The sequence below is a fragment of the Bacteroides salyersiae genome (genome assembly GCF_031172035.1).
In the GTDB taxonomy this organism is placed as follows: domain Bacteria; phylum Bacteroidota; class Bacteroidia; order Bacteroidales; family Bacteroidaceae; genus Bacteroides; species Bacteroides salyersiae.
This window is the reverse complement of the sequence record NZ_CP133452.1, coordinates 288,357-346,027: the sequence shown is the minus strand read 5'-3', so window position 1 is coordinate 346,027 and position 57,671 is coordinate 288,357. Positions and strand designations below refer to the sequence as shown.

The 57,671-nt window shown below is 39.1% G+C and carries 20 protein-coding genes (2 of these 20 cut by a window edge); 16 read left to right on the top strand and 4 right to left on the bottom strand.

The genetic code is table 11. The annotated features are described in order from the left end of the window. A protein-coding gene (locus RB604_RS01350; protein ID WP_224206463.1) for a glycosyl hydrolase 2 galactose-binding domain-containing protein crosses the window boundary here: on the bottom strand, positions 1-3,475 show its 5' portion. The gene continues 401 nt to the left of window position 1, outside the view; 3,475 of the gene's 3,876 nt are visible here — the first part of the coding sequence; the start codon lies at positions 3,473-3,475; its stop codon lies off the left edge, out of view. A gap of 188 nt (positions 3,476-3,663) precedes the next feature. Between RB604_RS01350 and RB604_RS01345 the strand changes: the two genes are divergently transcribed. Both RB604_RS01345 and RB604_RS01340 read left to right on the top strand, forming a co-directional pair. Continuing rightward, positions 3,664-7,623 carry a beta-sandwich domain-containing protein gene (locus tag RB604_RS01345; protein WP_005934219.1) on the top strand — a complete coding sequence of 1,320 codons (3,960 nt, stop codon included), beginning with the start codon at positions 3,664-3,666 and terminating at the stop codon, positions 7,621-7,623. Between the two features lie 64 nt (positions 7,624-7,687). Then, positions 7,688-11,749 carry a hybrid sensor histidine kinase/response regulator transcription factor gene (locus tag RB604_RS01340; RefSeq protein ID WP_055295357.1) on the top strand — a complete coding sequence of 1,354 codons (4,062 nt, stop codon included), beginning with the start codon at positions 7,688-7,690 and terminating at the stop codon, positions 11,747-11,749. A gap of 409 nt (positions 11,750-12,158) precedes the next feature. Here the strand turns inward: RB604_RS01340 and RB604_RS21385 are convergent, their stop codons facing one another. The 3 genes from RB604_RS21385 to RB604_RS01330 all read right to left on the bottom strand — a co-directional run bounded on the left by RB604_RS21385 (position 12,159) and on the right by RB604_RS01330 (position 13,358). After that, positions 12,159-12,242 (bottom strand): hypothetical protein, encoded by an 84-nt coding sequence (locus RB604_RS21385; RefSeq protein WP_373133387.1) that lies wholly within the window; start codon positions 12,240-12,242, stop codon positions 12,159-12,161. Further along, positions 12,203-12,736, bottom strand: coding sequence for an integrase core domain-containing protein (locus tag RB604_RS01335; RefSeq protein WP_165353999.1), 534 nt, complete (start codon positions 12,734-12,736; stop codon positions 12,203-12,205). The genes RB604_RS21385 and RB604_RS01335 overlap by 40 nt, the downstream gene beginning before the upstream one ends. Positions 12,737-13,010: 274 nt before the next feature. After that, positions 13,011-13,358 carry a hypothetical protein gene (locus RB604_RS01330; RefSeq protein WP_005934212.1) on the bottom strand — a complete coding sequence of 116 codons (348 nt, stop codon included), beginning with the start codon at positions 13,356-13,358 and terminating at the stop codon, positions 13,011-13,013. Between the two features lie 512 nt (positions 13,359-13,870). Between RB604_RS01330 and RB604_RS01325 the strand changes: the two genes are divergently transcribed. The 14 genes from RB604_RS01325 to RB604_RS01260 all read left to right on the top strand — a co-directional run. Continuing rightward, positions 13,871-17,632 carry an Ig-like domain-containing protein gene (locus tag RB604_RS01325; RefSeq protein ID WP_055295354.1) on the top strand — a complete coding sequence of 1,254 codons (3,762 nt, stop codon included), beginning with the start codon at positions 13,871-13,873 and terminating at the stop codon, positions 17,630-17,632. Between the two features lie 212 nt (positions 17,633-17,844). Further along, positions 17,845-21,006: a SusC/RagA family TonB-linked outer membrane protein gene (locus RB604_RS01320; RefSeq protein ID WP_005934208.1), complete on the top strand. Its 3,162-nt coding sequence runs from the start codon at positions 17,845-17,847 to the stop codon at positions 21,004-21,006. 64 nt (positions 21,007-21,070) lie between these two features. Further along, positions 21,071-23,068 (top strand): RagB/SusD family nutrient uptake outer membrane protein, encoded by a 1,998-nt coding sequence (locus tag RB604_RS01315; RefSeq protein ID WP_005934205.1) that lies wholly within the window; start codon positions 21,071-21,073, stop codon positions 23,066-23,068. A 180-nt stretch (positions 23,069-23,248) separates the two neighbouring features. Next, positions 23,249-25,531: a GH92 family glycosyl hydrolase gene (locus RB604_RS01310; protein WP_005934203.1), complete on the top strand. Its 2,283-nt coding sequence runs from the start codon at positions 23,249-23,251 to the stop codon at positions 25,529-25,531. An 8-nt stretch (positions 25,532-25,539) separates the two neighbouring features. After that, positions 25,540-29,472, top strand: coding sequence for a glycoside hydrolase family 76 protein (locus tag RB604_RS01305; RefSeq protein ID WP_055295351.1), 3,933 nt, complete (start codon positions 25,540-25,542; stop codon positions 29,470-29,472). 46 nt (positions 29,473-29,518) lie between these two features. Next, positions 29,519-34,060, top strand: coding sequence for a glycoside hydrolase family 2 TIM barrel-domain containing protein (locus RB604_RS01300; RefSeq protein ID WP_244881821.1), 4,542 nt, complete (start codon positions 29,519-29,521; stop codon positions 34,058-34,060). Positions 34,061-34,127: 67 nt separating this feature from the next. Beyond that, entirely contained in the window at positions 34,128-37,571 is a 3,444-nt protein-coding gene (locus tag RB604_RS01295) for a DUF4886 domain-containing protein (protein ID WP_259327178.1), read from the top strand. Positions 37,572-37,641: 70 nt separating this feature from the next. Further along, complete coding sequence (locus tag RB604_RS01290; protein ID WP_229103627.1) at positions 37,642-38,964, top strand: M26 family metallopeptidase; 1,323 nt, start codon at positions 37,642-37,644, stop codon at positions 38,962-38,964. An 82-nt stretch (positions 38,965-39,046) separates the two neighbouring features. Next, positions 39,047-43,099 (top strand): glycoside hydrolase family 3 C-terminal domain-containing protein, encoded by a 4,053-nt coding sequence (locus RB604_RS01285; RefSeq protein ID WP_055295345.1) that lies wholly within the window; start codon positions 39,047-39,049, stop codon positions 43,097-43,099. 71 nt (positions 43,100-43,170) lie between these two features. Then, a complete protein-coding gene (locus RB604_RS01280) occupies positions 43,171-46,131 on the top strand; it encodes an MGH1-like glycoside hydrolase domain-containing protein (protein ID WP_005934190.1) in 2,961 nt (986 codons plus the stop codon). Positions 46,132-46,241: 110 nt separating this feature from the next. Further along, positions 46,242-52,874 (top strand): discoidin domain-containing protein, encoded by a 6,633-nt coding sequence (locus RB604_RS01275; protein ID WP_055295343.1) that lies wholly within the window; start codon positions 46,242-46,244, stop codon positions 52,872-52,874. Between the two features lie 81 nt (positions 52,875-52,955). Further along, the gene (locus RB604_RS01270; RefSeq protein ID WP_229103626.1) at positions 52,956-54,782 is read left to right on the top strand and encodes a GDSL-type esterase/lipase family protein; all 1,827 of its coding nucleotides are present in this window, start codon (positions 52,956-52,958) and stop codon (positions 54,780-54,782) included. Between the two features lie 171 nt (positions 54,783-54,953). Further along, complete coding sequence (locus RB604_RS01265) at positions 54,954-56,447, top strand: 4Fe-4S binding protein (protein ID WP_055295396.1); 1,494 nt, start codon at positions 54,954-54,956, stop codon at positions 56,445-56,447. Positions 56,448-56,474: 27 nt separating this feature from the next. Continuing rightward, a protein-coding gene (locus tag RB604_RS01260) for an aldo/keto reductase (protein WP_055295339.1) crosses the window boundary here: on the top strand, positions 56,475-57,671 show its 5' portion. The gene runs 198 nt beyond the window's last position; the window shows 1,197 of its 1,395 coding nt (coding positions 1-1,197); it begins with the start codon at positions 56,475-56,477; its stop codon lies off the right edge, out of view.

Genomic DNA, 57,671 nt, shown 5'->3' with positions numbered 1-57,671 from the left:
TGTAATTACTGGTGTATCCGGTTGTACTGAAAGCCAATACTCCGTTGATATAAACTTCACAGTCGTCATCGTGATAAAGCGTCAGGCGTAGATTGTTACGGAGTTTCTCGTCTTTTTCTGCTACGTTGAATTTCTTTCTTAAATAGATATGGTTGCTTTTCCATTCTGTATTTACTGTGGATTTATTGTCATAAGTGGTGTTAGGTGCGCCTCCATCACCGAAACCACTAACTCCGGTATTCCACGAAGTATCATTGAAAGTTATAGTATTCCAATCCTCGGCTGGTGTGTTGTTAGTGTATTTCCATTGAACTTTTTTAGCTCTTAATGCTGTAGGGACCAGCTCGATGGCAGAAGACTTGATTGTGTGTGAAATCACTTTTTTAATTTCTTCTTTCTGTTGTTCATTTACTTTTACGACTTTCCGGTCATAGGTTATCAGGCCATTGACTTCTCCTTCCAAATCGGTGAGCTGTGTGTATACGGCACCTCCCAATCCATCGGCTTGCAAAGGCTTCAGCAAATCTGTATAGCTATTGAACAGATCTTTCAATTCTTCACCGCTATTTACCGATACATATACCATATCACTGTTTTTCCAGACATGGTCTTTTATAACATAAGTGATTCCACCATATTCTCCACATACAGATATCCGGTTGGAAGTAGGATTGGGAAGCATACCGGGGCGGGGATAACTGTGCATATCGGCTACTTGTCCTACGTTATCAAAAATCACCCAACCACTGGCAGAACTGACGATACGGGTATCATCTAAAGCTTTGATCCGGTTATAGGCATTGCGGGTATGGTTACTATTATCCGCATACTGTCCGAATCCTTCATTAAAGGCAATCCAGGTGACGATACACGGGTGATTTTTCAGGTTGCTGACAATGTGATCGCATTCACTCAGGAAATTCTTTTTTACCCATTCGTCATCACCCAATAAGTTTTGATCCGAACCGGCATTTACCATGTCTTGCCATACCAATAACCCCAGTCGGTCACAATGATAATACCAACGTGCCGGTTCTACTTTGATATGTTTGCGTGACATGTTAAAGCCTAATGCTTTGGTCTGTTCAATGTCGAAAATCAATGCATCATCGCTTGGCGCGGTATATAAACCATCGGGCCAGAAGCCTTGGTCCAGAGGACCGAATTGAAAAATCGGTTTGTTGTTGAGCATGAAACAGGCTTTTCCGTTTTCACTTCCCATTGATATTTTTCGCATACCGAAGTAGCTTTTTACTTTATCTACGGTTTGATTGTTGGAACGTAATTCTATTTCTACATCGTAAAGGAAAGGAGAATCGGGACTCCATAATTTAGGTTGTGCAATCGGCAATTCGATGGTTTGAAATACTTTGCCGATTTTCTCTGTGACTAAAGAACCTTTATCATAAATGCGTATGATGGCTTGACATGAAAGTGCATTGTTTCCGTTTATTTTTATTTTGACCAGACTATTGTCCACATCGGGAATAATACTTAATTCACTGATATGACTATTATTTACTCCCTCCATCCATACAGTCTGCCAGATTCCCGATGAAGGGGTATAGAAGATACCGCCATTCTGAATTTTTTGTTTTCCAACGGGTTGTCCTCCGGCATCAGTAGGATCCATGAACTGGACTTGTAATTCTTGCTCTCCTTCTTCTTTTAGAGCTGAGGTTATATCAAAGCTGAACGGGTCATATCCTCCTGTATGGGTGCCTACTTGTTTTCCGTTCACATAAACTTCACATTTCCAGTCCACTGCACCGAAATGGAGAAGAATGTTTTTACCTTTCATTTCGGAAGGAATGGTGAATGTCCGGTTGTATAGATAAGTTTTGTAAGGGCGTTCTTCATGGTCAGTTAGCATTAAGCCGGATAATGCTGATTCAATAGGAAATGGAACTAAAACTTTCTTGTCGAAAAGTTGGGCAGAACGGTATCTTCCCATGCCGATACTTTCTTTAAAATCCCAAATTCCATTCAAATTGAGCCAGTTATCACGTACCATTTGCGGGCGAGGGTATTCTCCTAATACATTTTCCGGATCGATAGTATCATACCACGGAGTTGTTATGGGCGATTTCTTTTTCCTCCATTGAGTCTGAGGCTTTTGGTTGATAGAAGCATTCTTACCGAACAGTTGCCATTGCAATAACTGGAAGTTGGAACTGCCATTTGTTTCTTGCATTCTTAGGCGGAAAGCTTGATATCCTTTTGTGCTGTTTACTTTGAACTTCATAGTTGCTAATCGGCAGGGAAACAGGAAATCGTGTCTTTCATCGATCGTTTCCCAAGTATACCCGTTGTATCCTTCTATATTCCAGGATTTCAGATCTCTGTCTATTGCATCTTCACAGGAAGTTAATGTGTAATATTGTAATGCTTGGGGCTGTGCGGGTTCGGTTATGACAAAGAAGGTATTGGCGGACTTTCCATAATATTTGGTAGATAATTTGCGGTCGAATAAGTTGAGAAAGCTATGTCCGTTTTCACCTTCCGGTGTTGCACTGGTGTGTTCTTCTACAGGAATTCCGGCCATCATGTCTTCAACGAATGCTTCTCCGGATTCAGTGAAGGGAATTCCGAACAGTTGTAGTTCGGCAACGCTGACACTTGGGTGTCCGGTTGCTTTCAAGCGATAATAACGTGCAGTCTCCGTAACGGCGTTCGAAGTGTTCCGGTCTATCTGAAAAATAGTAGAATATTCGTGCGATTTGGAAGAAGAGGGGATTACCATTTTCCAGTTTAGTGCATCTGCCGAATATTCCAATATCCATTTACCTACGTCTTCGGTACTCGTTTTTCCTGCGGATAATAGATATCCTGTTAATAAAACAGGCTGTTTACAATCGATTGTAATTGTTGCAGATGTTTTTTCGGGTACATTATATAAGGTATTGTAATTATTATCTGTTAGATTCTCGAGTGTTTCATTATCATCGGACGAACTTATTGTCGCATCATCTGTGAAATCGTAGGGATATACATTTTCATCGATGTACTTATCGGATTTGCTGATGATGAACCGCACCAAGTTTGGTCCGTAGTTTTTTAACGGAGTGATTTTGATGTTGTTTTTACCGGTATCAAAGTGCAGGTAGGTTGTTGCGGTATTGGCATCAGCCGGATTTCCCCACGAAGCGGTTGTTTGTGGAAATTGGACGATGACAGGGTCGTAGTTATTTACAGTTATTGACATTGGGCGGTTGGTGTCTCCTGTCAGGTATTTGATGTCAAATTTATAGGTTCCGGCCTTTTCTATTTCGATTTCTGTATATTCGAGTGAGGAACCGAATGTAATGTTTTCTACTATTTTTCCATTCTCATGTTCTGATATGGTAGGACCATTTCCTTTTAATTGAGCATTGGCTGCTTCTAATGTGATCGGTAGTTTGGTATTTACTGTTCCTGTATGTGGAATAAGTAATAATACGAATGTTAAAACGAGGGAATAAATTTGTATTTTCATGTGCATATAGGTATGATTAATAATATTACAAAAATAGCTAAAATAACGATGCCTATGACTGGTAGTGTGTTTTAAAAAGGGACATAATATGCCAAATGAGTATTTGATTCACTCATTTAGTTGTATGGTATTATGGTATGTACTATTTTTACAACAAAGTATCACGATTAACAAATAATTAAGATATCATGATTAAACAAAATCTATCAGTAACGTTGTTGGCCTTATGTATGAGCGCAACTATTTGGGGACAGGCTGATGAGAAGAAATGTATTTTTATTTCTACGTCTCATTTGGATACTCAGTGGAATTGGACAGCCCGGACCACTCTTGAAGAATATATTCCGAATACGATGACTCAGAATTTTCCTTTGTTTGAGAAATATCCGGACTTTCATTTTAATTTTGAGGCGGCTATCCATTATATGTGGATGAAAGAATATTATCCGGAGGAATACGAAAAAGTGAAGAAGTATATTACTGAAGGGCGTTGGCATATTAGTGGAGGAAGTATCAATGCAAGTGATGTAATGGTGCCTTCTGCCGAATCTGTTATCAGAAATTTCCTGTACGGACAATCTTATTATAAAAAAGAATTCGGGAGAAAAGGAGGAACTGACATTATGCTTCCTGACTGTTTTGGTTTTCCATACTCTCTGCCTACTTTAGGAAAGCATTGTGGAATAACGGGATTTCATACACAGAAACTTTCTTGGGGATCGGCTTATGATTATAAATCATTGCCACCGTTTGGTATTTGGAAAGGCGTAGATGGTTCTGAAGTGTATGCTATCTTTAAAGGGGAGGCCTATGATGCACATAAACAATATAATAAAGATATGTCTAAGGATGAAGATATGAATCGACTTGCAGAGGAAAATTATCAGAAATATGGCTTGGCATCGGTATTTAGATATGTTGGTCCGATGGGGGATAGAGGAGGCGGATTGAAAGATACTGAAAGTGAAGAAGGTGAACGTACTCCTTATTGGTTACAGCAGAGTATAAATTCAGACGGACCGGTAAAAGTCGATTTATGGACTCCGGACGCTATCTTTCAATACTTAGATGAAAACCGTAATGAAAAGTATGTGGTTTGGGACAATGAATTACCAATGAAAACGCATGGTACTGGATGTTATACTTCTCAGACCATTATGAAATACTGGAATCGTAAAAACGAACTGTTGGCTGATGCTACTGAAAAAGCATCGGTTGCTGCTGCATGGGTGGGAGGCGCAGAATATCCGTCGGATATTCTGACTGAATCCTGGATACGTTTGTTGTGGCATCAGTTCCATGATGACTTGACCGGAACTTCTATCCCGAGTGCTTATACAATTTCTTACAATGACGAAGTGCTAGTGAATCAGACTTTAGCCAACACGCTTACTGGTACCATTGGGGCATTAGTGCGTCAGATGGATACACAAGTACAAGGCGTTCCTTTGGTAGTTTACAATCCTCTTTCTGTGCAACGGACCGATGTGGTTGAAGCATCGATTACTGTAGCTTCTGAGCCTTCCGAAATACGTATATTAGATGGGGCGGGTGAAGAAGTTTTGTCTCAAATAACGGGATATGATAGTACTACGGGCAAACTTTCTTTTATATTTAAGGCTACTGTAGCCTCATTGGGATATGCCACTTATGAGATACGCTTGAACGAGACCTCTGAATTATCTTCTTCATTGAAAATTACTGAAACTACTCTTGAAAATGATCGTTATCTTGTAACTCTTAATGCAAGGACAGGAGATGTTCGGCAGATTAAAGATAAAAAGCTGGACAAACTTTTGTTGAGAATGCCTATACAGATGCTTTTGTTTGATGATCGGTCGGATAGCTTTCCTGCATGGGAAATAGTTTATGAAACTTTAAATAATACGCCTTCCTATGTGGATGAAAATGTGAAAATTGAGATAGTAGAGAATGGTCCGTTGAGAGTTAGTTTAAAGATCTGTCGAACGAAAGCTGGATCTGAATTTGTACAATATATACGTTTGACAGATAGTGAAGTGAGTGATCGGATTGACTTTGTTAATGAAGTGAATTGGAAAAGTAGGGGGAAGTTGTTAAAGGTAGCTTTTCCATTGCAAAGTGCAAATTCAAAAGCAACTTACGATTTGTCTATAGGGGCTATTGAGCGTGGAAATAATAAAGAAAACTTATATGAAGTAGCTGGACATCAATGGGCCGATTTAACCGCTGTTGATGGCGAATATGGAGTTTCTATCTTAAATGATTGTAAATATGGATGGGATAAACCAAATGATAATACATTGCGTTTGACTTTGATTCATACACCTGCTGTAGCGGGAAATTATTCGTATCAAAAAGATCAGGATTTGGGATTAAATAAGTTTACATATTCTTTTTATAGTCATGAAGGCAAATGGGATGAACGTACACAATGGGAGGCTTCCCGTCTTAATCAGCCTATATTAGCTTTCCAAGTACCTAAATATGCAGGTCTCTTGGGGAAGAGTTTTGGATTTGTCTCGTTAAATACCGATAAAGTAGCTATAAAAGCACTAAAGAAAGCAGAAGAATCGGATGAGATCATAGTACGTGTATATGAATTGACAGGAAATAATCAAGATAATGTAGAACTTACGTTTCCTAGTACAATTTTGTCGGCACGTGAGGTTAATGGTATTGAAGAAGAAGTCGGGAATGCTTCTTTTTCTAATAATAAATTGGCTTTTAATATTGGAAAATTCCAACCGAAAACTTTCGCTTTAAAATTGGCTTTACAAGAAACTGGAGTAACTCCTCCCTCATCCTGTATTGTGGATTTGAGTTATAATCGTGATGTAATGAGCTATGATAATAGTAGAAATGATATGTCGACTGGTATTGATTATGCTTATCCTGCAGAATTGCTTTCTGACAATTTGTTTTCGGGGGGTGTTGAGTTTAAGATTGGAAATCGTGAAGCTAAACAAAGAAATGCTTTTTTATGTAGAGATAGTAAAATCTCAATTGCTTTGCCGGCTATGCAAAATGCAAAGAAAATGTATGTGTTGGCTGCGAGTAGTAAGAAAGAAGGAACTATTGCTAAATTTACCGTAGGAGGGAAGTCTTATTCATTTCATGTTCCATATTGGGCTGAAACAATTGGAGCATGGGAAACCGAATATAACGAGGAAGGAGGATTTTGTAAGGAAAATGTGGCTTTTACAGCTACTCATCGGCATACTAAAAATGGGAAAAATGATCTTTATGGATTCATGCATATGTACAAGTATGCGATTCCGATAAATTATGATGCTACAGACTTGATGATAGCAACTAATACAGATTTATATATTTTTGCAATTACTCTTTCTGATAATGTGAATGATGATGTAATTCCGGTATCTGAGGTGACTTCTTTGCCGGTGTTTACTGATTTGTCAGAAGACAGATGTGGTGAGAAATTGGTTCCGCAGACAGTTCAAGCTTCTCATCAAAATGGTAGTAATGAGGGGGCGGATAAGGCTGTTGATGACGATTTAGATACGAAATGGTGTGTTACTGACAATTCTACTCCTTGGCTGGAATTTTCTTTTGCTAAAACGGTGGAAATCTGTCATTGGTTTGTTATGAATGCAGGAATTGAGAGTACTGATTATATAACCTCGGCATTCCGTTTACAAAAATACGAAAATGGCAATTGGATAGATATAGATGGAGTGGAAGGAAATACGATAAATAAGGTTCACCGATCAGTAACTCCTTTTAAAGCCGATCGTATTCGCTTACAGATCGATAAGGGTGAACAGAAAGGGTCTACTATACGTATTCTTGAGTTTGCTGTGTATGGTCGTGAAGTGGGTACAGTGGGCATTGAACATACAGTTTCTTTGAATAATAATTTCCATATTGAAGGTAACTATCCGAATCCTTTTTTTAGACAGACTGCGATACAATGTGTAGTGCCAGAAGGAATATCCGAGCTTGTATTGAATGTGTATGATTGCATTGGGAAAGTTATTGATAACCGTGTTTATCCGGTTTCCAAATCTGGGTTACAGGAATTCATCTGGGATAGTCACGATATTAACGAAGGAATTTATCTCTATACAATTTCTGCGATGAAAGATGGAAAAATGATATTTACAGATACAAAGAAGATGATTATTAGTAAATTCGTAGCTGAATAAAGTGAAATATTGTCATATAGATTGCAATGAATAAAATAGAAAGTTGAAGTTATAGTATAATGTTATGAGAAAAGTATTGATTACTATTCTATTGTTGAGTCTTTTTGTTGTAAAACAGGCATTTGCATCTTTTTCATTGCTCGACTTGGCAAGTCTTAATGGTCAGCTGTCTAATAATGCTATTTTGTGTATTCATCAGGATTTGTATGGCTTCATGTGGTTTGGTACTTATGACGGACTAAATTTGTATGATGGCAAGAAGGTAACTACATTCCGTTATGAAATTAATAATCCGAATTCCCTTTCTGGTAATACCATCCATAATATACAAAGTGCTGATGATGGTTATTTGTGGATATCGACTCAACGCGGACTTAATAAATTTTCTTTGAAAGAACGACAGGCTGTTGAAACTTATGTGCAATATAAACGGGTAGATCTGATTGCAGTTGATAAAAAAGGGAATAGTTGGATGATTAATAAAGATAATTATATCTTATTTTATGATTCATCAATAAAGAAAATGTGGGAGATACCTGCCGAGGGGATTCGGTTGAGTGAAATAAGGTCAATGTTTGCTGATAAATCGGGTAGAATCTGTCTTATATTGAAAGATGCCCGTTTGCAATATCTTACATTGACCTGTAAAGTTACGAGAAAAGATATCCCTTATGCCTTGTCTATATCGGAGGTAAATTTTCATAATGAAGAAATAATACAGGTCTTTTATGAGGATGAACAGGTCTATTTTATTGATAAATACCATAACTTGTTTGTCTATGACAGCTTTAAGCAAATGAAAATTTTGCTGCGGAACATATCTGATATGGTTAGTCAATATGGATTAGTTTCGTCTCTACGGCTTTTTCAGAATGAAGTCTATCTTGCTTTTATGCATAGTGGGTTGTTAAAGTTTGATGCGTCTACTCATGACAAGAAGCCGGAATTAATAAATATGACAGTGGGTATTTTCGGATTGATGAAAGATCGTTTTCAAGAGGCGATGTGGGTTGGTACCGATGGTTTGGGAGTGGAATTATATTGTAGTGAAAAGAATAATTTTGGTAATATATTGTTGAGTAATTTGCCGTTTGTTGCAAAACGCCCGGTCCGTGCCTTCTATACGGATGAAGAGAATACACTTTGGATTGGAACCAAAGGAGATGGAATTATTCGAATTAAAGATTATGCTTTATTTAAGAACAGCAAAATTCCTGTTGAGAATATACAGCACTTTGTCGATATGCACGAAAATCCAGTATATTCTTTCGTAAGAAGTCGTTTCAATAAAAATGATTTGTGGATCGGTACTGATGGAAATCTCTCTTATTATTCTTATAAAGAAAAAAAAATGTATCCAGTGAAGGATCATTCAAATCTGGTTCCGGCTGTTGCAAATGTTCATAGTTTCTGTGAAGTGAACGATTCTACGTTATGGTTGTCTTCCAGAGGGCTTTATAAAGTTACTATTGATAAAAGTAAACATCCTTATGAAATTAAAAGAAAAGAATGTTATCCTTTTCTGAGAGATAATGTTTGGGTTAATGATGAATTTTATTCAATGATTTATAATGGAGACTCTATTTTATTCTTAGGAAGTAGGGGGGGATATGGAGTGAACCGTTTTAATATTAACGATTCCACGAGTTCTTCTATTTTGATGAATATGGCAATTGGAGATGTTATTAGTTTGTACATTGACGAAGATTCTACGTTGTACGTGGGTACCAGTTCTGGATTGATACAAGTTTTGGGAGGTGAAGATAAAACGAAAGATAAAATAAAGCAGTTTACTCGTGAGGATGGTATCTTGAATGATATGATTCATGGAATTCTGGAAGATAATTTTGGTATTATTTGGCTCAGTACTAGTAAAGGATTGGTCAAATATAATCCTCAGAATGGTGCATTTTTTAATGTGAGGTCATTACACATTGGTGTTTCTGAATTTTCGGATGATGCTTATTGGAAATGTCCATTAACTGGACGCCTGTTTTTTGGTGGTGTAAACGGACTTGTATGGATCGAGCCGGAGATTGAACAAACAATTACTACCTATGAACCAGATTTATTATTTACAGAGTTAGATTGTTCTGGAGATAAGCAGACATTATATGAATATAATGAAAATACAGATAAGGTATTAAAGTTGAGATCTGATCAAAATACGTTTCAACTGACATTTGCAATTTTGGATTATATAAATGGTGATAATTATGATTATTTCTATTTACTTGATAATTATGATAATCAGTGGGTTTCATTGAAAAAGGAGAATAAGATTCGCTTTACTAATCTCCCTCCGGGTGATTACACTTTGAAAGTTAAATATAGAAATGATGTTGTTTCTGCTGATGATAAGGTGTATTCTCTTCGGGTTACCGTATTACCGCCTTGGTATCTTTCTCCATTGGCTTATTTGATTTACAGTTTTTTGTTTGTTGTATCTCTTGTTTTAGTCATTCTATATGTACGAAGAAAATTTGTACAAAAACAACAGGCACTGGCGCGAAGAATCAAAGAGGAACAAAAGGAAAAAATGTATGAGTCAAAATTGAATTTTTTTGCCAATGTAACTCATGAATTGTATACTCCTTTAACGTTGATAAATGGGGCGGTGGATCAAATACGAAAAGGAGAAATAAATCAGAATACGCGAAAATATCTGAGTGTTCTGCATAATAATGTACTTAGTTTGAATGAGTTGATACAAGAAATATTGGATGTAAGAAAAATTGAAGAGGCTGATATTAATCTTAGTGTCTTAAAGAATATTTGTTTATCTGAGATTTTTGATAAATTATTAACTTCTTTTTCTGTATTGGCTGGTCAAAATAGTATTGAATTTATTACTTCTGTACCCGATAATTTATATTGGAACACAGATAGTAAAGGATTTAGAAAGATAATTTCTAATTTACTGTCTAATGCATTGAAATACACTCCGGTTGGTGGGTATGTTAAATTAACGGTCACTGTTGAAAATAATATTCTGAAAATTGTGGTTCGCAATTCAGGAAAAGGCATAGAACCCAGCAAACTGTCTTCTATTTTTGATCGGAATTGTATTTTGGAGGAGACCGATGTAAATGCTAATAATCAAATGACAGCCAGAAATGGGCTGGGATTATATATTTGTTACAGTATTGTGAAAATGCTGAAAGGAGAGATAACGGTAAATAGTGTGGTCAACGAGTATACAGAGTTTGTTATTACTTTGCCTAACCAGGTTCAAAATGAGATACCGAATACCAATGAACAGCCGATTGTGAAGGTATCAGTTAATTTGGTTGAGGAGGATAATACGGAGAAAGTATCAAAAATAGATATTAATAGTGTTGTGGAAGCTTCGGTTCCACATGTTTTAATTGTTGATGATAATAAAGATATTGTAGAATTAGTAGCAGATTTATTGTCTCCATATTGTCAAACATTGAAAGCCTTTAGTGTAAAAGAGGCTTTGGGGCTTTTGAAGAAGCAAACTCCATCTCTTGTAATTACAGATATAATGATGCCTGAAATTGACGGATTCTCTTTTATCCGGATGTTGCGTGAAGATAAATACTGTAAACGTCTTCCAATAATTGCTCTTTCTGCTAAAACAGATAATTTGGATCAGGTAAAAGGATATGAGTTGGGTGTTGATGCCTATATAACTAAACCTTTCTCATCCGATGTCTTGATTTCTGTAGTATGTCGTTTTCTGACCAATAAAGTGGAAATGAAAAATTATTATGATTCTGTAGATAGTTCTTTTGAATATATACATGGAAAACTTTTACATCAAAAAGATAAGAAGTTTATTGAAGATGTATTAGATATTATAAAGGAGAATATATCTAATTCGGAACTTGGTCCGGAATTAATTGCAAATCAGATGAAGACTTCGACTCGGAATTTATATCGTCAAATGAAAAAGATCATAGAAATTTCCCCTACAGAGCTGGTTAAAGATTATAAACTTTCTTATGCTGCGAAGTTACTTATTACTACAAATTTATCAGTGAAAGAGATTATTTATAAGATAGGTATTACTAACAAATCTTACTTTTATAACGAATTCTTTAAAAAATATCAACTTTCTCCGAAACAATATAAAGGGATGAAGGCAGAAAGTGAAGAATAATTTTTCATTATATCTAATGTTGACAGTGTTGAGATTTTGGCTAATTTTCTTCAATAATTGAGTAGAAATTAAATTTATTAGTATATGCAGTTGTATGTCGAATATTTAGGTAGAGTTTTTCCATTTCTATTTGATAAAACATCCGGGTGTGATATGTACTGGATTTAGTGGTTCTTCTTCAACTAAATTAAAGAAGAACCGAATAAGTTTACACTTCTGTTTGTTAGTCCTATTGTAGTTGTCCTATTTGGAGGATATCCAAATATAGTACTAATTATTCTATTTATTCCAATGTTATAGAACTGATTTTTGTTATATTCTCATTTGTCAAGAAATATCCTCGGTCGGGGCCGTACGGCAAAGGGCGGGACCACCCGTCCCGATGAGCACAACCTGAGTCGGGGTGCTTTCATACCTTCTCCTCCTTTATAATTTCCATTGGCGTGCGCATTTTCAAAGCTTGGTGTGGCCGGATATTATTATATGTGTGCACAGCCTGTTTAATGCGTTCTTCCACCTGATTAAAATCTCCTTCCCGCAGTCAAAGAGCCATCCGTTCTTAATAGTATTATTCACCCGTTCGGTCAATGCATTATGCAGAGGATCACCACACTGTGTCATGCTTATGTTTATATGTTGTGCTTTTAACGTATCAACATATTGGTTTGAACAGTATTGAACTTCAGGTCTGAATGATATAATCAACCCACTGATATTTATTCCGTTCTCTCTGTAAAATAGAAAAGCTGACTCCAAAGCTTTCATCGGGCCTTCCATTGTCAATGAAGGACAGAACGAATAACCTACTATTATACTTCCGCTTGTGCTTGCAACAAACTTAGGTGTCGTGTTTAGCAAATTAGGATATATATAATTCCCATAATAATTATGATTGGAGTTCGTCGTTTTGGGACGCACGCGTCTCTTCCGTTGGACCAGACCATTAGAGCGGAATATCTCATAGCACTGGTCACGTCCTATCACCATTTTTTCCTTAAAGTAACGACACAGCATGCATATAGCTCACACATACCCGCTTGGGGCATTAAAGTTCTTAATTCTTTGCAATACAGAACAATGCTTGTTTTCAAAACATTAGCTTCACACTGTCTGTCCACATGTTTATAGTAACCTTGTCTGGTTATGCCGAAGTAACCACAGAGTCTGTTCAGATCACCGTATTTACGGTTGACTGAGCCCCTCTGTGACAAGGTGTCGATTACTTGGCATCTGAGTTTTTTCGCACGGGTATATGATAGGTCTACTCTGTCAGATCAATAAGCACCTCGCAGGCTTTATGAAGCATCTTTGTCGTATCCAAATCCCGTTGAAGTTGACGGTTAGACTTGTGTAACGCTTCATTTTCCGCAGGAAGCTGAGCGATAAGGGCGGCTGAGTCTTCGTCTATCAGCTGTGGATCAATGATGGATTTTTGCATCTTAGGGTCTTCTATCTCGTACATTTTCATCCAGCGGGACAATGTACCTAAACTTAATCCATTACATCGTTCAAATGTTTTGCGACGGTCGGAGCTGGAAAGATACTCGCGAATATAAGACTTACTTTCCAATTCTGTAAACTTTCTGTGAGGTTTTCTTTTAATTAACATACTTTTTTTGATTTATAAAGTGTCAACTTATTCAGTACACTTATAGTTTTTGTGCAGTGATAATATACTTAATATGTATGGAAAAGTGTTGTTCTTTGTATGGTATAAATGTAGCTTACTATCGTATTCTAAATTGTTTGAATACAAAACAATGCTTGTAACAAGATTGGTAAGAAGCTATTTGTTCAGATATATCCCATTGCCTTTTGTGTCCCTTTATTTTTTTATTTTCTATCTATATACTGATGGCTTTTGGATATTGTTGTTGCTTTCGATGTAGAAATAACCATCTCCTTATCTATTTCTTTCAGAAGTTACTAAAGTTTTATATAATATAGATGATTGGGTACATGGTGTGAAGAATGTAACAGAAGTACTGGGGACGTGAATGAACTAAAAAGGGACATAAATGTACACTTGTTTATTAATAGTTTTTTCGTATATTGTTTATTTGTTTGCACTTCGATAACTTTGCAATAAAATATTAATCGTTATTTTAAAATTTAATTATTATGAAAACAAAGTTACTATGTGCAAAGACAGCAATGTTTGCTCTGGCTTGTTTTTCTTCTATTGGTGTTTGGGGCCAAATTAAGATTACAGATGAAAATGGTTTAAAGGCTATTGCTGAGAATTTGAATGGTGATTATGTTCTTGAGAACAATATTACTTTATCAAAAGAATGGGAACCTATTGGAACAAACGATTCTCCATTTACGGGTACGATTGATGGTAAGGGGTTTACAATTTATGGATTAAAGATCAATCGTCCGGAACAAAATTCAGTTGGTTTTATTGGTACTGCTAAAATAGAGGATGTATCTTCTACAAAGGTAACAGTGAAAAATTTGCGTTTAGTAGGTGTGGAAATTTTTGGGCATCAAGATGTAGGTGCTGTTATTGGTAATTCATATGGTGCTAAAGTGAGTGAATGCTATACATCTGGGCTTGTTTATGGTTGGGATCACACTGGTGGTATTATTGGGGGGACTAAAAAGGTTGATGATGACGATAATATTATGACACAGGTTTCGAATTGTTATTCCAATGCAGCTGTGGTTAGTTCCAGTTATCAAGCGGGTGGTATTATCGGTGCAAGTATAAATTCAGTAGTCGATCGTTGTTATTTTAGTGGTGTTGCTGTGTGTCCCGAAGGACGTTCTGGAGGTATTGTAGCTCTTAATGACGGTAATAGTTTGACTATTACTAATTGTGTAACATTATCTTCTTATATAAAGGCTGGTAGTGGAGATGCTGGTGGTGCAAATGCTATTTTAGGTGCGGATAATCCCGCGGAAGACAGTAATGCTGTTAGTACAATCAGTAATAGTTATTCATGGAGCGGTTTGAAATTGTATGAAAATAATGTAGAAATAGCACGTTCTAACAATGCAAATGATTCTTATGATGGAGGATATCTTGATTTGGATGAATTGAAAACTGCACAATTTTGGCTTGGTGACGTTAACTTTGATGCTGGTATATGGACAATGGTAGAAAATACATATCCATCATTATCTAATGTTCAGGTTCCATTAGAGAATTATATCTACATACCTTCTTTCCCGGAGAGATGTTTGCCTGGTAAAACTTTTAATGCAGAAGCCATACCAGCTTCTGGTAGAACTATTACTTATACCAGCTCTAATCCCGAAATTGCCACAATCGATAGTAAGGGTAAAGTTTCTTTCTTGAAAGATGGTAAAACTACTTTGACTTTTGTAGACCAGGGTGATAATTATGTAAAAGGTTGCACAAAAACTTATGAGTTAGAGGTGAAAGGTGTTGCTTACACCATTATGGATGAGGAAGACTTGAGATGTGTTAAGTATGATTTGGCAGGTGATTTTAAGTTAGGTGCTGATATTTATTTGACAAAAGATTGGGAATTGATGGATGTTTTTACCGGTACATTAGATGGCCAGGGATATACAATCCATAATTTACGTTATATAAACGAAGAACAGGGGCGTGTAGGTCTGTTTGGTGAGGCAACGGGAGCTACTATAAAAAGAGTAGGTATTGCAGGTGCTTATCTTAATGGTAATGAAGATGTAGGTGCTATTGTTGGTTATGCAAATGGCTGTAATATCTCAGAATGTTTTGTAGATCAGGCTTCCTATATTGCAGGTCGTGACCATATTGGTTCAATTGTAGGTAAGGTAGAGAAAATGGAAGTAGAAGAAGAAGGTTCTGCTGAAAAAGTAATAACCGGAACTACGGTAAGTGACTGTTACTCTATGGCTAAAGTTTATTCGAGAGAATATCAGGCTGGTGGCGTTGTAGGAGTTGTGAATTACGGTACGGTAGAAAGATGTTATTTCTCAGGAAATATTCGGGCAACGAAAGGACGTGCCGGTGGTATTTTCTCTTTGGTTGATGCGGATGGTAAAGTATTTGTAGAGAATAATGTTTGTCTTGCCAGTGGTATTTATTGTAGTGAAGCTACATATTGTATTGGTGAGAACGGTCGTACATCAACTGCTACATTAACCAATAATTATGTTGATCACTATGCTTCTTATAAAGGAACGGATTTGTCATCTTCTGCTCCTTCCGATGTTTATGATAACGCTAGTAATAATGGTGAAAAATTAGAATCTGACGAAGTACTTTCTTCTGAATGGTACAAGGAGACGTTAGGCTGGGACTTTGATAATATATGGACCTTTATTGAAGGTGGTGAAGGTAATATGTATCCGATATTGAAATGTCAACAGTCCAAAGTTTTGACTCCTGTTATTTATGGTATACCTGAGCCGGCATTTTTAATTCAATTGGCTGACGGGAGTTCTTCTGAAAGTTTGAATTTAGAGAGAATTAAATCTACGTGTGGGCAGAAGTTGATTTTTAAAATTACAAAAGGTGAGGAATATATTTATATTGACGGTACTATCGTAGATTTTAGTGGTGCGAAAGAGGTTGACGGTGAAACGGTAGCTACTATATCTATAGCTCCAGAGGTTGAAATTACGGGTTTGAAACCGTTTGAAACTACTGCTTTTGATATTAATATGGTTGGGCAATCTCATGTTTTTCCTATTAACAATGTTGCAGATTTACTTGATGTCAACAATAAGTTGTTCGCAAGTTTTTGTTTGATGAATGATATTGATATGACAGGAGTTGAATTCGAAGGTTTCGGTTCTTTAGAATCGCCTTTCACCGGTAGCTTTGACGGTAATGGACATACTATTAAAAATCCGGTGGTTATTACCAATGATGATAATACTAAAGGATTCTTTAATGCAACTAAGGGGGCTAAAATAAAGAATTTGGGGATTTCTAATTTCTCTTTCAGTGGTTCTCAAGCCAATGGTAATAAGAGTACGGATTTAGGTGGTTTTGCCGGTTCTGCTAAAGAAACAACTTTTGATCAGTGTTATTTGACTGGTAAAGTTGTGGGGCGTGACCATGTCGGTGGGTTTGTTGGTGGTAATTGTAGTAATGTTACTATTACTAATTCATTTGTAAATGCAGAAGTTTTTGCTTATAGCCAAGCCGGAGGTTTCTTTGGTGTTGCTGCAGGTAATGTAACAATGAAAAATTGTTATTTTGCCGGTAGTGTGAAATTGAATCCTTCTCACAGTTATGGCTGGGTTGGTGGATTTGTCGGTTTGGTTGACGCCGATTGTACAGTTACAATTGAAGATTGTGTTTCAATTGGTAATCTGCAGGGAAGTGTTGCATCAGGCTCATTTATTGGCGCCAATGGAGGCGATCAGAAGAATAACCCGCGTGGTATAATAAACTTTACAGGAAATGTATTTAATTTTGATGCTGAAAGATTCTTGATGGATGGTAAAATATCTGAGAACGATTGGGAAAGTCAAGGTTATGTTACTAAAGAAGATGGTGTGGTAGAAAGTCCGATAGAGCATTACGCTACTCCTGTGGAGGATAATGAATTCTTGACACAAATTCCTTATAATGATGCAAAATTCGATTTTGAAAATATCTGGACGATTGACGAAGAAGTAAGTTATCCTACATTAAAGAATGTAGCATATATTCCTGCTCCCCCCGTTGGTATTGAACAAGTTGTCGATCAGAATGAGAATACATATATTGTGTATACTTCAGATAATGCTATTTTTGTTTCTGGTATGAAAAATACTGCTAAGATAGCTCTATATAATATTAACGGACAATTAGTTTCCAATGTTATTACTTCAGGAGAAAATATAGAACTCCCAATCATGGGAAAAGGATTCTATATTGTTCGTATTGTGGAAGACGAAATGACTACAACTGTAAAAGTTGTTGTTAAATAATGAACTGGTAATTTTTATATTGCAAGAAGTATGGCGGCAGAAGAATACTGCCGCCATAAACTTTCGCATTTTAAAAAAACTTTGTTGACTAAAGTTGAAAAACATGATACTCCTCTTTTGTATAGATTGTTAGTACTTCTCAGTTTTCAATAATAAGATAAATTGATCTCATTTAGGAAAAATAAACTTCAAATAGATTTAGTAAAAAACTTATGAATTCAAATGGATTTATTGCATTAGGAAGAGGAATTATGTGCCTTTTCTTATTAACTGTCTCACTGATGGTGCAGGCGGCAAATCCTGTAAAAGTAACCGGGCGTGTGACGGATACAACAGGTGAACTAATGATTGGCGTAACCATTCAGGAAAAGGGTACCTCTAATGGAACTATCACAGATATGAATGGTACATATAATCTTACACTAACAACAAAAGATCCGATATTGGTGGTCAGTTATATTGGTTATCAAACTCAGGAAAAAAAAGTAAATGGAACGGTACTCGATATTACTTTGCAAGATGATGTAACAACGTTGGACGAGGTGCAAGTTGTTGGCTACGGTACCATGCGTAAAGTCTCAGTTGTAGGTGCTCAATCGACTTTAAAAATGGAACATATTAAGGCACCAGTAGCAAATATGAGTTCTATTTTAGCCGGTCGTATTTCTGGTTTGGTTGCTGTACAACGTACGGGTGTTCCTGGTCAGGATGATTCCGATATTTGGATTCGTGGTATCTCTTCCATGACGAATACAAATAAAGGGCCATTGATATTAGTGGATGGCATTGAACGTGATTTCAAACAGTTGGATCCGGAAGATATTGAATCGGTTACAGTTTTGAAAGATGCGGCTTCTACAGCTGTTTATGGAGTACGTGGTGGTAATGGTGTTATTCTTATTACGACTAAACCAGGAATAGTAAGTGAGCCTAAATTTTCAGTTGATTATTATGAAGGTTTTACTCGTTTGACACGCATTCCGGATTTGGTAGACGGTTATGAATATATGGATGCAGTAAATGAAGCCTATAATAATACATATGGTGCTCCTTATTATTCACAACAGTATATTGAAAATACTAAAATGGCAAATGGTTTGATTCCTAATACAAGCAATGATCGTACTGTTAATAAATATCTTTATCCGAATGTCGATTGGATGAAAGAACTTTATAAGAATTTCGGACGTAATCGTCGTGCAAACTTGAATGTTCGTGGTGGAGCTCCTAATGCTTCTTATTATATTTCACTTTCTTATTATGATGAATCCGGTTTGACAAAAACGGATCCTAAACAGCCATACAGTACAGAAATTTCTTATAACCGTTACAACTTTTTAACTAATATCAATTTAAAAGCTACTAAAAAAACAACAATGGATGTTGGCGTGAATGGTTGGTTTTCAAGTGGGAATTATCCTGCCGTTGATTTAAATGATATTTTCTCGAAAGCGATGATGATTAATCCGGTAATTTATCCGGTAGAGTATCCAGATGGGAGTAATCCAGGTTTTAGTCAGTATCAACGTGAATTTGATAGTCCCTATGTGACATTAACCCGCAGAGGTTACAAAACAGAATATAAGACACAGATTAATTCTAATCTGAAAGTAACACAGGATCTTGATTTCTGGGATTGGAGTAAGGGTTTTACGGCTCACGCACTGATTGCATTCGACGTTCGGGCGAATCAGCAATTAAATTATAAGGTTGATGACAGTACCTGGAAGCCAGCTGGAAGAAAAAATGGTGATGTTTGGGTAGATGACGGTAATCTCTTTGATGAAGCAGGTAATTTAATTTTGCAAGAAGAGTATAAAGGTAATTCAACTGTTAATTTTGAAAGAGACAAACAAGTTTATCGTACATTTTATGCAGAGGCCGCTTTAAATTATAAGAGATTATTTGGCGGTGTACATAATGTAAGCGGACTTTTGTTATTTAATATGCGGGACTATCGCGATGCAAATGGAGATAATTTGATAAATTCATTACCTTATAAACAAATGAGTCTTTCTTCCCGTGTCACTTATTCATATAATGATCGCTATTTTATAGAGGGTAACGTTGGATATACCGGTTCTGAAAACTTCTCTCCTGGACATCGTTTTGGAGTTTTCCCTGCTATGGCTGTTGGTTGGGTACCTTCAAATGAGAAATTCTGGGCATCTGTTGCTCCGTATATTTCTTTCTTGAAATTTCGTTATTCACATGGATTGGTCGGTAGTGATAGTTTAGGCGATACCCGTTTTGGTTTTGAAACTGAAATAACAAGTAAAAATGGATATAGTAATTCTTGGGCACAAGGTGGTATTGGCATTAATAAATATGGTTACCAAGCTCGTTGGTGTACTATTTTGAAACAGGATTTAGGTATTGAAATCAACTTCTTGAATAATGACTTAGCTTTTGTTTTTGATCTGTTTAAAGAGCACCGTGATAAGATTTTTGTATCGCGTAATAATTTGCCGCTCTATGCCGGTTTTGCCGTAAGTGCTTCCGGTAATGTTGGTATAGTGGAGAATAAAGGATTTGAAGCTTCATTTGAATATAATCATCAATTTGGTAAAGACTGGACGGTTTCTCTTCGTGGAAACTTTACAATGAATGAAGATGAAATTATTGAAAATGCAGAGCCTGCTCCAGCTTATCCATGGTTGGAGAAAAGAGGTACTAATGTACTTGCGAGATTTGGATATATAGCTGAAGGATTGTATGAAAGCGAGGAAGAAATTAAGGAAAGAAACATCACCCAATTTGGAGAAACTTATCCGGGCCAATTGGTTAAACCAGGTGACATTAAGTATAAGGACTTGAATGGTGACGGTCATATTGATGAATATGATATGTGCAAAATTGGCCGTGGAGATGTTCCTAAATATTATTATGGATTTGGTGGTGATTTTCGTTATAAAAATATTGGTGTTGGTATTTTATTTCAGGGAACTGCCGGAGCTGATCGGGTAATGGAAGGGTCTGGTATACGTCCATTTACCAGTTCTACCGGAGGTGGAACCTTGTATGCTAATATCACCGATCGTTGGAGTAAAGACGATCCTTCTAATGACAATGTATTTTATCCACGATTGGCATGGTCTTCTGCTGATCCTTCAAATATAAATAACTTTCAGACAAGTACATGGTGGCAGAAAGATATGAGTTTCTTACGCTTAAAACAATTTACCGTTTCTTATTATTTTCCTAAAGCGTGGACAAAGAAAAGTTTCTTAAGTGGTGGTCGGTTCTATATAATGGGATCTAATGTTCTTACTTTCAGTAAATTTAAGTTGTGGGATCCTGAGTTGAATACGAATAATGGTATTTCTTATCCTAATGTTTCTTCGTATACGATAGGTGTAGCTATTAACCTTTAAGAGAAATGTATATTTTAATTATTTTTTTATTTAGATTATGAAGAAAATTGTAAAAAGTATATTTATGGCTGCGCTGTCAATGATGGTATGCACATCTTGTGAAAGCTATTTTGACAGTGTTCCTTCCAATGTGGTTTCTTTGGATGCTGTTTTTTCGAATCGAGGACTGGCATTACAGTGGCTTTCCAACACATACTCTTATTTGCCGGATGAAACTAGTCAGAATTATACGGGCGGTGATGACGAAACAAAAGGAATTTGGACACCTGCTTGCTTGGAAGCAAAGTTACCATGGGATCAATGTAATTCTAATCATATTAATTTAGGTACTTTATACCCTTCTACCGGCTATGTGGAGAATATGTGGAAATCTTATTATAAAGGTATTCAAAAAGCAAATATTTATATGGCCAATATTGATCGTTGTACGGCAATGGAAGAATACGAACGCTTGTGGTCTAAAGCTGAGGCACGTGCTTTACGTAGCATTTATTACTATAATTTGTTTAAGCTATATGGTCCGTTTGTCATTATTGGAGATGAAGTATTTGATGTTGAAGGAGATGTGGAGGCGATGATGCGTGAACGTAGTTCGGTAGATGAATGTGTAGATTATATGGTAGGTGAGTTCGACGCAATTCTATCTGAAGGTAGGTTAAAGTCCCACTTTGGGGAAGATGGGGCTATGAATCCGCAATTTGCTGGTAATATTACCAAAGAAGCGGTAGAAGCAATCCGTTCGGAGCTTTTATTGTATGCCGCCAGTCCATTGTTTAATGGCGATTCTTACTATAAGAATTTGACAAATGTTGATGGAAAGCATCTTTTTCCACAAACTTATAGTAGAGAAAAATGGGAAAAAGCTAAGACCGCTGCTGAGAATTTTATGAAAAACAATCCAGGTTTTCAATTATTGTATTTGGACAAAAAAGGGGCGGCGACGTCAGACGTAGCTTCTTCATGTCCATATACATCTGTAACTCAAGCTTCATTGGGGCGGACGGAGAATACGGAAATGATTTTTTTTAGGACAGGAGGCGAGTGGAACATTTATTATACAATGACCCCTAAGCACAGTGGAATAACGAATGCTCAATCTGGCGGTGGAGCTTTGGCTGCACCTTTGCAGATGATAGATTTGTTTTTTACGGAAAACGGGCTCAGTATAGAAAAAGATCCTGAGTATTTTACTTACACAGATGATGATTTAACGGCAGCGGGTGCTGCTGCTAAAATGACGAGTCAGACAGTTCATCAGAATCCGTTTTCTAAGGTTGTTTATTTCAGACCGGATTCAAAACATAAAATCATGAAGCAGTTCTATAATCGTGAACCTCGTTTTTATGCTGCATTTACATTCCAGAATCGTAGATGGGATTTAGATGATAAGCTGGTTTATTATACGGATTTCTCTTTAAATGGAAACTCCGGACAGGCGAAGAATGGACATGATTATCCAAGGTCTGGTGTATTGGTACGTAAAAAAAGGACAAATGTTTCAGGAGTGAATTATTATGTTTATATCCGTCTTTCTGAGATTTATTTGAATTATGCCGAAGCGTGTTGTGAATTGGATGATATAGGTACGGCTATAAACTATGTGAATAAGATTCGTTTGAGAGCCGGTATCCCGGAATATAAAGGTTTGTTGGCTGAAGACTTAACTCCGACAGATAAACGTGGGTTTGAACGAATTACCTTGGATTCATATGATAAGGAATTTGTGAAAAAAGTGATTTATCGTGAACGTCTTCTTGAGTTGTCCTATGAAAATCATCATTATTTTGACGTACGTCGTTGGGGGGTAGCCGATATGGCAACCGGTGATGGCTGGATTTATCCGTCATGGCATAATGGTGGTGAAGGAGGTGACATGGTCGGATTTGATGTTACTGTAGATATGGCCTCAGACGATGCAAAAGATCCATTACTTTTCTATAAACGTAAGGTTTGGGAAACACGTGTTTATTCAAAACGTATGAGCCTCTTTCCTATTCCTCAAACGGAGATTAATAGAAATGCTCGGATTGTACAGAATACCGGATGGGAAACTGAAATGTAATCGAATGTTCTTTCAATTAAGTATTGTGTTGGATTCTTTTATCTAAAATATTGATCGTTTAGTTTTTCACTTGGAGAGTGTGTTGTAAAATCAATTTGTTTCTTGTGGCTTGATAGCACATGGTGCTGGATTTACAGCACATTCTCTTCTTGTTTTAAAATACATAGTTTAAGTTAAGAAATGAAGAAGAGGTATATTGTAATTATATTGTTTTTGGGTATTTTTTATTCAGTGTCGGCAGCTTTGAGAAAGCAGCCGGTGGAGTACGTCAACCCTTTAGTAGGTACTGATTCCAAATTTGAATTGTCAAATGGAAATACCTATCCGGCTATTGCTATGCCTTGGGGGATGAATTTTTGGACTCCTCAAACAGGAAGGATGGGAGAAGGATGGACGTATACGTATTCGTCCGACAAAATTCGTGGATTTAAGCAGACACACCAACCGAGCCCATGGATTAATGATTATGGACAATTTTCTTTGATGCCGATTACTGGGAAGCCTGTTTTTGATCAAGATGCAAGGGCAAGCTGGTTCAATCATAAATCAGAGATTTCCAAACCTTATTACTACCGTGCATATTTGTCCGATTATGATGTTGTGACCGAAATTGTACCGACAGAACGAGCTGCCATGTTCCGGTTTACTTTCCCTGAGAGTGAAAGCTCATATGTTGTGATCGATGCGTTTGATAATGGATCGTATGTAAAAGTAATACCGGCAGAGAATAAGATCATCGGATATACAACGAGAAATAGCGGTGGTGTTCCTGATAACTTTAGGAATTATTTTGTTATCGTTTTTGACAAGCCTTTTTCTTATAAGGCGGTAGTGGGAGGTAATGAGATTCGTAAAAATGAATTAGAGGTAAAAGAAAACCATGCCGGTGCGATTATTGGATTTGCCACAAAAAATGGAGAAACGGTAAAGGTACGTGTGGCTTCCTCATTTATTAGTTTTGATCAAGCCGAATTAAATCTGCAAGAGTTAGGAAACCTTTCATTCGAGCAGTTGCAAGCAAAAGGGAAGAAACGCTGGAATGAGGTATTAAGTAAAGTAGAAATAGAATCAGATAATGAAGATCGTTTATGTACATTCTATTCATGTTTGTACCGTTCAGTGTTGTTTCCTCGCATGTTTCATGAAATTGACGCAAAAGGGAATGTAGTGCACTATAGTCCGCATAATGGAAAAATTCTTCCTGGGTATATGTTTACTGATACTGGTTTTTGGGATACATTTCGTTGTTTACTTCCATTTATCAATCTTGTTTATCCTTCTGTAGGAGCACAAATGCAGGAAGGTTTTCTAAATTCTTATTTGGAAAGCGGTTTTTTCCCCGAATGGGCCAGTCCGGGACATCGGGATTGTATGGTCGGCAATAATTCTGCATCAGTAGTAGCAGATGCCTGTATGAAAAATATAATAAAGAAAGAACCGGAAAAAATGTATGAAGGTTTATTGTATGGAGCTAACCACTCACATCCATCGGTAAAATCCTCAGGACGTTTAGGGTATAAGGAATACAATGAATTGGGGTATGTTCCTTACCATATCAATCAGAGTGCTGCCCGTACATTGGAATATGCTTATAATGACTGGTGTATTTATCAGATGGGGAAAAAATTGAATCGCCCTTCGGAGGAGTTGGAAGTATATAAAAAACGCAGCTTAAATTACAAGAATTTGTTTAATAAACCTTTTAATTTAATGAGTGGTCGTGAGGCTAATGGTCATTTTCAGCCCAATTTTGAGCCGGTGAAGTGGTGGGATGCTTTTACAGAAGGTAATAGTTGGCATTATTCATGGTCTGTATTTCATGATGTTCAAGGACTAATTGATTTGATGGGAGGAGAGAAGGCATTTGTGAATATGCTTGATTCCGTATTTATTATGCCACCTACATTCGGTGCTAATTCAGATACACGTGGAAGTCTTGTACATGAGATGCGCGAAATGCAAGTGATTGATATGGGACAATACGCACATGGTAATCAACCTATTCAGCACATGATTTATTTATATAATTATGCTGGCGAGCCGTGGAAAACTCAATATTGGATCAGAGAGGTACTGACTCGTTTGTATACACCGGCTCCTGATGGATATTGCGGTGATGAAGACAATGGTCAGACATCGGCATGGTATGTTTTTTCTGCTTTAGGGTTCTATTCTGTTTGTCCGGGATCGGATCAATATGTTTTAGGTGCACCTTTGTTTAAAAAGGCGGTTATCCATTTGGAGAATGGAAAGAAAATTCAAATTTCTGCTCCGGAGAATAGTGATAAAAGTCGTTTTGTACAAGAAGTCAAATATAATGGTAAAAATTACAGTAAAAATTTCTTGGTTCATTCTTCGCTGCTCAATGGTGCCGACATCCAGTTTCGTATGGGGGATAAACCTAATAAAAAACGTGGGATCAATAAAGCCGATTATCCCTATTCACTGTCAAATGAAAAATAATTAATGTTATGAAGAAGATTCTATTATCAGCTTCTTTTCTTCTGATCACAGGATATATGTTCGCCACGGATTTAATTTCCGGGCAAACATATAGGCTTTCTTTGGGAGAAAAAGTCTTATCTGTAAAAGATGGTTCTCTGGCCAATAATTCGGATGTAGTCAGTTGGACGGAAACGAATGTGAATGCTCAGCGATGGGTACTTGTGTCCGGAGAAGGGAAAGGTTATCAATGGATGAATGCATATACTGGTCAATACCTTGCTTGTAGAGGAAATGTTATTTCCGGAGCGCAGATTTGTCAAATGATTTCTGGGGAGTCGGCTGCTACTTGGGAGATTGTGCCAGTTAAAAATCAGGCTGATTTATATTATATAACTCAGTCTGGGCTTTTTTTGGAAGTTGCTGATGTGGATTCAGATGGAGAAAGTGTGCGATTGAGTACCAAGAAAAGTGGGACATTGGCTGAACGTCAGATGTGGAAACTTGAAGTGGTAGAAGCACAGCCGAATTATTTGACAGAAGCAACCCGGGATGCAATGATGGAAGGATGGAAAAAAAACTACTATAATGACAGTCAGGGGCGCTTGGGTGAAGGTGGTTTTTGGGGAGATGCCGAGATGTTTGAGGTGGTTTTGGACGCTTATGAAGTTACAGGAGATATTCAATATAAAACAATGTTCGATAAGCTACATGCTGATTTTATTGCGCGTCAGGGGAATAATTGGGAGTCCAACGACTTTAATGATGATATTGCCTGGATTGTTATAGCCAGTGTACGAGGATATTTAATGACCGGGAAACAAAGTTATTTAGATGTGGCAAAATCTAATTTTGATATGATGTACGAACGGGCAGCCGTACTTCCGCATGATATGCTTATTTGGAATGCAAGTGAGAATCCTTATGGAACCAACTCTTGCATAAACGGTCCGGCTGGAGTTGCTGCTTGTTATTTGGCAATAGCTACAGGAGATGAGAGCTATTATGAAAAGGCACGGAAAACATATGCTGCACAACGTGAATATTTATATAAACCCTCTACAGGACAGGTGTATGATAGTTTTACTTGGCAGAAAGGAGTACCTTCAAATTATAATACTTGGGCATCAACGTATAATCAAGGTACTTTTCTAGGGACTGCCGTTATGCTGTATAATCATTATGGAGACGAACAGTATAAAGAGGATGCCCAAATGATAATGAAGTATACCCGTGAACAGATGTGTAATGAATTTGGTGTTATAAAAGTTTGTCAGGGAGTTGTTGATGATCAGGGAAAATTAGTCGGTGATTTACCAGGATTCAAAGGAATTCTTATGCGCTATGTACGTCGTTTCATGGTTGATCTGTATCAACCGGATTGTGCAGAATGGATGGCGATAAATGCTTTTCAGGCATATAACAACCGAAACTCTGACGGAGTATCCTGTACAGCTTGGCTGACAAAGACTGTGGAAGAGTATACGACCTATGTTCCTTTTACCAATTATAATAAAGATCCATTCGGTCCTTCTACAGCTGTTTCTGCTGCTTTCAACTCATATATAGGTGATAAAACAGTTCGCAAAGATGCTTTTAGAGGAATAGAAGCAGAGAATTTTGATTATTTGAAAGGCATTTATACGTTGTCGGTAGATGGTGTCGATTCTCCGGTAATGGGAGGGGATAATATGGCTGCGGCTGCGTATACGGGATATCATAATGTTGATTTCGGACCTTATTATGCCAAGAGCCTTGAATTTAGGGTTTTACCTCAAAGACCGAATAGTAAAATCGAAGTTTATTTGGATAGTCCGGATGGCGAATTGTTGGGTACGGTTACCTTACCTAATGAGCAGGAGTGGCAGACTGTTGCGTTGGAATTGTTGAAGCCTTTGGATGGGATGCGTAATATTTATTTGAAATATACCAGAGGAACGGGTGCAGCTAAATTGCAGCTCGATAATTTCCAATTTAAGCAAGAAGGATATACTTCGCAAGATATTACTGATAATGGAGGTACGCTTACCACCTCAGTAGAAGTTAGTACCAAGTTACCGGGTGTTGGTGCTGTAATTGATAATCAAGTAACTACTGCACTTGTCGGTACAGTTTCCGGAGATGCTTGGATTCAGTATCAGTCGCCTTATCCGGTGGTTCTGAAGGGGTATCTGTTGGTAGCAGCAGAAGGAACACAAGAAGGAGACCCCAAATCTTGGAAATTGCAAGCTTCCGAGGATGGGAAAAGGTGGATTGATGTGGATACTCAAAATAATCAGACGTTTGAGACACGCTATCAGAAAAAACAATATGATACTTCTGTAGTGGAGGCTTATACGTATTTCCGTTTATTTGTTTCAGATAGGCAAGGTAATGGTGATCGTTTTCAATTGGCAGAATGGCAACTGTTTGGTACGGCTTTAGCTGATAATTGTATTACTACAGATGGGGGTATGATTTCTGCACAGTATTCCGATGGCATTGAGAAACTGATTGATAAGGATGTGATTTCTACATATCGGACAAACACTTCAGATTTCTGGGTCGAATATGAGGCAGAAGCTGCCTATACTCCTTTATTTTATAGTATCACTACTGCAGATACTCCGGAGAGTGACCCTAAGTCATGGATTCTATATGCTTCTAAAGATGGTAACACATGGATCAAAATGGATCAGAGAACCGGACAGTTGTTCCCTTATAGAGGGGCTACTTATACATATTCGTTCACCACCTCTCCTTCTACAATAGATTCTGAATATACTTATTTCAAGCTACATGTCACAGAAAATAATGGGGCATCTGATACCCGTTTAGCTGAATGGCAGTTGACGGGGAGATATGTGTCTCAGACCTTTTATAATGACATTACTGCAAATGGTGGCGAACTGACTTCTTCATTGAATGAGGCCATCAACTCGGAGACATTGAAAAGACTGACGGATAATGATGGGAATACGTTTTATACGTTTGGTGGTGATGTTGCACCGTGGATCGAATATAAATCGTCTATAGAAGTTAAATTGAAAAGTTTTTCAATCGTATCTGCTGATGAACCGGATAAAGATCCCGTCATGATTAAAGTTGAATACAAAAATGAAGGAGATGCTCGGTTCAAGAGAGCATTCAGAGGGGAAGTGGCATTTACGAAAAGGAATGAACGTGTTTATGTCTCTTGTCCTCGTGTGGTTTCCGGGCAATGTTTTCGTTTGACGATTGAGACTGTCTCCGGTGAAGGTAATGAGGCTAAAATAGCCGAATTTGAATTGTATGGTAATGGAATTCTTGCTGACGATTTAACTTCGGTAGCTACGATAACGCCTCAATATGAGAGTGAAAACCCAGAAGAGACAGCTGATAAGTTGATTGATAAAGATGTGGATTCCAAATATTGTGGTCCGTTCTCTTCTCTGTCTGCGTGGATTTGTTGTGAAGTACCAGAGCCTGTAAAAGTGAATATGTATAGTTTGACTTCCGGAAATGATAATGAAGGACGTGATCCGAGAAGTTGGGTTTTAGAAGCTTCAAATGATGGGGTGGACTGGGTGACTATCGATTCTCGTTCGAACCAGTCGTTCAGCGATCGTCAGATTACTCAATACTACACTTGCAACCAAGAAGGACAGTCCTATTCTGATTTTCGTTTGCGAGTGACAGAGAATCATGGAGAGGGTATGCTGCAGTTGTCTGAGTGGCAATTGTTTGTAGATTTGAGCGTGGGCATTGAATCCGAAACAGCTATTGAGGCTTTTGTAGATATTCGCGTAATAAATAATAGATTATATATAGATGTGCCCGAAACCGCACAAGTGCAAGTCTGTGATCTTACCGGAATGTTAATACATGATGAGAAAATACAATCAGGTGTGTCTTATATCCCGATGGCAAATCTGAATGGGGGTATGTACATTGTACGGATACAACTCTCTAACCGGACTATTTCCCGGAAATTTATAAAATAAAATTACGGCATTCTATTATGTTAATCATAGTTGTAAATCAAATATCATGAAAAAACATTTTATGGGTATGGTGATGGGAGTAATGCTTTTATTTTCTCTTCCCCTTATGGCTCAAACAGGTAAAGAGTGGGACGATGTGACCGTGACCCAAGTAAACAGGGAAGTAGCGCATACGCTTTCTATTCCTTATGGCAGTGAATCGGACATAGAGAATAATTTAATGGAAGCGTCTCCCTATTTCCTGTCATTGAACGGAGTCTGGAAGTTTAAATGGGTTCCGGATCCTTCCCAAAAACCTATTGATTTTTACGTTCCTTCCTATGATGTAAGTGGTTGGGATGACATAGAGGTTCCTTCTGTGTGGCAGATGTACGGGATTCGTCATAATAAGCCTTGGGACAAACCTCTCTATGTCAATACTGGTTATCCTTTTACTTACGATCCTGTAACTTATAGTGTGATGTCCGACCGTCCTTCTGATTGGACTTATAACAACCTTATGAAGAATCCTGTGGGTAGCTATCGCCGTGAGTTTGTTTTACCTTCCGGTTGGAGTGAGAGGACTGTCTATGTTCGTTTCAATGGTGTCGGACATGGATATTATTTGTGGGTTAACGGCCAGTATGTGGGTTATTCGGAAGACTCTTATCTTCCTTCTGAATTTGATATCACCCCTTATCTTCAGTCAGGGAAAAATGTGATTGCTGCACAAGTATATCGTTTTACCAGTGGCTCTTTTTTGGAATGTCAGGACTATTGGCGTTTCACAGGTATCCACCGCGATGTCTTCCTATGGTCAGCACCTAAGACTCAGATTCGCGATTATTTTTTCACAACGGATTTGGATGATACATATATGGATGCAAGGGCACGTGTTGAAATAGATTTGAGCGGTCCTGAATTGTCTCAAGGAAAGTTGGACGTCAGAATTATGGATAAGGGCCAGATTGTGGCGGAGATGATCAAGCCGGTTTCTTCAATCCACAAGTATGTATTATATATGGATGTAACCAACCCGAAAAAGTGGAATGCCGAGACTCCTTATTTGTACGATTTGGTTTTGACGTTGAAGGACGGCACCAAGACAGTCGATATCCGTGGCGGTAAAGTGGGATTCCGCGAAGTCGGTATCCGTAAAGACGGTGCTTTATTGATCAACGGGCAGCGGATGGTATTTCATGGTGTGAACCGGCATGACCATAGCGAGATCAATGGTCGTACGGTCTCCAGGGAAGAAATGGAAAATGATATTCGTCTGATGAAGAGGCTGAATATCAATGCAGTCCGCACTTCCCATTATCCTAATAATCCATATTTTTATGAGTTGTGCGATAAATATGGAATTTATGTATTGGCGGAGGCCAATGTGGAGTGCCATGGTAATATGGGTCTTTCCCATGTGGAACAGTTTAAGAAACCGATGGTCGAACGTTCCGAGAACCATGTGAAATGGTTACGGAATCATGTCTCTATTTTTATGTGGTCCTATGGCAATGAATCCGGAAACGGTACAAATTTCGAATCTGTGGAAAAGGCGATTAAGAGCTTGGATAATACTCGTTTGACTCATTACGAGGGTAATAGTCAGTGGAGTGATGTAACCAGTACGATGTATGCCGATTATGACCATATAAAGAATATAGGTGTAGAGCGGGAGAATCAATATAAGAGTGGTCAGACTCCCCGGCCGCATATTCAGTGTGAAAGTAGTCACGCTATGGGAAATTCTATGGGCAATGTCCGTGATTTGTTTGATTTGTATGAGCATTATCCGGCCTTGACAGGTGAGTTTATCTGGGACTGGAAAGATCAGGGTTTGAAAATGGATGTTCCGGGTAAAATTGGGGAAAGCTATTGGGCCTATGGTGGAGATTTTGGTGACAAACCGAATGACGGTAATTTCTGCACAAACGGGGTTGTTTTTTCAGATTATTCGATTTCTGCGAAATCATATAATACGAAGAAGATTTATCAGCCTGTTGACTTCTCATTAAAGGAAGACAATAAGACTTTTGTCTTGAAAAATAAGTTGGCTTTTAGCTTTATCGATTATTTGAATATTGCTTATTCGGTCTTGGAAGATGGCAAAGTGATTAAAACGGGAACAATCGGTGATATGGCCATTCCTGCCGGTGGAACGATGGAAGTGGTTATCGATGCTCTTCCCGTGGATATAAGGGAGGATGCCGACTATTTTATCCGTTTCAGTGCCACTCAAAAATCAGCTACTTGGTGGGCAGAAGCGGGCTATGAGGTTGCTTCCGAACAGATTCAATTAAGAAATGCCCGGAAATCTCCTTACCGTGTGCCAGAGAAAGGAAATCTGACCGTAGAACGGACAGCGAAGGCCATAACGGTGACGGGTTCCTGTTTTAAAGCAATCTTTTCCGTAACTGAAGGTACCTTGGAAAGTTATGTTTTGAATGGTAAGTCAATCATTTGTGAGCCTCTGAAATTGAATGTATTTCGCGTACCTACTGATAATGATAAGACCCATTCTGCAGATTGGGATAATATGGGTTTGAGAAATTTGAAGGTGAAGGCCGGCACATGGGATGTGAAAGAGTCTGTGTCCAAAAATTTGGTTGATTTGAGCGTTACAAATGTGTATACTGCTACACTCCCTTATTCTTTTACGACCCAGTTTTCCTTTAAAGTAATGGATGACGGTACTATTTTCGTCAGCTCGGTGATCGACCCGGCTATAAAAAATGTCATTCTCCCCAAAATCGGTTATGTATTGGAGATGCCTGAAGGTTTTGAAAACTTTACATGGTTTGGACGTGGTCCATGGGATAGTTATGCGGACCGTAAGGAAGCTTGCTTTGAAGGTGTATACAACAGTACTGTTGCCGAACAATGGACCGGCTATGTTTTACCACAGGAGATGGGCAATAAGGAGGAGGTTCGCTGGATGGGTATTACGGATACTGCCGGTACGGGTGCCTTGTTTATCGCTCCGGAGAAGATGTCTGTTTCAGTAGCTCACTGGCGTGCAAGCGATATGTATGTCAATCGTGACAATCGAGTGAAACATCCTTATCAGATGAGTTTCAGAAAGAATACCGTCGTTTGTCTGGATGCCCGGAATCGTGCACTGGGAAATGCCAGTTGTGGACCGGATGTGAGAGAAATGTATGAATTGAAAGCCGAGAATACTATTTTCAATTTTATAATTTCTCCTATAACCGAGAAGAGTAGTAATGACCGGCTCTCGGAGCAGGGCAGAATCTCGAGTCCGGTTTGTTCTCCTGTAAAAATAGAGAAAGATACTAAAGGAAATGTTGTTTTGTCAACAACAACCGAAGGTGCCACTATTTATTATAGTGTAGATGATACGGAATTCCAACAGTACAAAGAACCAGTAAATATGGCTCAGGGTGGAACAATCAGAGCTTATTGCAATCGGGTTGGATATTTTGAGAGTATGTTGACTTCTATGGATATTAATCTTTTTGTTGATAAGTCCTTGTGGAAAATCGTTGGTTGTTCCAGCCAGCAAGGAGGAAGTGAAAAAGTTGAGAATGCGATTGACGGTGATGAATCTACGATCTGGCATACCCAATATGGGAACAGTGAGCCGGCACATCCTCATGAGATTGTGGTAGATATGGGACAGACTTACCGAGTGGATGAGTTCGTCTATCAGGGAAGGAAGGACGGTTCTAACGGCCGTATAAAAGAATATGAAATTTATTTTAGTAATAGTCCGGTTGTATGGGGATCTCCATCTGCTACAGGGCTATTTTCCGATACGCCCGATCCTCAGCATGTAAAGATCATTTCTAATCCATCTGCACGTTATTTTAAATTGATAGCTAAATCCGAAATAAATAATAAGGCGTGGACTGCTGTTGCCGAGCTGGGAATTGAAGCGTCTGCTATTGTTACTCCGATAGGAGAAGCCTGTGATAATTTACTTTCAGACCAAAAATATTATATAAAGGATATTGCTTCCGGATTGTACTTACAGTGGAAACACGATATTGGCAGTAATTATGAAGGAGAATTCTGTATTAATCCTTTAGATCGCAACAATGAAACTTTCGTGTTCACTTTTTCTAAAGTAGACGGTTTTACTTCTTTTTATAATCTTCGAGTTGGTAGTAAATATATGAATAAAGGTGAAGGCGGTTGGAGGTGTGGTATTGGTATGGTAACCGATAATAAAGACGGGTGGATACAGTTGGAGACACAGGATGATTGTACATTTAAAATGCGTGGAATGTGGCAAATATCTAAATATTTCAATTTTGATAACCATACGGAAGGTTCATATATTTATTCTGATAAATCGGACGGTGCACTTCTGAAGTTAGAAAAATTCGGTGAAGTTAGCATTATTCCGGTGACTGATATTCCCGGAATTTCTGTTTATCCGGCTATTTCCAATGGTGAGATTGCCGTATGTACTCCGGGTAAAGCGGTAATAAAAGTGATGAATGTGGGTGGTTACATATTGGCTGACTATCAATCGGAAGGCAAGCTTACGATTGGGATGAATTATACTGATGGAGTGTATCTGGTCGGGGTGGAAACAGAGAACATTCCTCGGATGGCTACCTATAAAGTTATGCTATGTAGATAAATATTTGTTAATCCTATTTATTAATTAAATCGAATCGGAAAATGAGAAAATTACTCTTTTTTTTATTATGTTAGTTTTATCTTTACCCGGTCAGGGGAAAGATATACGTATTTTAGCTATTGGTAATAGCTTTTCGGAGGACGCTATCGAACAGTATCTATATGAACTGGCTCTTGAAGGTGGTGATAACTTGATTATCGGGAATGCTTATCGGGGTGGCCAAGGGTTAGAATCCCATTGGAATGTGGTTGTTAATAATGATGCGGCTTTTGAGTATCGGAAGGTAGTTGATGGAAAAAAAACGAATAATACCAATAGAACCCTCGAAGCGTGTGTGAAAGATGAACCATGGGATTATATAACCTTTCAACAAGTAAGTCAAGATTCGGGAAGACCAGAAACGTATGAACCTTATTTAGGCAATTTACTGGATTATGTGAAAGGGATTGTTACTAATAATAATGTGAAATTCGGATTACATCAGACATGGGCTTATGCAAAGAATTCTACTCATGGTGGGTTTGCTAACTATGGTAATAATCAGCAGACGATGTACCAGGCAATCGTGGATGCTGTAAATCAGGCAAAAAAGAATCATAGTGAAATTAGTTTTATAGTTCCTTCCGGTACGGCTATTCAGAATGGTCGTACAAGTTTTATAGGGGATAACTTCAATCGTGACGGATATCATCTTGATTACGGGATGGGACGTTATACTGCGGCCTGTACATGGCTTGAAATTATAACCGGACAGAGTGCTGTGGGGAAAACTTATAAGCCCTCGGCTGTAAACGATGTTGTGGCTATGGTTGCTCAACAGGCTGCTCATGCGGCTGTAGAATCACCTGATAAGGTGACATCATTAGAGAATATAGGTTATGAGGGCGATAATACAGTGGTGCCTGTAAAACCGGTTAATGTGAATTTTGGATCAGTCAGCGAATCTGCATTGTGGAATAATATTTCTTCTTCCAGTAAATCTGTTTTCGGTTTAAAAGATATGGATGGAAACGATACCCAGATCGTAACGATATTGGACGATGAATTTAACGGAACTAATGGAGAAGGGGTCCAACAAACGACTACCGTGCTTGATATGCCTGCAGATGTAGCCAAAAGTTGCTGGTGGGGATACGCCGAAGGGAATTTTGAAAACAAGCCTCAGCAGCCTACCGGTGGATTTATATTTTTTCATTTAAATAAAAATCTTGTGTATGATTTCTGTATTTTCGGTTCTCGTAAAGGAGCTACCGATAATCGGGAAACTACCTACACATTAACAGGGGAGAATACCCGAATCGGTTATCTGAACACTGCCGGAAACGGAACGGAAACCGTTACTATTAAAGGCGTACGTCCTACTGCAAACGGAGAAATCAGGCTGACTGTCAGTCCTGGTGAAAATAACAATCATAAAAATAAATTTTATTATATCAATGCTTTGCAGATAGTAGCTAAAGAACCGGGAAGTGAAGTATTGGTTGATGAAATTTCGGATGTTCGTGATTTATTGAAAATGGATCCGGATATTAATTATGTGTTGACTGCTGATATTGATCTTACCGGAGTGGTGTTGGACGAATGTGTATTAGATAGCTATTACGGTACATTAGATGGACAAGGACATATTATTTACGGATTGACTATCGATAAGAGTGATTCCGGAGAACTTGGCCTGTTCAGGCACCTTAGGGGCGCTACTATCAAGAATTTAGGTATCGAAAGAGCTTCTATTTTAGGTAATAGTAATATTGGTGCTTTGGCTGGACAGAGCCATGGTGCAGTTATCGAGAATTGTTATGTTGCTAATAGCAGTATATCAGGTCGTGATCATGTCGGTGCTTTGATCGGACAGATGGAAGGTAATGAAGGAGTGGGTAGCCAGATTAATAATTGTTATGCAGCTGCCAATGTTTATTCTCGCGAGTTCCAGGCCGGTGGTCTTGTCGGTACATCTGCTGCAGGGGCCGGAAGTATTCGGAATTCTTATTTTTCCGGACGGGTAGAAGTTGTAAATCAGCGTATTGGAGGAATTTTGGGGTTACAGGATAGTGATGACGTACTTACAATTGAAAATTGTGTCAATTTGGCCGCTCAGTTGCAATGTGATCAGATTTATCGTATAGCCAGTACACGTGACGGTAAATCTGTATTGAATAATAATTATGCTTTGAATACGTTGCCTGCACCAAATGGTAATGATGCCCAGAAAGGAATTGATGTTACTGCTGAGAGGGTTAAACAAGAAGTATTTTATTCGGAAGACTTGAAGTGGAATTTTGATGATGGTTCTTGGAAATGGATAGACGGACTTTATCCGGTTTTGGCATGGCAGAAGGAGGCTGAAACGACTACTTCTCTGATTTATTTGAGTCAGTCTATACCAGTTTTGTCTTTAAGAAAGGGAAGTAGCATCGATCTGAGCCAATATTATGCTTCCGGACATGGAGGTATTTTATCATATTCATGTGCAAATAGTAAAGTGAAGCTGGATGGAAGTATTATATCTGTAACAGAAGACGTTGAGATAACCGATCTGGAAACTGTTACCGTATCTGTTTCTGTGTCTGGTTTTAAAGCTGCGGAGATTAGTATTTCCATTATACCGGACATCATACCGGTTGCTACGGCAGAAGATTTTATTTCAAGAATAACTGCTGCAACAGATGGCAGTTTCAAATTGGCAGCCGATCTGGACTTTGCAAATGTTTCATTTAATGGTATTGAAAACTTCTCAGGAAAACTGGATGGTGACGGACATATTATAAAGAATCTGAATATTCAACGTGCCGGAGAAGGGAAATTAGGCTTATTCCTGTCGACTATCGGTGCTGAGATAAAAAATTTGGGTATTGAAAATTCTGTGATCGGTACTAAAGAAAACAAGCACATCGGTAGTTTTATCGGCGAAATGAATGGTGGTAATATTGATGGATGTTATGTCGGTAATAGCCGTATTGTTGGCAAAGATCATGTTGGAGCGTTAGTTGGTCAGTTGAATTCCGGAGCTTTAATGAGCAATTGTTATTCAACAGCATATGTACAAACTACAGGCTGGCAGGCTGGTGGTTTGGTTGGATCTATAAACAACGCTACTATTGATAAAAGTTATTTTTCCGGTGTCGTTGTGGGCAACTGGAATAGGACAGGCGGTATTGTAGGTTTGAAAAATGGTGGAGATGAAACCGGTAATTCTGTGAAGAACAGTGTGAATCTGGCTTCTTATATATTAGGTGCCGATTCTCCCAAACGGGTTGTAGGAGATGGAGGAATAAAAGTGGAGAATAGTTATTCTTTGCTTTCTACCCGCATTGGTAAGAATGTGGTAGAAGCTGTTACGATTATCAGTGAAGATGTAATCGGGCAGGATGGAGCTGACATTTCCTTGCAACAGGCTCGAACTGCTTCTTTCTATGCCGAGACATTAAAATGGGATATGGAAAGCACGTGGATTATTCCATTGGATGGTGAGTCTTATCCTGTTTTGAAATGGCAGTTAGAGAGAGAGTAAAATTCAGACAGGGCTTTATGTCGGGATAGAAGTTCAGCCGGCTCAGATTACAGAAAGATTATATCTCTCAATGGATAGTTATGTCTTACCACAGTTTATTTCAACGAATGGTCTCACACTGTCATTATTGTCGGATAATACGAAAGTTGTTACTATTGAAGAACAAACGTTGACTCCTGTTGCTATCGGCTCATCTGTTGTAGCAATGGAAACAGTGAAAGGGATTGACGATCGGTTTGAAATTACTCCGGTAACCTATATTTGTAAAGTGATTCCTGCGGAGGGAGTTGTTGAAATAACGACAGCGGACGATTTGTTGACTATCGATAATTTCCCTACCCGTGATTATGTATTGACAAATGACATTGATTTGGCAAATACTACTTTTAATGGTTTATGTTCTGAAGAGAATCCGTTTACAGGTACATTTGACGGTAACGGCTATATAATAAAAGGGTGGAATTTTAATGATTCGAATGTCGGAACGATGGGATTATTCAAAAGAATGGACGGTGCTGTGATTAAGAATCTCGGTATGACCGGTGTTGCTATTGTCGGTGGTGATAATACAGGTGCATTGGTGGGTATTGCAGATGGAGGAAAGATAGAACGCTGCTATGTCAGCAACAGTAACATTGAAGGAGGAGACCGTGTTTCGGCAATTGCTGCCCGTGTTTCGGCTGGTGTGATAATCGAAAACTGTTACGCAGCTCAATGTACAATTAAAGCAAGGACTCATCAGGCCGGTGGTATCTCTGCTGCTTCCTTTGATGGTGGTGCGACTATTAGCAACTGTTATTTTGATGGAACTATTACGAGCCAGTTCGGTCATGTAGGTGCTATACTCGGATTAATAGACCGTGACGGTGAGATTACAATTCAGAATTGCTTGAATTTGGCAACCTCTATTGCAGGCGGGCATCGTTTCCGCATTGGAAATTGGGGAAATAGAGCATCGATGGCTCATTTTATTAACAATTATTCTATTGGTACTACAGTTTCAGTCGGTGGTGGTTGGGAAAGTACGGATGACCGTAATGGGACGGATCTTTTCGATGATGCCGATGCTAAATCTTTAGAATTCTATAAAGAAACGCTTGGATGGGATTTTGACAAAATTTGGAAAATAGCAGAAAGTGAGGGTTATCCTGTGTTTAGGACTAAAGATGACCCGGTAGGTATGGTTACCGAAAAAACTTTAGAAAATATTGCTGTTTATTCTATAAGTGGTGGTATCGAAATGATTGCTTCACAAGCGGTTCAAATAAATATTTATGCTATTGACGGCCGTCTGGTACGTTCTGTTATGCTGAATGAAGGACGTAATTCGATAACAGGAATCGCTCCCGGTCTGTACCTTGTAAATAGAACCAAGGTAATTGTGACGGACTAACTAACTTACATATTTGATACTTTTATTAGATCCGGGTGGATGTGGCCATCCGTCCGGATCTTTTATTTAATATTGTAATATTATGAATACATTATTACAGAGAATTCCTCTTTTATCGGTGTTGTTTTGGGGGATTGCAACCCAGGCGGCACAACTTCCTATTATCTTGGAGGCCGAAGATGCAAAATTATTTGGTGAGCTAAAAGTTGAACAAGTTTCCGGTTTTTCCGGAAATAAGTATGTTCATGATTTTCATATAAATTCCGATTCCTATTATTTGTATGAGAATATAGAAGTGGACCAAGCCGGGACGTATGAGTTAAAAGCATTTACTACAGGTACAGCTCGTCCTTTTTATATTAAAGTAAATGATTATGAACGAATCGTTTTACGTACAAGCGACTCTCCAGATTGGAATGCACCTCCTACATCGGTTTCTTCTGCATATATCTATTTGGATGCCGGTACTAATGTCATAAAAATGGGTACCGAATTTGAAAATGGCCCCAATATTGATAAATTTGAAATTCATGCTACCTCTGTGAAAATAGAGAAGCCTCGTAAAGTTACAGTTGCTTTTCCGTATGATTTTACGGATGAGGCTGAGATTATGGCAGAGCATTCAAATGCTACTTTGGCTTTTCTGACAGATAATAATGAAAATACTTTTTATGAAGTATCGGGAATTACTGAAACAACAATAACGGTAGATTGTAAAGAAGATAAGGTACTTACGGGTATGCTGCTCTATGCTGGTAGAGGGGTGGACGTAACTAAATGGAAAGTAGAATATTCAAAGGACGGTCAGACATGGAGACAGTTTAGGCCTGCCTCTACTCGGATGATAGGGATGGGAGATATGGCACTGTTTACATACAACCGTGTTGTAACAAGCAGCACCTATAGTGCGCGTTATTATCGACTTACAGCTACCGGAACTGATAACATACGGATTGCTGAATGGCAATTGTTTGGTTACGCTTTTGATACAGCGGGTAAGAAACCTTATTTCCCTGCAGATGTGACAGAAGGGCTGAATTTGGAAAAGCAGATTTCCGGTTATCCGGAAGGGGGGACAAATGAAGGGATTATGCAATTGTTTGATAAACAATTGACAACAAAATATTGTGCATTGGGTACGAGTTTTTACGTGCAGTGTGTGTTGGATAAAGCTTATCGTTTTAATTCTTATACGGTGACGTCTGCCAATGATGCTTCTGAGCGTGATCCTAAATTATGGAGTTTAAGTGGTTATAATCCAGAAGAAGGATGGATTGAATTAGATGAACGGAGAGATTTTAATTTTCCTGGGCGATACACCACTATGAAATTTCAGATAGATTCGGAAAAGGAGTTCACTGCTTTTCTGTTGGAAGTTTCGAGCGTACATGCCGGTGACCGGGTGCAATTGGCTAATTTACAGGTTTTCGGTGAACCGACGGGTGGTCCTGCTGTAGCTCCGGAAGTACCGTCAACACCTTCTACAGATCCGCGGGAGCGTGCTTCCGAATTAGTCCGTTTGATGACAAAAGGTGAAAAATTATCGTATGTAGGTGGTGTTGACTGGATGTATACGAAAGCTATTCCCCGTCTGGGCATTCCTCAAATGAAGATGTCTGATGGCCCTCAAGGAGTAGGTACTTGGGGAAATTCGACGGCTTATCCTTGTGGTATTTGTTTGGCATCTACTTGGAATGAGGATTTGGCGCATTCATATGGAGAGGCTTTGGCGCTTGATTGCCGTTCACGAGGGGTGAATATATTGTTGGGACCGGCAGTTAATATTCATCGTGCTCCTATGTGTGGACGTAATTTTGAATATATGGGTGAAGATCCGTACCTGACCTCCCGTACGGCAGTAGGATATATCAATGGGCTACAGGCAAATGGGGTAATGGCTGTTATCAAACATTTTACGGCTAACTTTCAAGAATATGACCGGAACTATATAAGTTCGGATATTGATGAGCGGACATTAAATGAAATATATTTTCCTGCTTTTAAAGCTGCGGTGCAGGAAGCCAAAGTAGGAAGTGTGATGAGTAGTTATAATCTTTTGAACGGTACGTGGACTACGCATCACCCTTGGTTGCTTCGTACCGTATTGCGTGATCAATGGGGATTTGACGGTATTCTGATGTCCGATTGGGGATCTACTCATTATTGCTTACCTGCTGCTCAGGGCGGATTGGATCTGGAAATGGCAGGTGGTGAGAAAATGAATCCTGACAGTTTGCGCTATTTCATCAACCGGGGTGATTTGGATATGAATGTGATTGATGAAAAAGTACAACATATACTTCAAACGATGATAAAATTCGGATTTATGGATAATGAACAACTGGATTCCAGTATTCCCGAAGATAATCCGGCTTCTGTAAAGACAGCTTTGGATGTGGCCCGTGAAGGTATGGTCCTTTTAAAAAACGAAGAGAACCTTTTGCCCTTAAAAGCAGATAAAATAAAAAAGGTAGCCGTTGTCGGTCAGAATGCTTTGCGTTATCTCACCGGAGGTGGTAGCGGGCGAGTTACACCTATCCATTACGTGAGTTTTTATGAAGGTATTAAAGCAGTCGGTGCACAGAAAGGTGTTGAGGTGAAATATATAGATGAATATGATCATTTGGATGATGATGTATATGTGGCATCCGGTTCTGATGAACACGGTTTTAACGGAGAGTACTTCAATAATACTGATTTGTCAGGTGCTCCGATTGCTACGAAAGTGGATGCCAATATAAACTTTAATTTCCAGAACGGTACGGGAGTCGAGGGAATTGGTACTTCTAATTATAGTGTACGTTGGACAGCAGAATTGCGACCAATGGAAGACGGAGAATATGTTTTCCATCTTGGTGGTGATGATGGTTTTCGGTTATATATTGATGATAAAAAGGTTATTGATGATTGGAATCCCGGTCAAGAAAGATATAAGACTTACGAGATGAGGTTGTCTGCAGGCAAAACCTATGCAGTCAAAATAGAATATTATCAGGGGACGGGTGCCGCTATTATTGATTTTTATTGGACGAAAGTGGGCGCAGATGATTACTTTCAAGCAAGTTTGAATGATGTAGACGTGGTAATTGCATGTTTTGGACATGACTCTGGCAGTGAAGCAGAAGGCGGGGATCGTACTTTTGCTTTACCTTCTAAACAAAAAGAGTTGATCACGAAAGTCATATCGAAGACTACCACTCCTATTGTCGGTGTGGTTACTGCCGGTGGTAATGTGGAAATGCAATCTTGGATACGGCATTTGGATGGGTTGTTATGGGCATGGTATCCTGGGCAGGAAGGTGGAACGGCTTTGGGAGAGATTTTATTCGGTGACATAAATCCGTCAGGAAAATTACCTGTGACATTTGAAAAGCGCTGGGCTGATAATCCGACTTATAATAGCTATTATGATTCGGATAATGACAAACATGTAGAGTTTACCGAGGGTATATTTATGGGGTATCGCGGGTATGATAAATCCGGAAAAACGGTACAATATCCTTTTGGGTATGGGCTCTCCTATACGACATTTAATCTGTCACAGATGACTGTAGAGCCTGCAATAGGTGCCGATGCTATTTTGAAAGTAATATGTGAACTAAAAAATACAGGGGATGTTGCCGGCGCACAAGTGGTGCAATTATATGTAGGTAAAAAAGGGGAGAGTAAGGTAGAACGTCCTTTGAAGGAGTTAAAGGCTTTCAAAAAGGTATACTTGAAACCGGGTGAATCGCAGAAAGTAGAATTCTCTTTATCGGAGGATGCTTTTTCTTACTATGATGTGGATCAAGTTTCTTTCGTTGTAGACGAAGGTAGTTATGATATAAGCGTAGGCTTTTCTGCAGATGAATTGCTATTGAAAGAAGAAGTAGTGATAAAGAAGTCTACAGGTCTCCAATCGGATATTTTCGTTGATAAGACTTACTTACTTCCTACTGTAGTGGAAGCAGGTGAGTCTGTGAACATCAGTTTTGGCATTGTTGCCAAGGCCGATGTGTACAATACTTCGGGAGTATTAAAGGCCAATCTTTACAATACGGATCGTATTCCTACTACAGGTTTAACACAAGGAATGTATGTTGTCCACATGTGTGTTAATGATAAAAAGATAAATGGAAAATTTATTGTAAAGTGATATTGGCATCGGATGAGTAAATTAAAAATAGTGTGTTATATCTTAAATTATGAACCCCAAAAAAAAATGTTATGAGAAAACTATTAACTTTATTTTTATGCCTGTTTACTCTGATAGCTAAAGCTGAAGAGTTTTCTAAAATTTATGTGGTAGGTGCTGCTTTTGACTGTGGCTGGACTGCTGAAAAAGCTTATTTGATGGATGATGAGGGTAACGGTATTTTTACATGGACCGGAAAAATGAAACGCAATGATTTTAAATTTTTGCTGAAAACCAATCCGAATGATATATGGATTGACTGTTTGAATGCCGAAGTGGCGAATGAAGCTGTTGTGATCGGAAAAGAACATAAAATCCGGCATGTCGAAAATTCTCGTGTAACTAATGATGATTATAAATTTATCATGAATGACGAAGGATCGTTCAAGATTACGATCGATACCAGAAAAATGACTATGATTGTGACACCGGACGATTTGATTTCTGTTTCAGCTCTGGATGGTCGTGGAAAAAGAATCGTGAATATTTATTCGTGCAGTGGGAAAGCAAGTGATTCGGAGAATGCTTATAAATTGTTGTTAAATAAGGATGAAATAAACAATAATAAGAGTAATAAATGGGCGTATAAAGGTGATGATCCTTGGGTAATATTCTCTTTACCTGCTATTTATTCTATCAATAAATTTGGCTTTCGCGATGGAAGAATTTTAGAGACGGGAAGTGATGTCTATAATCTTCCGGAATATAAAGTATATGTTAGTACTACCGGAACAGCAGAGGCTGATTGGACAGAAATTATTCATGAGACTAATGTTGGTGATCTGGATACAAAAGTGAAACGGATTACTCCGGTAGAAGCGCGTTATATTAAGTTTGTACCGGTAAAAGATACCAGGGATTCTTATGTACGTATTTATGGTGTAGACATTTACGGATCATATGTCCGGCCACTGAATGAAGAAATAGTCAGTACAGGGAAAACGATAGTCGATTATCATAATAGTTGGAGTAATCGGGAAACACCGGCTAATATTATCGATGGAAATACAGATGCTGTCGATGGAGAAGATGCTAATAATCCTTGGGCTTTCGGAAAAAAAGAAGGTACGGATGGCTGGGTTGTGATCGACCTGGAGCAGGAATATGAAATCAATAAGTTCGCGTTGATCGATAGTGAAGAATGGTTGACAGGATATAAAGTATATGCATGCAGCTTTGCCGGTACGGATGAAGATTGGAAATTGGTTTTCGATGGAACGTTTGAAGCGATGCAGGTGCGTAAAGAAGGTGTACCGGCAGAACCTTTTGCCAGCCGTTTCCTGAAATTGGAAATTCCTTCGGAGTATCAAAAAGGATTGGCGCGTATCCGTGAATTCGAGGTTTATGGAAAACCGGCTGTTCAACCGGAAATCATATCTAATAATGCGGATCTGAAAGCTGCCTATGAATTAGCTTTATGGACAGTGAATATCAATACGACTCAAAATGGTATTCTGAATGCGGGAGCCCGTTATGATGGAAACTGGACACGCGATCTGTCTATTAATGTATGGAACGGTTTTCCGTTGTTACAGCCGGAAATCTCGAAGAATTCATTATTGCATTTATTGGAAGATAACGAACAAGAGTACATCGGTGCAGAATATTGGGATAAGATAATTTGGGTAAAAGGTGCTTATATGTACTATCAGATGACTGGCGATAAAGAGTTTTTGAACCAGATATTGAAGAGTGGGGTAAACACCATTCATCAGTTGGAGGAAATGAAGCGTGATAATAACCCTGTATATGATTCTCAATACGGGCTGTTTACAGGTCCTTCTGTATTTAATGATGGTATTGCCGGATATGAAGAGCCTGTATGGTCCGGTGATTCTAAGGGGGGAGCAGTTGTCAGTCATCCGGCACATAATAAAATAAAATGTTTAAGTACGAATTGTATTTATTATGAGGCGTATCGTTTATTGGCACATATCGCAACTATTTTGGGAGAAGAAGAGACTGCTACTGAAATGGAGAAGAAGGCTGAAAACTTAAAAACTAACATACGTACCCATCTCTTTGACAGAGAAACCGGTAAATTTAATTATCTGATCGATCAGAATGGAGATCTGCATTCATTCCAAGAAGGTTTGGGTAATTCGTTTGCAATATTGTTTGACATTGTATCACCGGCGGAGGCAGAGAAAATAATATCCCAAATGCAGGTTACTAAATTTGGCCTGCCTTCTATTTATCCGCATTTCAAACGATTCAGCGATGAAAAGCCGGGACGCCATAATATGATGATTTGGCCATTTGTAAATGCTTTCTATGCGGATGCTTGTACCAGAACCGGTGATTATGAAAGATTTACATTCGAACTGTTTAATTTAGTAGATCTTGGTTTAAATAAAGGTGGGAATGATTTTTGGGAAATTTATGATCCGAAAGACGGACATCCTGATGGAGGATGGCAGACCGGTAGCCATTGGGGGGGACTTCAACATCAGACTTGGTCGGCAACCGGATTATTGCGTATGGTTTGGTATGGTCTTGTAGGTATGCGTTTTGAGGACGAAAAATTACGTTTCGAACCATTTTTACCTGAAGAAGTCAATTCATTGGAACTTACCAGGTTGAACTATGGGAACATGATACTTAACGTTAAATTGGAAGGCGAAGGGAACCGGATCAAAGAGTTTAAGCTCAATGGCATTGCAATGGATACTCCTGAAATACCTCAAAACTTGACAGGAGAACAAACGGTTAGCATTGTTCTGGAAAAATCAAGTGGAGTCGGTGTTGCACAATTAAATCAGGATAATTCTTTTTTCACATTAACCCCTGATGAGGGAAGAATTAGAGTACAATTGAAAAATGATTATCGGGCTGACATAGTTACACTGTTTGATATGTCGGGAAAATCAATTGTAGTCAAAAAAAAACAGAGTGGAAACTTTCATATAGGGAGTAATCTTCATAAGGGAATTTATACCGTATCATTAGAATGTAATAAAGAAGTTTATTCGCAAAAAGTGATTATTCCTTGAAATTAATTTTAATGACTGTAGGAAAATATTTTAATGACTTATACAGGTCTGGCAGATATTTCGATAATTTGTCGGACCTGTAAATTCATAATTTTTAATTATCAAAAAACGTGAGGAAAATTACTGTATTTCTATTGCTATGTTGTATCGGTTGGTTGCTTTCAGCAAGGGCGGCCGATTCAGTAAAAAACACAAATAATGGTGTGTTGAAACAATCTGTTTATATTGATTTTGGTAAAAACAATGGTTTGGATGGAAATGTGACGGAAGGGCCGGATCAAAACGGGCATTATTGGAACAATGCCATAGAAACGGAATATGGAGAAACATTGGAACTGGTGAGCGGAACCAATGAGAGTACCGGATTTATTATGGAGATTACTAAAAAGTTTTTGGCCAATGGTATTCGTAATGGAGGACTTCTTGTACCGGACCAGACAGAATTAGGTGATTTGGCAATATCTACAGCCACACAAGATTATTTTTATATTGAGGGTGCGGGTGCTAATGGTAGTTTCCGCATTAAAAACTTGAACAAGAATCGTGCTTATAGATTTTATGTGTTTGGCAGTCGTGCGCAGACTGGAGATGAAGAACGTATAGGATATCTTTCATTTACCGGTTCAACAGGAAGTCATGGCACTTATCGTATGACGGGCAAAGCAATCGGAACTAATGGGGAAAACCAGAACACGGGTGATATTTATGTCACCGACTATATTTTTCCGGATTTTAAAGGGGAAGTTGACTTTCAATTAGCAATAAAATCCGGTGGCTTTGCTCATATTAATGCAATGAAGATAGAGGAATATGGAGAGGTTGATCCGTTGGCTGTGAAACAAGATTTTTATATTGACTTCGGACGCAGTGACGGAACGAACGGACATCATACAATCGGAGCCGATGTAAACAATCATTATTGGAATAACGCTTTTGAGAAAGATAATTTTACTGTTAGTAAGGGTGCGATGCTGAAGTTGGTAAATTCTGCCAATGTACCGACCGGGGTCGAGATGAAATTAGGATCAGGCTTCCGTTCCAACGGACGGTTGAATGGTGGCTTGCTTAATCCGGATGTGGCGCTTTTAGGGGATCTGGCCATTGAGACAGCTACAGAAGATTATATTTTTATTGAAAATGGAGGAACGGATATTCCGGGTATTATCGATTTCAATAATTTGAATCCGAAGTCCGGTTATCGTTTCCATGTATTTGGTTGCAGGGATACGGAAACAGATCGTATGGGACTTTTTACATTCTCTGGAGAGAATAGCAGTACCGGAACTTATAAAATGGGGGGAAAAAATAGTGGAGGGAACGGTATAAACCATACAACCGATCGTATTTATGTATCGGATGTTGTTTATCCGGATGCTAACGGCAGTATTCGTTTCAATATCGATCTTTATGCTGATAAGTTTGCACATATCAATGCTATGAAGATAGAGGAATGTACGAATGACCCTGTAATAAAAGCTACTTCAATCACTCTGACCGGACAAGATATTACGGAGTCTGGCCAGACTTCCCAGATACAGGCTCGTGTTTTGCCCGAAGGGGCCATCTTTCCGGCCATTCGATGGAGTGTAGATGACGAATCGATAGCTCGCGTTGATAATCAGGGAATTGTGTATCCGAAGACTAATGGGAAGGTGAAAGTCACCGCATCTATTGTATATGATGAAAAAACTCTGTCTGATGAAATTGAAATAAATATTAGTGGTCAGTTAGGTAGTGCTCATTTTACGGGTACGGCTGTAGAAGAAGATGCCGAGATGCAAATGATTACTGATTTACAGGGGACCATCACCAATCTCTTTGAAATATATACCTCTTTAAAGGGGACAGGTTCATTCAGTTTTTATCGTGACTTGGGTAATGATAAAAAAGTAGTGTATGGTAAAGGGAAAGCTGAAGGCTCGTTGATGGAAAATGGGGAGCCTATTCAAACGGATATTACAGGACCTGTACGCATTAGTATTGATCTGACCGACAATACCTATGAGATTTTGCCGATTACTTCCTTGAACATTGTGGGGACTTCCACTTCTACCGGTGCTGATGTAACGAAAGGATTGCCTTTAGAGTATCAGGGTAAAGGCATATGGGCTGCACGGTTGACATTGAATGGTGGTGATCCGAAGTTTAATTTTATAATAAATAAGGACGCAACAGAATGTTTGAAACGTATAAAGGGTACTAATCGGGTGGTTAAGCAATCACAAGGTGAATCGTATGGTATGTCATTAGAAGACATCCGTACCAACATGAATGGTGGTGAATTTTATGTAGAAGTCAATCTGAGAAAATATACTTATGCGGTAAGTTGCGGTGAAACAGAAGCGTTGAAGATTTCCTATATGGGCTCTTCGGTTGCTAACGGATCGGGAACACTGGATATGCATGGATATGCTTATATGTATACTCAATTGCTGACCAAACGTCATGAAGAAGGACGCGGTTTGGACTGGAAGACTTCAAATATTTCTATCGGAGGAAATACAACTGCTAATTTATTGGATCGATGGGAACGTGATTTATTGAGTAATTGCAGTAGTTATGTGATTTACGGGCTTTCGTTAGGTAATGAAGGTGTACATGACCGTGGCGAAGCGGCCTATAACAGTTATCGTGACGGCATGTTGCAAGCCATCAAACAAGCAGAGGATGCCGGAATCGTACCGGTTATGGCCAATAATTATACACGTGCCGATTACAATGAAAGCGATTATAACTATGTAAAGAAGCTGAATTTGCTGATACATGAATGGGATTTACCGAGTATCAATACGTTGGGAGCTATTGACGACGGTAAAGGCCGTTGGGCCAGTGGATATGAAAATGATGCATATCATCCCAATTCAGCCGGACATCAAGAATTCTGTTATGCTATAGTTCCTTCTTTATTTGATGCCTTGGAAGCAGGAAAACCATTGCCTAAACGTGTACAGGGGACATCCTGTGAGTTGGGAAGAACGACAACTTCCCGCCAGATCGAGTGGATACCGGAAGAAACGGTTCATCCATTTACCGTTTCATTTGATATCAATACAACAGGAACCGGTACGATTGCCTGGTTTGAGAATGAGAGTGGGAATGGCTTCTTCAAAATCAAAACAGACGGGACATTGGTTTACGAGTCTCCACTGAACGGGAAAATTCAGTCTGAGACAACTATCAACACAGGGGGGTGGAAACGTGTTACTCTGACTCATTATTATGCATGGGGAAATACGATATTGTATATCGATGATATAAAAGTAGGGGAGCTTCCGGAAAAATTATCTCCTAAAAAATTTGTTTTAGGTAGCAACTTAGCTCCGGATCAGATATTGTATCGTGAGTTGTTTTTTTGGCGTTCCGGGATGAATACTGAAGAAATTGCATATGTGAATCAAGGTAAGATGATGAAATCCAGCCTTGAAATTTATGCACCGTTAGGAGGTGATCGGTTTTTGGAAAATCTGGCACAGTCTACGAATGAGTTGGAGTTTGTTAATGCCGGTTTTACTATGGATCAGAAACTATATATAGATTTTGGAAAAGATGATGGTACCAATGGAAATATTACAGGAAAAGATACGAATGGAAATTTTTGGAATAATGCAGTGAAGACTGCGGCAGGTACGGAATACTCACTTGTCAATTCATATAATCAGCCGGTTGATTATAAAATGCATTTAACTACCGGTTTTTTGTCGAACGGCATTAAAAACGGTGGACTATTGGAACCGGATACCGAACTTTTGGGAGATTTTGCTATTAATACGGCGACTCAGGATTATTTTTTTATTGAAGAAAATAACGGAGCGGAAAAGGGAGGTATCGACTTTAAAAATTTGAAACCCGAAAAAGCATATAAATTTTATGTCTTCGGTAGTCGTTATGATACTAATGACAGAACTGGCTTGTTGACGTTTACCGGTACAAATTCTTATCAGGGTACTCATCAGATGGGAGGAGCTAACATTGCTGAGGGAGATATAACCGGGAATACAAAGAACCAGAATAATAATACGATTTTTGTATCTGAGGCTATTTATCCGGATGTTGACGGGACTATTCATTTTGAATTGGCGCGTTATGCCGGTAAGTTTGCTCATATCAATGCAATGAAAATTGAAGAGTACAGTGTAGCTTACGCATCCGGTACCTCACCGATTATTAGTACGACTCCTGCCGATGGTATGGGAGTACGTATAGCCAGAATTCATTCGGCTAGCGGTGGGTTTAATAATGAAGGGCCTGAAAATTTACTTCTTGATAAAAATGTAACTGGTAATGGGAATAAGAAATGGTGCTACAACAGCACTGATAATTTTGTGATTATAGAACTTTCCGATTACTATGACGTAGATAAATTTGTGATTGAGGATTGTAAAACCCGTGAACCGAATAATCCGAATTTGTCTGAGTATCATATTTATGTAAGTACTGCAGGGACATCCGATACCGATTGGAAAGAGGTGGTACATGAGATAAACCAGAGTGATGTGATGTATAAAGTCAAAGAGATTACTCCGGTGAAAGCACGTTATATCAAACTGGTACCTAAAATTAGCAGTAATACGGTACGTATTTATGGTTTTAAGATTTATGGACGTAAATCTTTCGATTCGGTTTATGAAAATGCTTTGATCAGTGTTGGAAAGCCCGTTATTATGCAGCAGGACGCTCCTAATGTACAGAATGCACCGGTAGCTTTGTTCGATGGAGAAATGAAGGCGGCCAATAGTAAATGGTCAACTTCTACCGCTGGTGATAAATCTGTGGTGGTTGATCTGAAAGATAATTATGCCGTTTCCGGTTTTAAACTGTACGATGCCGGTTCTGTAGATGGTAAAAATGAAAATATCAATGGGTATATATTGTCCGTAAGTCAGAATCTGTCGGATTGGGAAGTTGTAGAGGATGCAAATAATAAAGCCGATGAGAATATTAAAGAGGTGGAAGTGTCTCCGGCCAAAGTAGCTCGTTATATAAAATTGGAAGTCCCGGCCGACCGTTTGGGAACTTCCGGTTCGTTGAATCTGTACGAATTCAATATTTTCGGTAAGTTGGATGTCACTGCCAGTGATGCTTCCTTGTTGACTTTACAGGTTGAGGGAAATAGCTTGATGCCGGTTTTTGAAGCAGAACGTACTGTCTATTCGGTAAAGGTAGCAAAAGAGATAGAGAAAGTGAACATAAAGGCGGAAGCCAGAAATCCGGAATGTGAAATTGGTGGAGATTTGGGAGAAAAGTCGTTGATTTTAGGCGAAAATGATTTCTTCATTACAGTGAAGTCGGCAGATCGTATGGTCGAAAGGATTTATACGGTAAAAGTTTATCGTGCAGATAAATCCGCTATTGCCGGAATTGAGTCATTGAGTATTGAAGGTCTTGAGTTGGAACCTGATTTTAGCCCTTCCACTCATTTATATCGGATGGAAACAAAAGATTCCAAAGTGGTTGTTGCTGCTAAAGCTACCAGTGAATATGCAAGGATTAATGGCATCGGAAAAATAGAACTGACTGATGGACTGAATGAACTGAATGTAGAAGTGATTTCAGAAGATGGGAAGAACAGGGAGAACTATACAATCATGTTGTATAACACGAGTAATTTGCTGAGTGTGTCGTCTCCCGATGGCAAGGGTAAACGTATTGTCAACATCGACAGTTATAGCGGCATGACGGGCACTCACGAGAATCCTTTCAGGTTGTTGAGGGGTTGGAAAGAAAATTTGAGTGGTGACAATACGATGAAGTGGTGTGATACTTCTGCCGCTCCATTCATTATTTTTTCTTTGACCGGTATTTATACGATTAATCACATTGAATTCCGTGATTGTAAGATGGTAGAATCCGGTTGGGCGAATGTTCCCGGTTATTCAGTTTATGTCAGTACCACAGATACGTTGGATGGAAGCTGGACGGAAATAATTCGTGAAACGGGAGTCGCATCGATTAATGAGAAAGTGAAATCGTTTGATCCGGTAGATGCACGTTTTGTGAAGTTTGTTCCTTCTAAAGGTGATAATGCTGTTCGTATTTACGGATTCGACATCTATGGGCAGTTTAAGGAAGCGATTGACCGGAATGGCGTAATCAGTGTAGGGAAGACGATTTTGAATTGTTCTGCCGGAACCAATGATATGCTGACTGCAGCAAATGCCTTGGATGGACGGGAAGGTACCGTTTGGGAATTTACCAGAAGAACAGCAACCTTGGAAGTCGATTTAGAGGAGGTATATTCTATCGATGGATTTGCGTTGACGGATTCTCTGGACCGCATCAGTGGATATAAGGTTGCCGTTAGCCGGGATGGCGTAACTTGGGAGACTATAGCTGAAAAAACATTTGAGGATATAAATATAAAGAAGAAAGTCATCTTATTAGAGGAACCGGTGGATACGCGTTATGTACGATTGACCGTTCCCAGTACTGCACAGCGAGGAACTACTTGTATTAAGGAATTTGAGGTATACGAGTCGGGGGCATTGGTCGGTATTGAAAGTATTGACGATACAGCGGACTTGGATGATTTGCTCATTTGGCCGAATCCTGTATCCCGAGGAACTAAAGTGCATTTAAGCGGTAACGGTCATGTAAGCGTCTGTTCACTTCAGGGCATTTTAATAGCGGAATATTATTTTTCCGCAGATTGTGTGATACCGACAGATGGCTTAAAGGCAGGGATTTATATTGTACGGCTGGATAATGGAGAAGAAATAAAAACAGGAAAATTAATAGTGAAGTAAGAAAAACGTTCTGTGATTCTGTCTCCGGTCGGAATTATCCGGAGATAGGGTTATGGAATGTCTTATTGGGCCATAGAGATTATGAAAAGAATTTATTGGATTTATTGTGGAATATTCTTTCTGTTGGGAGAGATTTATTCTTTACCGGCATTTGCACAGAAGATAAAGATTGCATGTATTGGTAATAGTATAACCGAAGGAGTTGGAGCGTCATCCGGCTCGGCTACTTATCCATCTGTATTGCAACGTGATTTGGGTACTGAAAAGTACGAAGTCTCGAATTTTGGTGCAAGCGGGCGTACTTTGATGAAAAACGGCAAGGAATTTGACGGTACTGCTTCTTCTTATTGGGATCATGAGCGTTATCTGAATGCTTTGAAATATAATCCGGATATCGTGGTGATTAAGTTGGGTACCAATGATGCCAAAAAGATAAACTGGGACAATATCAAAGAACAGTATACCGGAGATTATGTTGCACTGGTAAATTCGTTTAAGGAGCTTGTCAGTAAACCGAAGATTTATATTTGTTATCCTCTTCCTCTTTTCGGACCCGGCAATTGGATTAATGAGGATAAGGTAATGACGGAAGAGATGATGCCTATGATTGATCAGGTTGCGAAGGAAACCGGTGCGACTGTAATAGACTGTCATACTCCGTTTGAGGGTAAAGGATATTTGACCGGTGATAAGATTCATCCGAATGATAAAGGTTATATTTTTTTGGCCGATATCATAGCCCGTAGTATAGCTCCGGAAGCAGATATTCCTGATCTACCGGACGATTTATTTATTCAAATTTCCGGATATGACAAGGGAGACTCCGGGGTCTTTATGGAATCATCCCTTGCGGGATTGAATATAGCTCCCTTGTGGGACAACGATGCCAAGACGATTTTGGAAACAGATTTTTCCGGTCAAACAGAGTGTTGGTTCTCGGTAGAATTACCTCGTTCTGCCGGTTTGAAAGCGTATGCGATAACCTCCGGAGAAGATGCTTCTAAAGCTCCTGTATCATGGAGACTGGAGGGACGTACTAAAACTTCTGCATCCTGGAGAACTGTCGATCGTCAGACAGATATTATATTTGCTGCGAATGAAACGAAGGTTTTTGATGAGAAAGTCAGTTTTACTCCTTATGATTATTTTCGTTTGAAAGTTTTGAAAGTAAACGGGAGTGACCGTTTAGCAATTGCAGAATTTCAGTTGTTTGGTTGTGACAAACCCTTACGAAGTTCTTTAATGGATCCGGAAAACGCTGGTATGATGAGTGCTCAGTTCAATACTCTTCCTCATGAGGGATATGGCAATTTGAGTGATGGAAATATTAATACAAAATTTTGTACGGCGATTTCCGAGGGTAATAGTATCTGGATACGGTATGACTTGCCGAAGGCAGTCAAAGTAGATGGATACGCTTTGATTTCTGCCAATGATTCTCCTGATCGTGACCCGGCAGAATGGATTTTATATGGTTCTATTGATGGCAAAAAGTGGGATAAACTGGATGTCAGAAACAGCCAGAAGTTTTTAGGACGCTATACTACACTGGAATATCCAATCGTATCTGATAAAGAATATAAAAGTTTTAAGCTTAACGTAACAGGGAAAAACGATTTATTTCAATTGGCTGAATGGCAATTGTTTGAAGCTTCTGATGGGGTGGGGATTCAGAAGAATATACTGTCGGAATTTACGATTTATTCCGATAATGGCGGCTTGTTGATTAAATCTCATGCAGATGTTACAGGATATTACGAATTGTTTTCAATTGCCGGCCAACGCTTATCCAAGGGGAAGATCGGACCTGGAACGACTCAGCGTGAATATCTGCTTTCCGGTACTTATTTGGTGTCATTAGAGATAAGGGGACAAAAAGAAATGCGAAAAGTGATTATTGGCCATTAGTGGATTTGTGTGGGAGAGAGGAAAAGGATACCTGATAACGGTATCCTTTTTTTATTGGAATCGAGTGAAATCGGTAATATTGGTATTAATATCTGTAATTTATATAGTAATCAACTGGATAAACATGTGTATTTTTGTACCGGATTAGTTGCTTTTTAAATGAAATTGCCCATGTTACGAAAAATTAGAGTCTCATTCGCTGTCTTATTTTTTGTGTTGATTACTTTGTTGTTTCTGGATTTCACCGGAACGGTCCACACGTGGTTCGGCTGGATGGCAAAGATACAGTTTTTGCCGGCGTTGTTGGCATTGAATTTGGGGGTCGTTGTGTTGCTTGTCCTCCTGACGTTTATTTTCGGACGCATTTATTGTTCGGTAGTCTGTCCGCTCGGTGTGTTTCAGGATATTATATCATGGATGGCTGGAAAGCGGAAGAAGAACCGTTTTCGTTATTCTAAAGCAGTAAGTTGGCTACGCTATGGGGTACTCGGAATTTTTGTAGTGGCATTAATCGCCGGTGTCGGGTCATTGGTCGCTTTATTGGCACCTTATAGCTCGTACGGACGCATTGCATCCAATCTTTTTCAACCTGTTTATATGTGGGGGAATAATTTGTTGGCATTATTGGCCGAACGTGCCGACAGCTATGCTTTTTATTCCGTGAATGTATGGATGAAGAGTTTGCCGACATTCATGGTTGCCATCGTATCCTTTGTAGTGATTGTAGTTTTAGCTTGGCGTGCCGGACGGACCTATTGCAATACGATTTGTCCGGTGGGGACTGTTTTAGGATTTATAGCAAGATACTCTTGGCTGAAACCGGTGATCGATTCATCGAAATGTGTGAATTGTAATCTCTGTGCCCGCAATTGCAAGGCTTCATGCATCGATGTTAAAGAACACCAAATAGATTATAGTCGCTGTGTGGCATGTATGGATTGTATCGGGAAATGTCACAAAGGCGCGATCAGGTACATACATCCGTCCGGTGAGAGAGTAAAAAAGACGGACGATAGGGTGACAGGTGAACAGATAGATAGGGCGCGGCGTAGCTTCTTTACGGCTACTGCTGTATTGGCTGCTACTGCGGCAATGAAGGCACAGGAGAAGAAAGTAGATGGCGGTTTGGCGGTGATCGAAGATAAAAAGATACCGGACCGGGCGACCTCGCTTACTCCTCCCGGTTCATTGAGTGCCCGTCATTTTGCACAACATTGCACCGCTTGCCAGCTGTGCGTATCGGTATGTCCGAACGAGGTGCTTCGCCCTGCTACCGGTTTGATGAAACTGATGCAGCCGGAGATGTCCTACGAGTGTGGGTATTGCCGGCCGGAATGTACCAAATGCGCCGAGGTTTGTCCCGCCGGTGCGATTTCTCCGATTACTCCGGCAGACAAGTCGGCTATCCAGATAGGGCATGCCGTTTGGATAAAGGAGAATTGTGTTCCGTTGACGGATGGGGTAGAGTGTGGAAACTGCGCCCGACATTGCCCGACGGGCGCTATCCAGATGGTGGCTTCCGAACCGGATTCTCCCGATTCGCTTAAAATCCCCGTAGTCAACACGGAACGCTGTATCGGGTGCGGTGCATGCGAGAATCTTTGTCCGGCACGTCCGTTCAGTGCTATTTATGTAGAGGGACATCTGGCGCATAAAATCATTTAAGAAAAGGAAAAAAGGGAGGAAATAAATATGGCTAAGAAGAATAGGAGAGAGATCGATCGTCGTGAATTTCTGAAAGTGCTGGGAGTAGGCACTGCAACTACTACAGCCGCCTTGTATGGTTGTAGCCTGAAGGACGGTTCGGTAACGGTGGCGGGTGGTTCTGGAAATACTCCTGCCGGTGAGATGACTTATCGCATTAATCCTTCTACGGGAGATAAGGTATCCATATTGGGGTATGGCTGTATGCGTTGGCCGACGGTGGTCAAAGGCGGCCAAGATGAGATAGATCAGGATATGGTGAATGAACTGGTCGATTATGCTTTGGCGCATGGAGTGAATTATTTTGATACGTCACCCGCCTATTGCAAGGGACGTTCGGAACATGCCACGGGTATTGCCCTCAGCCGCTATCCGCGCGATAAATATTTCATAGCCACTAAATTGTCGAATTTCTCACTGGATACATGGGGCAGGGAAGCTTCTATAGCCATGTATCATAATTCTCTGAAAGAGTTACAAGTAGATTATCTTGATTATATGTTGCTTCATGGCATCGGTATGGGCGGAATGGAAGCCATGAAAGGACGCTATCTGGACAATGGCATACTCGATTTTCTGGTCAGCGAACGTGCGGCGGGGCGCATCCGTAATCTCGGTTTTTCTTATCATGGAGATATCGAAGTCTTTGACTATCTGCTTTCCCGGCACGATGAAATAAAATGGGACTTTGTGCAAATCCAACTCAATTATGTCGATTGGAAACATGCCAAGGAGGTAAATTCCCGTAATACAGATGCCGAATATCTGTATGGAGAGTTGGTCAAACGCAATATTCCGGCCATTATTATGGAACCTTTATTGGGCGGTCGGCTTTCGAATGTTCCCAATCATATTGTTTCCCGTCTGAAGCAGCGACGTCCGGAGGACAGTGTCGCTTCATGGGCCTTCCGTTTTGCCGGATCACCGGAACATGTGCTTACGGTGTTGAGCGGTATGACTTATATGGAACATTTGCAGGACAATTTACGCACTTACTCACCATTAGTTCCATTGGCCGATGAGGATAAGGAATTTCTGGAAGAGACGGCACAATTGATGCTTAAATATCCCACGGTGCCTTGCAACGATTGCCAGTATTGCATGCCTTGTCCTTACGGTATCGATATTCCTTCTATCCTGATACATTATAATAAATGTGTGAATGAGGGAAATCTGCCCAAAAGC

Coding starts and splice junctions, on each gene's coding strand:
- RB604_RS01295 (WP_259327178.1), top strand. CDS start 34,128: ATGTTAGTTTTATCTTTACCCGGTCAGGGGAAAGATATACGTATTTTA.
- RB604_RS01280 (WP_005934190.1), top strand. CDS start 43,171: ATGAGAAAACTATTAACTTTATTTTTATGCCTGTTTACTCTGATAGCT.
- RB604_RS01265 (WP_055295396.1), top strand. CDS start 54,954: ATGTTACGAAAAATTAGAGTCTCATTCGCTGTCTTATTTTTTGTGTTG.
- RB604_RS01320 (WP_005934208.1), top strand. CDS start 17,845: ATGAATTCAAATGGATTTATTGCATTAGGAAGAGGAATTATGTGCCTT.
- RB604_RS01330 (WP_005934212.1), bottom strand. CDS start 13,358: ATGTTAATTAAAAGAAAACCTCACAGAAAGTTTACAGAATTGGAAAGT.
- RB604_RS01335 (WP_165353999.1), bottom strand. CDS start 12,736: ATGGTGATAGGACGTGACCAGTGCTATGAGATATTCCGCTCTAATGGT.
- RB604_RS01325 (WP_055295354.1), top strand. CDS start 13,871: ATGAAAACAAAGTTACTATGTGCAAAGACAGCAATGTTTGCTCTGGCT.
- RB604_RS01345 (WP_005934219.1), top strand. CDS start 3,664: ATGATTAAACAAAATCTATCAGTAACGTTGTTGGCCTTATGTATGAGC.
- RB604_RS01305 (WP_055295351.1), top strand. CDS start 25,540: ATGAAGAAGATTCTATTATCAGCTTCTTTTCTTCTGATCACAGGATAT.
- RB604_RS01300 (WP_244881821.1), top strand. CDS start 29,519: ATGAAAAAACATTTTATGGGTATGGTGATGGGAGTAATGCTTTTATTT.
- RB604_RS01290 (WP_229103627.1), top strand. CDS start 37,642: ATGGATAGTTATGTCTTACCACAGTTTATTTCAACGAATGGTCTCACA.
- RB604_RS01315 (WP_005934205.1), top strand. CDS start 21,071: ATGGCTGCGCTGTCAATGATGGTATGCACATCTTGTGAAAGCTATTTT.
- RB604_RS01310 (WP_005934203.1), top strand. CDS start 23,249: ATGAAGAAGAGGTATATTGTAATTATATTGTTTTTGGGTATTTTTTAT.
- RB604_RS01285 (WP_055295345.1), top strand. CDS start 39,047: ATGAATACATTATTACAGAGAATTCCTCTTTTATCGGTGTTGTTTTGG.
- RB604_RS01340 (WP_055295357.1), top strand. CDS start 7,688: ATGAGAAAAGTATTGATTACTATTCTATTGTTGAGTCTTTTTGTTGTA.
- RB604_RS01270 (WP_229103626.1), top strand. CDS start 52,956: ATGAAAAGAATTTATTGGATTTATTGTGGAATATTCTTTCTGTTGGGA.